40 protein-coding genes, 1 tRNA gene and 1 riboswitch are annotated in these 47,204 nt (G+C 60.6%); of the genes, 15 read left to right on the top strand and 26 right to left on the bottom strand.

Annotated elements, in window-relative coordinates:
* Positions 1-841: 841 nt before the first annotated feature.
* Positions 842-1,606, top strand: a complete 765-nt coding sequence (locus tag PG888_RS15730) for an EAL domain-containing protein (protein WP_270693793.1) — start codon at positions 842-844, stop codon at positions 1,604-1,606.
* A gap of 115 nt (positions 1,607-1,721) precedes the next feature.
* On the opposite strand, the gene PG888_RS15735 is transcribed toward PG888_RS15730, so the two are convergent.
* Positions 1,722-3,251, bottom strand: coding sequence for an ADP-ribosyltransferase (locus tag PG888_RS15735; RefSeq protein WP_270693792.1), 1,530 nt, complete (start codon positions 3,249-3,251; stop codon positions 1,722-1,724).
* A gap of 198 nt (positions 3,252-3,449) precedes the next feature.
* Between PG888_RS15735 and PG888_RS15740 the strand changes: the two genes are divergently transcribed.
* Complete coding sequence (locus PG888_RS15740) at positions 3,450-3,806, top strand: CesT family type III secretion system chaperone (protein WP_270693791.1); 357 nt, start codon at positions 3,450-3,452, stop codon at positions 3,804-3,806.
* Between the two features lie 7 nt (positions 3,807-3,813).
* Here PG888_RS15740 and PG888_RS15745 read toward each other — a convergent pair whose 3' ends face one another.
* Positions 3,814-4,518, bottom strand: coding sequence for a hypothetical protein (locus PG888_RS15745; RefSeq protein ID WP_270693789.1), 705 nt, complete (start codon positions 4,516-4,518; stop codon positions 3,814-3,816).
* 212 nt (positions 4,519-4,730) lie between these two features.
* On the opposite strand from PG888_RS15745, the gene PG888_RS15750 reads away from it, so the two are divergent.
* Positions 4,731-5,225 (top strand): DM13 domain-containing protein, encoded by a 495-nt coding sequence (locus tag PG888_RS15750; protein ID WP_270693787.1) that lies wholly within the window; start codon positions 4,731-4,733, stop codon positions 5,223-5,225.
* Between the two features lie 76 nt (positions 5,226-5,301).
* Here the strand turns inward: PG888_RS15750 and PG888_RS15755 are convergent, their stop codons facing one another.
* Together PG888_RS15755 and PG888_RS15760 are read right to left on the bottom strand one after the other, a co-directional pair.
* Positions 5,302-7,566 (bottom strand): methyl-accepting chemotaxis protein, encoded by a 2,265-nt coding sequence (locus tag PG888_RS15755; RefSeq protein WP_270693786.1) that lies wholly within the window; start codon positions 7,564-7,566, stop codon positions 5,302-5,304.
* 252 nt (positions 7,567-7,818) lie between these two features.
* On the bottom strand, positions 7,819-8,823 hold the full coding sequence (locus PG888_RS15760; protein ID WP_042060838.1) for a substrate-binding domain-containing protein: 1,005 nt from the start codon (positions 8,821-8,823) through the stop codon (positions 7,819-7,821).
* 434 nt (positions 8,824-9,257) lie between these two features.
* Between PG888_RS15760 and PG888_RS15765 the strand changes: the two genes are divergently transcribed.
* The 7 genes from PG888_RS15765 to glpG all read left to right on the top strand — a co-directional run bounded on the left by PG888_RS15765 (position 9,258) and on the right by glpG (position 15,503).
* Positions 9,258-10,379 carry a branched-chain amino acid ABC transporter substrate-binding protein gene (locus PG888_RS15765; RefSeq protein ID WP_270693784.1) on the top strand — a complete coding sequence of 374 codons (1,122 nt, stop codon included), beginning with the start codon at positions 9,258-9,260 and terminating at the stop codon, positions 10,377-10,379.
* A gap of 67 nt (positions 10,380-10,446) precedes the next feature.
* Positions 10,447-11,373 (top strand): high-affinity branched-chain amino acid ABC transporter permease LivH, encoded by a 927-nt coding sequence (livH, locus tag PG888_RS15770; protein ID WP_270693783.1) that lies wholly within the window; start codon positions 10,447-10,449, stop codon positions 11,371-11,373.
* Complete coding sequence (locus PG888_RS15775; RefSeq protein WP_270693781.1) at positions 11,373-12,641, top strand: high-affinity branched-chain amino acid ABC transporter permease LivM; 1,269 nt, start codon at positions 11,373-11,375, stop codon at positions 12,639-12,641. Before livH ends, PG888_RS15775 begins: the two co-directional genes overlap by 1 nt.
* A 100-nt stretch (positions 12,642-12,741) precedes the next feature.
* The gene (gene livG / locus PG888_RS15780) at positions 12,742-13,515 is read left to right on the top strand and encodes a high-affinity branched-chain amino acid ABC transporter ATP-binding protein LivG (RefSeq protein WP_270693780.1); all 774 of its coding nucleotides are present in this window, start codon (positions 12,742-12,744) and stop codon (positions 13,513-13,515) included.
* Positions 13,516-13,525: 10 nt separating this feature from the next.
* Positions 13,526-14,227, top strand: coding sequence for an ABC transporter ATP-binding protein (locus tag PG888_RS15785; RefSeq protein ID WP_270693779.1), 702 nt, complete (start codon positions 13,526-13,528; stop codon positions 14,225-14,227).
* A 122-nt stretch (positions 14,228-14,349) separates the two neighbouring features.
* Entirely contained in the window at positions 14,350-14,673 is a 324-nt protein-coding gene (glpE, locus tag PG888_RS15790) for a thiosulfate sulfurtransferase GlpE (protein WP_270693777.1), read from the top strand.
* The gene (gene glpG, locus PG888_RS15795) at positions 14,670-15,503 is read left to right on the top strand and encodes a rhomboid family intramembrane serine protease GlpG (RefSeq protein ID WP_156854774.1); all 834 of its coding nucleotides are present in this window, start codon (positions 14,670-14,672) and stop codon (positions 15,501-15,503) included. Before glpE ends, glpG begins: the two co-directional genes overlap by 4 nt.
* A 65-nt stretch (positions 15,504-15,568) precedes the next feature.
* On the opposite strand, the gene PG888_RS15800 is transcribed toward glpG, so the two are convergent.
* A complete protein-coding gene (locus PG888_RS15800) occupies positions 15,569-18,004 on the bottom strand; it encodes a VolA/Pla-1 family phospholipase (protein ID WP_270693775.1) in 2,436 nt (811 codons plus the stop codon).
* Positions 18,005-18,301: 297 nt separating this feature from the next.
* Here PG888_RS15800 and ubiK point away from each other — a divergent pair, with 297 nt between their 5' ends.
* Positions 18,302-18,559, top strand: a complete 258-nt coding sequence (gene ubiK / locus PG888_RS15805) for a ubiquinone biosynthesis accessory factor UbiK (protein WP_005339429.1) — start codon at positions 18,302-18,304, stop codon at positions 18,557-18,559.
* A gap of 54 nt (positions 18,560-18,613) precedes the next feature.
* On the opposite strand, the gene PG888_RS15810 is transcribed toward ubiK, so the two are convergent.
* The 6 genes from PG888_RS15810 to trxA form a co-directional block, all read right to left on the bottom strand.
* Positions 18,614-19,648: a GGDEF domain-containing protein gene (locus PG888_RS15810; RefSeq protein ID WP_270693774.1), complete on the bottom strand. Its 1,035-nt coding sequence runs from the start codon at positions 19,646-19,648 to the stop codon at positions 18,614-18,616.
* Between the two features lie 209 nt (positions 19,649-19,857).
* A complete protein-coding gene (gene fre, locus PG888_RS15815; RefSeq protein ID WP_058053186.1) occupies positions 19,858-20,556 on the bottom strand; it encodes an NAD(P)H-flavin reductase in 699 nt (232 codons plus the stop codon).
* 155 nt (positions 20,557-20,711) lie between these two features.
* Positions 20,712-22,181, bottom strand: a complete 1,470-nt coding sequence (gene ubiD / locus PG888_RS15820; RefSeq protein ID WP_270693773.1) for a 4-hydroxy-3-polyprenylbenzoate decarboxylase — start codon at positions 22,179-22,181, stop codon at positions 20,712-20,714.
* 33 nt (positions 22,182-22,214) lie between these two features.
* The gene (locus PG888_RS15825; RefSeq protein WP_270693772.1) at positions 22,215-23,207 is read right to left on the bottom strand and encodes a hypothetical protein; all 993 of its coding nucleotides are present in this window, start codon (positions 23,205-23,207) and stop codon (positions 22,215-22,217) included.
* Positions 23,208-23,315: 108 nt separating this feature from the next.
* On the bottom strand, positions 23,316-24,581 hold the full coding sequence (rho, locus tag PG888_RS15830) for a transcription termination factor Rho (protein WP_042656764.1): 1,266 nt from the start codon (positions 24,579-24,581) through the stop codon (positions 23,316-23,318).
* A gap of 203 nt (positions 24,582-24,784) precedes the next feature.
* Positions 24,785-25,111: a thioredoxin TrxA gene (gene trxA / locus PG888_RS15835; protein ID WP_005339416.1), complete on the bottom strand. Its 327-nt coding sequence runs from the start codon at positions 25,109-25,111 to the stop codon at positions 24,785-24,787.
* Positions 25,112-25,224: 113 nt separating this feature from the next.
* Between trxA and rhlB the strand changes: the two genes are divergently transcribed.
* Genes rhlB through PG888_RS15850 form a run of 3 tightly spaced genes read left to right on the top strand, consistent with a single transcriptional unit; the run spans position 25,225 to position 28,302 of the window.
* Positions 25,225-26,514, top strand: coding sequence for an ATP-dependent RNA helicase RhlB (rhlB, locus tag PG888_RS15840; protein WP_042656763.1), 1,290 nt, complete (start codon positions 25,225-25,227; stop codon positions 26,512-26,514).
* A 12-nt stretch (positions 26,515-26,526) separates the two neighbouring features.
* Positions 26,527-28,017: a guanosine-5'-triphosphate,3'-diphosphate diphosphatase gene (gppA, locus tag PG888_RS15845; protein WP_270693771.1), complete on the top strand. Its 1,491-nt coding sequence runs from the start codon at positions 26,527-26,529 to the stop codon at positions 28,015-28,017.
* A gap of 30 nt (positions 28,018-28,047) precedes the next feature.
* Positions 28,048-28,302 carry a Rho-binding antiterminator gene (locus PG888_RS15850; protein ID WP_234605825.1) on the top strand — a complete coding sequence of 85 codons (255 nt, stop codon included), beginning with the start codon at positions 28,048-28,050 and terminating at the stop codon, positions 28,300-28,302.
* Between the two features lie 71 nt (positions 28,303-28,373).
* On the opposite strand, the gene PG888_RS15855 is transcribed toward PG888_RS15850, so the two are convergent.
* The 3 genes from PG888_RS15855 to prlC all read right to left on the bottom strand — a co-directional run bounded on the left by PG888_RS15855 (position 28,374) and on the right by prlC (position 33,986).
* Positions 28,374-29,135, bottom strand: coding sequence for a class I SAM-dependent methyltransferase (locus PG888_RS15855; RefSeq protein WP_267967859.1), 762 nt, complete (start codon positions 29,133-29,135; stop codon positions 28,374-28,376).
* Positions 29,136-29,189: 54 nt separating this feature from the next.
* Positions 29,190-31,739 (bottom strand): putative bifunctional diguanylate cyclase/phosphodiesterase, encoded by a 2,550-nt coding sequence (locus PG888_RS15860; RefSeq protein WP_270693770.1) that lies wholly within the window; start codon positions 31,737-31,739, stop codon positions 29,190-29,192.
* Positions 31,740-31,943: 204 nt separating this feature from the next.
* The gene (prlC, locus tag PG888_RS15865; RefSeq protein ID WP_270693769.1) at positions 31,944-33,986 is read right to left on the bottom strand and encodes an oligopeptidase A; all 2,043 of its coding nucleotides are present in this window, start codon (positions 33,984-33,986) and stop codon (positions 31,944-31,946) included.
* Between the two features lie 449 nt (positions 33,987-34,435).
* Positions 34,436-34,520, top strand: a riboswitch (cyclic di-GMP riboswitch).
* A 47-nt stretch (positions 34,521-34,567) separates the two neighbouring features.
* Here prlC and PG888_RS15870 point away from each other — a divergent pair.
* Positions 34,568-36,763, top strand: coding sequence for an immunoglobulin-like domain-containing protein (locus tag PG888_RS15870; protein ID WP_270693768.1), 2,196 nt, complete (start codon positions 34,568-34,570; stop codon positions 36,761-36,763).
* A gap of 371 nt (positions 36,764-37,134) precedes the next feature.
* Here PG888_RS15870 and hemB read toward each other — a convergent pair whose 3' ends face one another.
* The 12 genes from hemB to PG888_RS15930 form a co-directional block, all read right to left on the bottom strand.
* Positions 37,135-38,151: a porphobilinogen synthase gene (gene hemB / locus PG888_RS15875; protein WP_270693767.1), complete on the bottom strand. Its 1,017-nt coding sequence runs from the start codon at positions 38,149-38,151 to the stop codon at positions 37,135-37,137.
* Between the two features lie 3 nt (positions 38,152-38,154).
* Complete coding sequence (locus PG888_RS15880; RefSeq protein ID WP_005342402.1) at positions 38,155-38,940, bottom strand: TatD family hydrolase; 786 nt, start codon at positions 38,938-38,940, stop codon at positions 38,155-38,157.
* Between the two features lie 188 nt (positions 38,941-39,128).
* Positions 39,129-39,884 carry a twin-arginine translocase subunit TatC gene (gene tatC / locus PG888_RS15885; RefSeq protein ID WP_163129685.1) on the bottom strand — a complete coding sequence of 252 codons (756 nt, stop codon included), beginning with the start codon at positions 39,882-39,884 and terminating at the stop codon, positions 39,129-39,131.
* On the bottom strand, positions 39,881-40,345 hold the full coding sequence (gene tatB / locus PG888_RS15890; protein ID WP_005342398.1) for a Sec-independent protein translocase protein TatB: 465 nt from the start codon (positions 40,343-40,345) through the stop codon (positions 39,881-39,883). Before tatB ends, tatC begins: the two co-directional genes overlap by 4 nt.
* Before the next feature lie 3 nt (positions 40,346-40,348).
* Positions 40,349-40,600 carry a Sec-independent protein translocase subunit TatA gene (tatA, locus tag PG888_RS15895; protein ID WP_234605812.1) on the bottom strand — a complete coding sequence of 84 codons (252 nt, stop codon included), beginning with the start codon at positions 40,598-40,600 and terminating at the stop codon, positions 40,349-40,351.
* Positions 40,601-40,642: 42 nt separating this feature from the next.
* On the bottom strand, positions 40,643-42,283 hold the full coding sequence (gene ubiB, locus PG888_RS15900) for a ubiquinone biosynthesis regulatory protein kinase UbiB (protein WP_270693763.1): 1,641 nt from the start codon (positions 42,281-42,283) through the stop codon (positions 40,643-40,645).
* Positions 42,283-42,891 (bottom strand): ubiquinone biosynthesis accessory factor UbiJ, encoded by a 609-nt coding sequence (locus PG888_RS15905; protein WP_270693795.1) that lies wholly within the window; start codon positions 42,889-42,891, stop codon positions 42,283-42,285. The genes ubiB and PG888_RS15905 overlap by 1 nt, the downstream gene beginning before the upstream one ends.
* A gap of 20 nt (positions 42,892-42,911) precedes the next feature.
* Positions 42,912-43,664: a bifunctional demethylmenaquinone methyltransferase/2-methoxy-6-polyprenyl-1,4-benzoquinol methylase UbiE gene (gene ubiE / locus PG888_RS15910; protein ID WP_042656756.1), complete on the bottom strand. Its 753-nt coding sequence runs from the start codon at positions 43,662-43,664 to the stop codon at positions 42,912-42,914.
* Between the two features lie 65 nt (positions 43,665-43,729).
* Positions 43,730-44,107, bottom strand: coding sequence for a fluoride efflux transporter CrcB (gene crcB / locus PG888_RS15915; RefSeq protein WP_042656755.1), 378 nt, complete (start codon positions 44,105-44,107; stop codon positions 43,730-43,732).
* Positions 44,108-44,201: 94 nt separating this feature from the next.
* Positions 44,202-45,467 (bottom strand): cytosine deaminase, encoded by a 1,266-nt coding sequence (locus PG888_RS15920; RefSeq protein WP_270693762.1) that lies wholly within the window; start codon positions 45,465-45,467, stop codon positions 44,202-44,204.
* Positions 45,461-46,705, bottom strand: coding sequence for a cytosine permease (gene codB / locus PG888_RS15925; protein ID WP_270693761.1), 1,245 nt, complete (start codon positions 46,703-46,705; stop codon positions 45,461-45,463). Before codB ends, PG888_RS15920 begins: the two co-directional genes overlap by 7 nt.
* Before the next feature lie 240 nt (positions 46,706-46,945).
* A tRNA-Thr gene (locus tag PG888_RS15930) sits at positions 46,946-47,021 on the bottom strand.
* Positions 47,022-47,204: the final 183 nt, after the last annotated feature.

Below are 47,204 nucleotides of genomic sequence, written 5' to 3' on the forward strand. Positions count from 1 at the left end.
ACTACCTGAAGCAACACCGCTTATATACCCGCACACTTGGAATTATTTGAGTCTCTAAAAATGAGGGGATCTCTGAGATTTATAACCTGTTATCACACATATGATATAAATGAGTCTCATATTACTTCACGGATTTATTAAAAACAATCAGTTACACCCCATGGAGCTAACCATCACATAAACTAGCTTGTATAACTCATAGAATCACGAAACATGTAGGTTCGATTAGCCGTCAGGCGTAATCGGACGTTCGCGTAAATCTATTCTCCCTCTATCACGGTCAGCCGCATTTCCCCCTCCGGCTGGCCACTGCTGACTCACGGTAACAACCGCAATCAAAGCCTCTCGTTCGTCCGATTACGCTGCGCTAATCGAACCTACATAAGGCGGTGAGATATGGCGCATGCCGGTCGGTGCCGAACATCGAAAAGCCCAATATTGACCTTGGGTTGGCATAACTTTCCCTCATCCCCAACCCTTCTCCCACAAGGGGAGAAGGGGGCAACTCGTAGGTTCGATTAGCCGTCAGGCGTAATCGGACGTTCGCGTAAATCGATTCTCGCGCCATAACGGCCAGCCGAATATCCTCCCCCGGCTGGCCGCCCCTGTTGCACGGCAACAACCACAACCAAAACCTCTCGTTCGTCCGATTACGCTGCGCTAATCGAACCTACATGAGGCGGTGAGATATGGTGCATGCCGGTTTTAAACACTGGCGGGAGATGGGCGCAATCTTATCCCCGATCCCGACCCGATCACCGGAATTACCCCTCTCGGGAGAGATGAGCTGTTATCATTTGAGCCAGAGCTCCGCGCCAACATCACCCTTGTGAGGAAAGTTATGGATATACCTTCCGCCCCCGCCCAGACCATCTGCCAACAGTGTCAGGAGCAGGTGGATCTCGACTTCGATTTCACCATGGCCTTCCAGCCCATCATCGATTGCCGCAACCGCACCCTCTTCGGCTATGAGGCGCTGGTGCGGGGACTCAACAACGAATCTGCGCACTCGGTGATAGCCCGGGTCAACGACAGCAATCGCTATCGCTTCGATCAGTTGTGCCGCATCAAGGCCATCGCGCTGGCGGCCCGACTCGGGATGAAGGGGATGCTGAGCATCAATTTTCTGCCCAATGCGGTCTACCGCCCGGAGCGCTGCATCCGCACCACCCTGCAGGCCGCCCGCGAGCACAACTTCCCCATCGAGCAGATCATGTTCGAGCTGACCGAGGTGGAGCAGTTGCTGGATAACCAGCATATTCGCGGCATCGTCGATCACTATCAGGCCCTTGGCTTCAAGACGGCGATGGATGACTTTGGCGCAGGTTACTCGGGCCTCAACCTGCTGGCCGATTTTCTGCCAGATATTATCAAGCTCGATATGCACCTGCTGCGCGGCATCGACCAGGACCCGACCCGGCAAGCCATCGTGCGCCACTGTCTGGCGCTGTTTGCGGAGCTGAAGATCACCCCGCTGGCGGAGGGGATCGAGACCCGCGAAGAGATGATCTGCCTGCGGGAGATGGGTATCAGCCTGATGCAGGGCTACCTGTTCGCCCGCCCCGGCTTCGAAACCCTGCCCGAGGTGGATTTCGCCAGCCTTTGAGCCATCGCAGCCTGCACTGAGCGCCCTCTCCCCTCGCCAGAATAAAAAACGGACACCCGAGGGTGTCCGTTTTCGTGCCATCTGGCCTTGCCCGGAGGGGCGGCTTGCAGGCGGGTTACAGATAGCGGTCATCGACGCCGATATGGGCCAGCGCAGCCAGTTCGAGCGGCGTCAGCTGATCGGCAGAATCAATCTGGGACGCATCACTGTGAGCTGACAGGGGCAGCGCGAGGTGCTCCTTGATCTGGTCGATCAGGGTGCTCACCACAGTGTTCATGCGAGTCAGCCGTGAGGCCAATACGGCCTCCGGGACCGTGTCGGCAAAGGGCGAGACCAGCTCAACCGCTAGATCACAGATGCCCCGCACCCGATCACCAAAAGCCCCTTCCAACTGTTGCAGCACTTGTCGCGCTTCGCTGGCACCGAGACGCGCCACCGCCGCCTTCATGTTGTCACCATCAAAGTGTTGCCGCGCCCCGGCATCGGGCCGATCTTCCGGCTTGCCAGCGGTATGGTCAGCCCACGCCTGATCGCCCTGACTGGCAAACTGCATCAGGCCGCCCAGCACCAGTCGCTGGTTGGGGCGCGCCGAGGCGAGGCTGTCGAGGGCATGACCAAGGGAAGATCCCTTGGCATCGCTGCCGCTGGCCAGCGACAGCGCCAGAGTACGCAGGGTTTGCAGATCGCCACGGGTCTGCAATTTGGCCATGTGGGAGCCGTTGATGGAGCCATCGGCAATGTGCTGATGCAGGGCGTTGAGATCGCTGCTGCTCAGGGTCACTGTCGTCGAGGTTTGATCCCGCAGCAGGTAGCTGGCCTGATAGCTGATGAGATCCAGCGCCAGCTTGTAGCCGGTGGCCGGAGTCTGGCGCGCCATGGCGACCTGCTCGTGGGCAACCCCTTTGCTCTCACCGCTTTGGACCGGAGCCGCATCAGCAGTGGTGGTCGCGCTTTGCGCCGGTTCGCCAGCAACTTCGGCCTTTACGGCGCGCTGCAGGTCGGCTACTTCACCCATCGCGGTGTGCAACTGGCTCATCGCCTCCTGCAACAGTTCGGGGGTGGCGTTAGCGAGCAGCTCGGTCACCTTGCTCCCCACCGTACCCCACTGCTGGAGCGGGATACCGGCGATGGGGCGGGCCAGTAGCCCGGCTGCCAACTCCCGCAGTTGCGGCTGCTGGGAGCCGACGACAACGGCCTGCAACGCGGTGCAGAGAGAGCGCAGGGGGCCGTTGCCGGTCGCCAGAGTGGTGTGATCCTTGCCCAGTTGTTCGGCGGTGATGTTGTGCAACACGTCCGCCTTGGCGAAGCCACCCAGCGAGCTACCAAATGCAGCCTGCTTCATCAGGCGCTGAAGATCCTCGGGGGAAACGGCGGTTTGCGCCTTCGGCGCAGCGGCACGCTTGTCCGTCCCCAGCAGGTTGCCGATCCACTCCTTCAGGGCCACAAACGGGCGAGCCAGCTGGGCCCCCAGTCGCGAGAGCAGCCCCTGCCCTTTCTGCGGTTCGCTGCGGCTGCCCAGCAGGATCGCATCTTGCCCGGTGGCGACCTGACGCGCCTCCAGCTGGCCCATCCGGCCAACCCCTGTGGTGGCATCACTGTGGTGAGCGACGGCCTGCATGCCGCCAGTGTGTGTTTGAATCTGCATGATGATTGTCTTCTTGTGATGTTTCGCCGCCAGTCTAGGAGAGGCCATCAACAGGGACTATCGGGATTGGTCGCGATTTTTGTACTGAGCGCGGCGCGCTATCTCGCTGACCGGAAAGCTAAAAAAAGAGAGCCACCATTAACAGTGCCGCGGGCGGCGACCTGCTCTAATGGCGCCATCACCAATCTGGAGCCATCAATGAACTCTCTTTATCACGCCGCCATCCACCAGCTGTTTCTCTCCCTCTCGCTGCCTGCGCCGCAGCAGGAGGAGAGCGTCACCAGCCTGCAGATCGGCGAGCTGACCTGCCATTTGACCGAACACCCGGCCAACTATCTGCTGATGTTTACCCGCCTCGACGCGGCCACCAGCGCCCAGGCCGCCGCCCAAAACCTCTTCAGTCAGGACCCGTGCAAGCCGATGCTGGGGTTCGATGCCGAGAGCCTGACGCCGGTGCTGTGGAGTCGCCAGCCGTTGCAGCAGCTGGATCGCGCCCAGATCCACCACCAGCTGGAGCAGCTGGTGCACGCCGCCAGCGAGATCAACAAAGGCTGATTTCCCGCTAGATGCGGGTGCTGGTCGCGCGGCGAACCAGCAGCGGGGTTTCGCCGCTGATGCGGGCCACGTCGCGCTTGAGCTGGTCGACCCGCGCCGGATCCTGTTCGCACAGATAGAGGAAGTAGTGGGGCTCGCCATCCCGGTTCTTTTGCACCGCCTCGAAGGTCACGTTCTGCTGGCGCGCCCAGCGCCGCCACTTCTCGACGTTGTTCACCTGCTTGTAGACGCCGATCTTGAGCTTGGCCGGTCGCTCGCGGCGGGCGACCACCGGCTGCGGGATGGCGGTTTCCCACGCTGGAAAGGCCAGATCCATGGAGTAAACCACCTCGGGCTGGTCAATATCGGCAGCGCCAATCTCCACCAACGGCTGCGCACCGCTGGCCACGAGCGGCGTCACTGCAATATGGGAACGGGCAATAAAGACGAACGAGGCGACCAGCGCCAGACAGACACAGAACAGGGCGCCGACCAGCATATTGCGAGCGCGTGGCACGGATGGCAGCGCAACCGGCACCACCACGATCGGCGCTGCAGGCATCACGCTCGCGGCCAATCGGGATGGCGGGATGGACGGCTCGACTGGCACAGCAGGTTGCACGGTTGGCGCCGGTGTCTCTGCCGCCGACGGCGCATGCTCGTCCTCGTCAGGCTGCGGTTGCGGGATCTGGCGCTCGGGGAGGGACAGCAGGGATTTGTTGGTCGGTTTCACGCTCTCGGTTCCAAATTCGGCAGCTGGCGCAGGGGGCCAGCTCGGGGCGGCGGCATTATCGGCGAGCCCCCTTGTACCGGAGCTTAAGGAGCGGTCGATTTTCGCGCGGCTGGAGCTGCGCAAACATCCTGCGCCATTACGCCGGACGACAAGCGGGCCCACCGTTGCCACTGCTATGATGCTGACTCCTGTTCATCAACGACCGAGATATCATGAAACGCAAAACCATGGCCCTACTGGTGGGCACCCATCTGCTGGTCGCGGCGGCAGGCTTTGCCGCCGGTGTCTATACCCTGCCAATCCTGATCGCGCCCTCTGCCCCCGGTAGTGAGCTGGTGGCGGCCAGCCAGCAGCAAGCCAGATTCCACGGCACCTTTCGCCGGGATCTGCAAGACAGCGATCGGCTGCACTGGGGGGAAGGCAAGGTGAGCATAGGGCCGGATACCGTCAGCTTGATGGGCAAGCTGGCCCCCGGGCCGGACTACCAGCTCTACCTCTCCCCCGAGTTTGTCGAGACTGAAGCCGATTTTGCCCGCCTCAAGGATCAGATGGTGCAGGTCGGGCCGGTAAAGACCTTCGACAACTTTATCGTACCGCTGCCTGCCACGGTCGATCCGGCCCGCTACAACAGCGTGATCGTCTGGTGTGAAACCTTCGGCCAGTTCATCACCGCCGCCCGTTATCAGGATCAGCACCCGGTGCAGTAACCTCGCGCCCCTGACCAGCACCATCAAAAAGGGCTGACATCGCTGTCAGCCCTTTGGCTATCCGACCCGCGCGTGACTAGCGTGCGGGCTTGGTCATCTCCTGCAACAGCTGATCGATGTAGCCCACCACCTGCCCGGAGTTCTGTTCGATCTCGCGGTAGAGGGCCTCTGCCGCCTCATGCTTGTGCTGGTTTTTCAACTCGATGACCTGCTGGATCACCTGATGCAGTCTGGCGTGGGGAGTGGCGATCGCCTTGAAGGCTGGGTGCGAACTGCAACAGGATGCCCCCTCGCTGAAATACCAGCGGCCGAGGCGGCACTCCTTGTCACTGACCGCTTCACTGCGCGACAGCCCCTCCTGCCCATCCAGATAGGCGCGCACCCGGGTCTTCCAGCCCATATGAGCGGCGCGGGCGCGGGTCAGCACCATCCTTACGTTGGAGCCATCCTGGAACTGCCCGGCCAGATCCCCCAGTTTGTCCACCAGGGTCGCCACATGGGTGGCAATCTGGGCGGTATCCCGCGCCACCAGCGTGGTGGCCTGGGAGATCTCGTGGACGCTGACGATATTGCGGGTGATCTCGTCGCTCACCGAGGATTGCTCCTCGGAGGCGGCGGCGATCTGGGTGTTCATATCGCGAATACTGTTGACCGCCCCCTTGATCCGGCTGAGGGCGTCCCCCGCCTGATTGGCCCGCTCCACCGATTCCCCCGCCCGCGAGACGCTGTGCTCGATCATGGTCACCGTGGTGCCCACCGCCCGTTGCAACTGCTCGATGGTGCCGCGGATCTCGGCCGTGGAGTGCTGGGTGCGGCCCGCCAGCGAGCGCACCTCGTCGGCAACCACCGCAAAACCGCGCCCCTGCTCACCGGCCCGGGCCGCCTCGATGGCGGCGTTGAGGGCCAGCAGGTTGGTCTGCTCGGCGATGGACTGGATCACCGCCAGCACCGAACCAATCTGCTCGCTGGCTCTGGCGACCTCTTTCACCGTGTCGCCCGCGCTGGCGATCTCCGCGGCCAGCTGCTCGATCATGCTGACGCTCTGCTGCACCACCTCATCGCCGGTGACAGCCTGATTGTCTGCCTCGCTGGCCGCTTCGGCCGCTTGCACCGTGTTGTGGGCGACTTCATGCACCGTGCTGGTCATCTCGGTCATGGCGGTAGCGAGCTGGGTGGTCTGCTCCTGCTGGCGCGTCATGCTGCCAAGATTGCCCGCCGCACTGCGCGACAGCCGCTCGCTCTCGCCAGCCAGATCGCCCAGGGTGGCGGTGAGCTGGCTGATGGTATCGCGGATCTTGCCGACGAAGGCATTGAACGCCGTGCCGAGGCGGCGGATCTCCTCCGGCCCGGCCACCGGCAGCTTGCTGCCGAGATCACCGGAACCATTGGCCAGCGCCTCCAGCGCCTTGACGCTCTCCAGCAGTGGGCGGTTAAGGCGGCCCAGCAGCCACACCAGCGCCACCGCAATCAGGGCGGTGCCGAGCAGTGCGATCATCACCATCTGCCAGCTCTGGCGCGCCAGCGCGGCGACGACCTCACTGTGATCCCGCGCCAGCTCGATCACCCCGACCGCCTTGCCGGAGAAGTCGCGCAGCGGCGCCGCCATCACCAGAAAATCGCTCCCCTGCTGCTTGATGGTGGCGAAGCGGCTTTCGCCCGCCAGCACCCCCTGATACCAGTCCGCCGACTCGCCGAGCATGGCGGTGCCGGTCAGCAGCACGGGTTTGCCCTGTTCAAACAGATAGATGGCCAGCCGACTGTTCTTGCCCAGCAGATCGGCAAACAGCGAGGCATCGAGGGCGCGGCCAAACTCCACCGAGCCGACCGGCTGACCGTTGAAGGTGACCGGCACCACGCCACGGATCCCGGTGCCACCCTGACCGGTCTCCAGCCCGCCAACCGGTTGATGGTTGCGGTTCACCTCGACCACCGCCAGCCGGGTAGTGGAGAGATCGTCGCCATGGCTTGCGGGCTTGTGTACCCGATAAAGGGAGGTAGCCGGGGGAACGTGGAAGTGAAACTGCTGGATCCCCTGCGCCTTGAGGGCAGGCCAGAGCGGGTCGAACAGGCTGGCGAGGGCCTGCCAATCCTGGTCGGCCACCGCCCTGGCCGCATCCGGCCGCTGGGCGATCAGGGTCGCCGCCAGCACGGTTTCATGGCTGGCATTGCGGATCACCGATTCGATATTTTGCAGCTCTGTTTGCAGAGCGCCCTGTTCGGCCGTCACCGCCCGCTGGCGGTTTTCAAACAGGTTGAAGGTAAGCAGGACCACGGCGAGCAATACGATGCCGCTGATTGCCAGCAGCGTGATCTGGTGACCCAGCTTGCGAGGGGGGAACATAAGACACCATCCTTGATAGTCATATCCAACTTACAGGATGGAACGGATAAGGTGGGAGTCCATCAGAACTCGTTTGTTTGTTGATATTGATCAAACGATTGGCAGACAAAATGCGAGGTGGATCAAACGGATGGAATATTCGCCAACGAGGTTGAAATCGGGTCTACGGGTTACTGATTCAAGGTAAACCGCCCATAAACAAAAACCCCCTCGTGACAGAGGGGGTTTTTCGTTTTGGCAACGGGTGCGGGATTAACGCAGCGGTTTGACCGAGCGACGGATGATCAGCTCGGGCTGAACCGTCATCGATTCCACTTCCAGCTCCTTGTTGCGGATCCGGCTGACCAGATGCTTCACCGCCAGCTGGCCCAGTTCGGCCTTCGGATGACGGATGGTGGTCAGCGGCGGGCTGGAGAAGCGCGCCATCTCCACATCGTCGTAGCCGATGACGGAGATATCGTCCGGCACCTTGACTCCGGCTTCCCAGGCAGCGCAAATCGCGCCGATCGCCATGGGGTCGTCGAAGGCAAAGACCGCGGTCGGACGAGGCTGCAGGGCCAGGATGCGCTGCATGGCATCGAAGCCGCTCTGGCTCTCGTAGTCCCCTTCAAAGATCTGGTCATCTTTGAGGGTCAGACCCTGCTCGCCCAGCGCATCACGTACCCCGTCCAGTCGCTGCTGGGTGGTCGGCTTGGAGAGCTGACCAGTGATGCAGACGATATCGCGGTGCCCCAGCTCCAGCAGATGGCGTACGGCCATGCGGGCGCCAATGCGGGCGTTGTCGTTGATGACGTTGGCGAAATCGCACTCCGTGCCCCAATCCAGTACCACCTGCGGTACGTTCTTGTGGATGCGCAGCATGTCGCGCAACGGGGTGTCGATATCGGTACCCAATACCAGCAGGCCATCCACCCGTTTTTCCATCAGCATTCTTAAGTAATGCTGTTGGCGAGGCGGCTGGTTTTCGGTGTTGCAGAGGATCAGGCTGTAGCCCTGTTCGAAGCAGTACGCTTCAACCCCTTGCACCACTTCTGCGAAGAAGGGGTTTACGCTGGTGGTGACCAGCATGCCAATGGTCTTGGTCGAATTTATTTTAAGACTGCGCGCTACCGAGTTGGGCGCGTAGTTGAGTTCTGCCACCGCCTCAATCACTTTCTGGGTCGCGTCTTCGCTGACCCGCCGAGTGTGGTTGAGCACATGTGAGACGGTGGAGATGGATACGCCTGCGCGCGAGGCGACATCCTTGATAGTGGCCATCTCTGTCTCCTGACTGTCAAAGGCGGAACATTAGCAGATTTCCCGAATAAAGGCTTGGTTTTAACGAGCTCTGCCACGGAATTGTCAATGCTGGCTAATCTAGGCGCTCATTTCTGTTTGCGCAAACAGGTTGTGGTCAAAATGGGAGCGCTGTCAGAGTAAAATATCGCCAGATTAATCCTCTGGCGTTTGTCAGAATCGCCTGTCGTTACCAAGATGTTAAGTCAACAAATCGATATTAAGCTCTAATCAAGAAAAAATAACAGGTCATTTGTTTCAAAATAAGCCCATTAAACCCCCTCTGGTTAGTATCTTTAACAGCTTGTTATTGCCCCGTGAGGAATGATAGAACCATACCTATAGCCGGATGCACGGGATGTAGATCCGGAATGACACACGGAAATGAAACAATCCACTGATTAAGGGACGAATCAATGCATAAGTTGAGCAAAATAACAGTAAGCGCAGCGGTTTCTTTGGCTCTGTTTGGATCGATCTCCATCGCCCACGCGGCAGACACCATCAAGATCGGTATCGCAGGCCCGGTCACTGGCCCGGTCGCCCAGTACGGGGACATGCAGTTCACCGGCGGCAAGATGGCGGTCGAGCAGATCAACAAGGCAGGCGGCATCAACGGCAAGCAGATCGAAGCGGTCGTTTATGACGATGCCTGCGATCCCAAACAGGCGGTGGCAGTTGCCAACAAGGTGGTGAATGACGGCGTCAAGTTCGTGGTCGGTCACCTCTGCTCCGACAATACCCTGCCCGCCTCCGATATCTATGAAGACGAGGGGATCCTGATGATTACCCCCGCCTCCACCAACCCCAAGATCACCGAGCGCGGTTACCAGCTGACCCTGCGCACCATCGGTCTGGATAGCGATCAGGGCCCGACTGCCGCCAAGTACATCATCGAGCAGGTCAAACCCCAGCGCGTGGCCGTTATCCACGACAAGAAACAGTACGGTGAAGGGATCGCCTCCAGCGTGAAAGCGGCGCTCGACAAGGCTGGCGTGAAAGTGGTGGCCTTTGAGGGGATCACCGCCGGTGACAAGGACTTCTCCGCGCTGATCGCCAAGCTGCAGAAAGAGAACGTCGATTTCGTCTACTACGGCGGCTATCACCCGGAGCTGGGTCTGATCCTGCGTCAGGCTGGCGAGAAGGGGCTGAAAGCCAAGTTCATGGGCCCGGAAGGGGTGGGTAACAAGGATATCTCCGCCATCGGCGGCCCGGCGTCCGAAGGCCTGCTGGTAACCCTGCCGAACAAATACGATCTGGTGCCGGCCAACGCCCCGCTGGTTGCGGCGTTCAAGGCCAAGGGTCAGGACTCCTCCGGCCCGTTCGTCTGGACCACCTATGCCGCGGTGCAAACCCTGGCAGCCGGTATCGCCAAAGCGGGTGAAGATGACCCGGCCGCTGTGGCCGCCGCCATCAAGGCTGCGCCGGTCGATACCGTGATGGGCCCCCTGAGCTGGGCACCGAACGGTGACCTGAAAGGCTTCGAATTCGGTGTGTTCCAGTGGCACGCTGACGGTACTTCCAGCCAAGTCAAATAATCTGCCGATTGGGGGGTGAGTACGCTCACCCCCTCCTCTCTTTGCGGGCAAGTACAGGGAACGCAGTATGTCCGAACACCTCCTTTATCTGGTTCAGCAGTTGCTGAACGGATTAACCATAGGCAGCACCTATGCGTTGATCGCCATCGGCTACACCATGGTCTATGGCATCATCGGCATGATCAACTTCGCCCACGGCGAGGTTTACATGATCGGCTCCTATGTCGCTTTCATGGTGATGGCGGGGCTCATGATGATGGGCATCGACAGCACCGTTTTGCTGCTGGGCGGCGCCTTTCTGGTCAGCATCGTCATCACCGGCACCTATGGCTGGACCATAGAGCGGGTCGCCTACCGGCCGCTGCGCGGTGGCAACCGGCTGATCCCCCTCATCTCCGCCATCGGCATGTCGATCTTCCTGCAGAACATGATGCGGATGGCCCAGGGCTCGCGCGATATCGCCATGCCCACCCTGATCTCCGGTGGCTGGACCCTGGGGGGTGAGGATGGTTTTCAGGCCAGCCTCTCCTATATGCAGCTGATCATCTTCGTGGTGACCTTTGTCACCATGCTGGCGCTGACCCAGTTCATCAACCGCTCCCGCATGGGCCGCGCCTGCCGCGCCTGTTCGGAAGATATCAAGATGGCCAACCTGCTGGGGATCGACACCCACGTGGTCATCTCCATCACCTTCGTGCTGGGGGCTGCGCTGGCCGCCGTCGCCGGGGTGCTGCTCGGCATGTATTACGGCGTCATCAACCCCTACCTCGGCTTTATGGCCGGTCTGAAGGCCTTCACCGCCGCCGTGCTGGGCGGTATCGGCAGCATTCCGGGCGCCGTACTGGGCGGCCTGCTGCTCGGCGTGGTTGAAGCGCTCACCGCCGGTTATCTCAGCACCGAGTACAAGGATGTGATGGCGTTTGCCCTGCTGATTGGCGTCTTGCTCTTTATGCCCACTGGCATTCTGGGTCGTCCGGAAGTGGAGAAAGTGTGATGAGAAATCAATTTATCCACGCCTGTATCGCCAGCCTGGTGCTGCTGGTGCTCTCCTTCTGGCTGCTCGGCTTCAAGCTGGAGACCGAAGGCTCCCGCCTACTGGTAGTGAGCCGCCTCGATGTGTCGCTGGCCTGGCTACTGGGCGGCGCCACCCTGGTGTTCTGGTTCCAGATGCTGCGCGGCCAGATAAGCCGGCTGTTTCAGGCCTCCATCAGCGGCTTCTCGGTCGGCTTCACCAAGCTGGTGCTACCGAGCCCGGAAGAGGCGCCCAAGCTCTATAACCTCACCGCCGTGCTGGTGCTGCTGTTCGCGGTGAGCTGGCCCTTTATGGCCTCTCGCGGCGCCATCGATCTCGCCACCCTCACCCTGATTTACATCATGCTGGGGCTGGGGCTGAACGTGGTGGTCGGCCTCGCCGGTCTGCTCGATCTCGGCTATGTCGGCTTCTACGCGGTCGGCGCCTACAGCTATGCCCTGCTCAACACCTACTTCGGGCTGAGCTTCTGGGAGTGTCTGCCCATCGCCGGGCTGATGGCCGCCACCTTCGGCTTCCTGCTCGGCTTCCCGGTGCTGCGGCTGCGGGGGGACTATCTGGCCATCGTCACCCTGGGCTTTGGCGAGATCATCCGCATCCTGCTCAACAACATGACCACCCTGACCGGCGGCCCGAACGGGATCTCCGGCATCCCCAAACCGACGCTCGCGGGTCTGGAATTCAACCGCACCGTCAAGGATGGCGGCTTTGATACCTTCCACAACTTCTTCGGCATTACCTACAACGCCAACCACAAGGTGATCTTCCTCTACCTGATGGCGCTGGTGCTGGTGGTGGCGACCCTGTTCGTCATCAACCGCCTGCTACGGATGCCGCTGGGTCGCGCCTGGGAAGCGCTGCGGGAAGACGAGATCGCCTGCAAATCGCTGGGGCTCAACCCCACCATCATCAAGCTGACCGCCTTCACCATCGGCGCTACCTTTGCCGGTTTCGCAGGCAGCTTCTTTGCCTCGCGGCAGGGCTTTATCAGCCCGGAATCCTTCGTCTTTATCGAGTCGGCCATAGTGCTTGCCATCGTCGTGCTGGGTGGCATGGGCTCCCAGATCGGGGTGGTGCTGGCCGCCATCGTGATGACGGTGCTGCCGGAGCTGGCCCGCGAGTTCAACGAGTACCGCATGCTGATGTTCGGCCTCTTGATGGTGTTCATGATGATCTGGCGGCCACAAGGATTGCTGCCGATGACCCGTCCGCATCTGGAGTTGAAGAAATGAGCACTCATCAGAAGTTCATAGACGTCTCTGATCTGTCGATGCGCAATGTGGCTGGATTGCTGGCAGTGACTTGCTCCACCTTGAATAGGGAGCTGAAAAAATGAGTGCCACTCAGAAGTTATTGGAAGTCTCTGATCTATCGATGCGCTTCGGCGGCCTGCTGGCAGTCAACGGGGTCAAGCTGGATATCGACAAGGGCGAGGTGATCTCCATCATCGGCCCCAACGGCGCGGGCAAGACCACCATCTTCAACTGCCTGACCGGCTTCTACTGCCCGAGCGGCGGCACCATCCGTTACAAGGGTGAGGAGATCCAGGGGCTGCCCGGTCACCTCATCGCCCGCAAGGGCATCGTGCGAACCTTCCAGCACGTCCGGCTGTTCAAGGAGATGACGGCGGTGGAGAACCTGCTGGTGGCCCAGCACAGGCACCTCAACACCGGCTTTCTGGCCGGACTGTTCAAGACCCCCTCGTTCCGCCGTGCCGAGGAGGAGGGGCTGGAGCAGGCCGCCTTCTGGCTGGATAAGGTGGGGCTCAAGGATCTCTCCAACCGCACCGCCGGCAACCTGGCCTACGGTCAGCAGCGCCGGCTCGAGATCGCCCGCTGCATGGCGACCCGCCCCGAGCTGCTGATGCTGGACGAACCGGCTGCCGGCCTCAACCCGAAGGAGACCGACGAGCTGGATGAGCTCATCATGAGCCTGCGGGACGAATTCGGGGTCTCGGTGCTGCTGATCGAACACGATATGAAGCTGGTAATGGGTATCTCCAACCGCATCTTCGTGGTCAGTCAGGGCACGCCGCTGGCCCACGGCAAGCCGGACGAAATCCGTAACAATCCGGCAGTGATCAAGGCCTATCTGGGCGAGTCGTAAGGAACACAGGATGTTAGAACTTCGCAACATATCGACCCACTACGGCAAAATTCAGGCACTGCACGACGTCAGCGTCGAGGTGAAAGAGGGGGAAATCGTCACCCTGATCGGTGCCAACGGCGCCGGCAAGACCACCCTGCTGATGACCCTCTGCGGCGAACCCAAGCCCAGCAGCGGCTCCATCTGGTTCGAGGGGGAGCAGATCAGCGATCTTTCCACCGCCCGCATCATGCGCAAGGATATCGCCGTGGTACCGGAGGGGCGCCGCATCTTTGCCCGTCTGACGGTGGAGGAGAACCTGCTGATGGGTGCCTTCTTTGTCGACAAGGCCGAGCAGCATGACCTGCTGGATCAGGTGTTTACCCTGTTCCCGCGCCTGCATGAGCGACTGGAGCAGCGCGCCGGCACCATGTCCGGCGGCGAGCAGCAGATGCTGGCCATCGGCCGCGCCCTGATGAGCAAGCCGCGCCTGCTGCTGCTGGATGAGCCCTCGCTGGGGCTGGCCCCCATCGTCATCCAGCAGATCTTCGACACCATAGAGCAGCTGCGCCAGAAGGGAATGACCATCTTTCTGGTGGAGCAGAACGCCAATCAGGCGCTCAAGCTGGCCGACCGCGGCTATGTGCTGGAGAACGGCCGCGTGGTGCTGCAGGATACGGGAGCGGCACTGCTCGCCAACCCGGCGGTGCGACAGGCTTATCTCGGCGGTTAACCCACTGAGCAGCATGCCATATCGACAAGGGAGCCACAGGCTCCCTTATCTTTTGTGGGGTTAGTTTGCGCCCAAGCTTGCGGTACACTGACCGGCAATCAACCTATTCTCAGGACATCCAGATGGACCAGTTTGCCCATATCAATGCCCATGATGCCCACCAGAAACTGAGTGCAGGCGAAGCCCGCCTGGTGGACATTCGCGACCCGCAATCCTTCGCGACAGCTCATGCGGTCGGCGCCTTCCACCTCACCAACGGCACGCTGGTGCGCTTTATGAATGAAGTGGATTTCGATACCCCGGTCATCGTGATGTGCTACCACGGCAATAGCAGTCAGGGCGCCGCCCAGTACCTGCTGCAACAGGGGTACGACGAGGTCTACAGTCTGGATGGCGGCTTCGAGGCGTGGCGCCGGGAGTTTCCCATCGAGGCAGGCGAAGCATGATCCAGCTGCTGGTGCTCGACAACGCCCGCATGGCGCAGGCGCTGGTGGACTATCTGGCGACGCTGGGCATCTCCTGCGAGCTGACCCAGTCCGAGCTGGGGGTCACCATCTGGCTGGCAGACGAGCAGCGCCTCGCCCAGGCCCAGCTGGAGGTGAAACGCTTCCTCGCCGAGCCGAACCACCCTCGCTATATGGAAGCCTCCTGGCAGTCCGGCCGGGCCGATGCCCGCATCGACTACAGCAAGGGGATGACAGATCCCGTCACCGATTTCCTTCATCAGGCGGGGCCACTGACGCTGGTGGTGATCATCGCCTGTCTCGCCGTCTACGGCATCGATGCCATCGGCCTGCCCATCTACGACGAGCTGGCGTTCCACCCGACCCTGGCCCAGTTCACCGACTGGCAGGCATGGCGCTACTTTACCCCGGCCTTCATCCACTTCTCGGTGCTCCATCTGGTGTTCAACTTGCTCTGGTGGTGGTATCTCGGCGGCCAGATCGAGCAGCGTCTTGGCAGCGGCAAGCTGCTGATCCTGCTGCTGGTGGGCGCCGCCCTGCCCAACATCGCCGAGTTCTTCGCCAGCGGCCCGCTGTTTGGCGGCCTCTCCGGCGTGGTCTATGCCCTGCTCGGCTACTGCTGGCTGCGCAGCAAGCTGCAACCGGCCTGTGGCCTGACTCTGCCACCGGCGCTGATGGGCTTTATGCTGTTCTGGATGGTACTCGGCTTCTTCGACATGCTCGGCACCAGCACCGCCAATATCGCCCACCTGACCGGTCTACTGGTCGGTCTGCTGCAAGGCTGGCTGGATCGCAACCACCAGCCGGGCTGATTTTTCAGTTGCCGCAGAAACAATAACGCCGCCCCGAAGGGCGGCGTTTTTTACACGACAGGCAGTTACTGCTTGATCAGGGTGTCATCGGTTACCTTGACCGCCGCACCGCCACTCATAAAGAAGCTGGCGAACTGGGTCTGGATCTCGGTAGTGACCGCGCCAGCCTGATCGAAGTTCTCGTCAGGGGCCAGCAGCGAGCTATGGCCCCCTTTCAAGAAGCGTGCAGCATGGTGACCCGCCGGGAGCACACCGGAACCCTTCAGCTCTTGCAAACCCAGCACCCGGAACAGTGGTTCGGTGCCACCCAGCGGCGCGGAGGCGATACTGTTGGGGATCACCTGATCCGGCAAGCTGAGCGCACCATCGCCAACAATTTCGGTGGCGAACAGCGGGAAGCTCTTGGCGACGCCACTGCCCAGATTGATCGGGTCGGCAGAGTCCAGCACTGACTGGGCGGCAAAGGTATAGCTCTGCAAGGTGCTCGCAGCCCCCGCCTGAGTGGCCGCATCCAGACTGGGCAGGAACTCGTTGACGAAGCAAGTGGCGGCAGCCGTTTTGCAGTTCGGTGCATAGGTGGTAAAGCTCGCTTTCAGCTCCGGACTGCCCGAGGTGAGCACGCTCATCTTGATGGTCGGCCCGAAGCTCGGCGAGTTGAGCAGCAACGGCGCTATGCCGCCACCCGGCATCGCCAGACCGCCGGTATCGAACTTGAACAGGGCATCAGCCAGGGCACTGCCGGTGGTCTGGTTGGCGACCGCCAGCAGATTGGCTCCGGCAATTGCCCCCAGCGAGTGGCCGAGGAAATGTACCTTCAGACCGGCGCCGCCCAGTTGGCCACCCAGCCCCTTGGCATTGGCCAGACCGACGGCCAGTCGCAGTCCCAGCAGATCGGCCACGCTCTGTTTCAGGTTGTCCCGCGCCACCGTCAGATAGCCCAGATTCAGGTAGGGAGTCGGATTCTCGGAGGTGGTGACGGTATCCGTGCTGCCACTCAGGGCATAGCCACGCTCACCGTGCAGCGGATGATCTATCACTACCACAGCGAAGCTCTTGCTGGCTGTGGCGCCAGCGCCGATCTGGCCCAGTGCCAGCGCATAGGCGTTCTCCTTGATGGAGGTGACCCCGTGCTGATAGATGATCACATCGGTGACATTGGCCAGCGGCCCGGCGGCAAAGATCCGCAACGGTACCGATTGCACTTCGGTCAGGGCCGGCAGCGGGTTGAAACGGCCGATATTGCGCTCGGCATCCAGCGGTTTGCCACCGGAGGTGAGGGTCACCCCGATCAGCTTGCTCGCCTCGGTCAGCAATTCACTCTGACGGCTCGGGTCGGCGATCAGCTCACCCAGCAGTGCCGGGTCCACCCCCGCCCCGACCAGTCCACCGATCACCTCGGTATCGCCCGCTTTCAGCGCGTTGGCGATGGCATAGAGGCTGGGCATGGCACCATGCCAGGATTGGGTCTTGGCCTTGTCCCAGGAGCCAGCCAGCGCGGGTGTAGAGAGGAAGTAAGGGAGCTTGACGGTGCCGGTGTAAACCTTGGTCAACTGGGCAACACCGTTAAGCGGCATGCCAGTACCAAAGGCGGCACTCAATGCATCTTTCTGATCCTGCGGCAGGAATGGCTCAGCAGCCAGCTGGGTCAGAAAATCCACGCCGCCATTAAGGCTGCTGATGGTATAGGTTGCCGGCAAGCTGGTATTGCCCCTGGCATCCTGTTTCCACAGCGAAGCGGCGTCCAGACTCGGGCTCTTCAACACGGAAGCGGCGGCACTCTTCACCGCCAGCAGCACATCGGCACCGGACTGGGTGGCAAACCAGTCGGAGAAGATCACCCGATCGCTGGTGATCCCGGTGGCCGCCTTGAACAGACCTTCCTGCAGCGAGATCAGGCCGTTGATGGTCTGCTCCTGCGTGGTTGCGCCAGCAGCCGATTTGAAGTTGCTGTAATCCCCCCCCGCTTTGAGGGGGGTGCCGCGACTGTCCTTGAGGGAATCGGTCGCCACAATCATGTAGTAAGAAGAGGGATTAAGCGGCTTGAGCGGAACCAGATTGAGTTTGCCGCCGCCATCGCTCACCACAAAGTCGGTTCCATAGGTCAGAGGCTTGTTGTTCTTCACCCCGACAGGTCGCTGAGTCACCGGATCCAGCACCAGCTCCAGCAGATAGAGGGGCGCAACGGCAGAGGCGTACTCGCTGGCCGCAGGTGCTGGCACAGAGACACCGGTCACGGTCGCCGGTACCAGCTGGACAGGTTGCGTTGTAGACCAGCCATCCAGGGTGGAGAGGGTAGACACCGGGTTCGACAGATCCGCAGTCTCGGTCGAAAACTTCAGGGTGCCATCGCTGGCACGGGGGGCCAGCACGCTCGGGCGAATCCCAGTGGCGCCACTCAGGGCGTAGTCGAGGGAGCTGGTGGTATCTCCCTTGTTGTCATCCCCACCACATCCGGCCAGCAGGGCGCTGAGCACGGCGGCATAAATTAGCTTCTTCTTCATTTTTTGTTCTCTTTATAGGTTGTTGTCCATCACAAACCAACGAAGCATTCACCGCTTCGACCGCACAAAGTTAACATAAAACCAACAATCGACGAGACTCATGTTGGTCATCTTTCGCTCAGGTTTGTGGCGAAAATCAAGGTTTTACGTCAACAAGGGGGCGCAAGGGTAACAACAGCGGAGGATTAACCAGACCCGACCAGCCAGCAGCCATCGTCACGACTAAAAAGCCGCCGCGATCTCGGCAAAGTGAGGGAATTGTCGGTAGAATGTCCGCCAACGCTTAAGGAGGACATCATGATCGACCCGAAGAAACTGGAAGAGATCGCCAAGCAGGTGCACAACTCCCTGCCGCCCGGCATTCGCAGCATGGGTGAAGAGGCCGAGAAGAAGATGCGTCAGGTACTGCAAGCCCAGCTGGGCAAGCTGGATCTGGTCAGCCGCGAAGAGTTCGATGTGCAGACCAAGGTGCTGCTGCGTACCCGGGAAAAACTGGCCGCCCTCGAAAGCAAGCTGGCTCAGCTCGAGCAACAGCTCGGCGCCAAAGGCGAATAACAGAAACCCCAGCTCGGCTGGGGTTTTTGCTCTGGACTGACTCTGTCAACGCGATCACATCTGAAGCAGGTACCAGGCTCGCTTGCCGCGCGCCTTGGCCTCGTACATGGCCCTGTCGGCCACCTCCAGCGCCTGCCGGAAGGTCAGTGCCTCCCCCTCCCATAACGCGATGCCGATGCTCAGTCCCACCCGTTGCGAGCAGCCGGGTTTGGGTACATAGCCGTGCATCCGGCTGATCAGCGCATCGGCCAGTTGCGCCAGCCTATGGTGCGAAACATCCCTGTGCAGATGCACCACAAACTCGTCGCCGCCGTAACGGCCGCATAGCGCCGAGCCGGGCATGATGAGGCGCAACCAGTCCGCCATCTGCTGCAACACCTGATCACCGCAGGCATGGCCCAGCTGGTCATTGATCCCCTTGAAATCATCCAGGTCGATAAAGAGCAGCGCCCCCGCCCCTTGCGGTTTCTGCTGGGCGAACGCCTTGCCAAATCCCTGTCGGTTAAGCAGCCCGGTGAGGGCGTCGCTGTTGGCGCGATCGGCCAGCCGCTGTTCATAGGCCTTGCGCTGGGTGATATCGATATGGGCGCCCATGATCCGCAGCGGCTTGCCATCACCATCCCGATCGACGACACGGCCCCGATCCCACAGCCAGGTGATCTCGCCAGCCGGGCTAACGGTGCGGTATTCGGCCTCGTAGAAGGGGGTTTTGCCCTCAAGGTGGGCGAAATAGCTGTCTATGGCATGGGCGCGATCATCGGGATGGAGCTTGGCGCTCCACTGCTCGAAATGGGGAGCCATGTCTCCGACCTGAAAGTTCTGCAGATTGAAGACCCGCAGCTCGCCGGTGGGGATGGTGCCCTGCCAGAGGCAGATGCCGGTGCCATCGAGGGCGGCGTTGAGCTTCTCCTGCAGCAGGCCGTTTTCATGTTTCAGCGCGGCGATTTCGGCCTGCAAACGGGCCAGGTCACCACCATGAGAGCACGGGAACAGGGTCGCGCCCCGCTCCGCAGCGCCGCCCACCGCCTTGTCATCCGTTGCCGATATCCTGCCCTGTTCGCCCAACCCGACCTCTCCTTGCGCTATCACTACGGATATCCTTACCCTGCCTGCTGACAATCTTCACAAAGATGCCACTAGCCACGGCTGATTAGTAGCCATTCATATCCAGAATGACGAAAAATCACGAGATAATGCGGCTATACATGCACCATTTGACGCCATTTTTATGGCCGCAGGCGAAAAAAACAAAAGCCCCCGGCAAAACCGGGGGCTCCATCATCCAAACGGGGATCCCGTCAGATAAATTCGTAGGCGTCACCGAAGATGCGCTCCGGCTCGGCACCGAGGATCTTGAACTCCTCCCGCGCGGCACCCGCCATCTCGAAGCGACCGGCGACATAGATGTCGTAGTCGTGGAGGCTGACGAAGTCATCCATGATCGCCTTGTGTACCAGTCCGCTCTTGCCGGTCCAGTCAGCGTCCGGCTCCTGCACCACCGGGATAAAGGTGAGCGGCGCGTAGTCACGCTCCCACTGCTGCATCTGCTCCAGCTCGTAGAGCCAGTGAGCCTGACGCACACCCCAGTAGAAGAACACCGGGCGCTTGCTGCCCGTGTCGATCAGATACTCCAGAATGGAGCGGGCGTAAGAGAAGCCGGTGCCGCCCGCCATCAGGATCAGCGGACGAGGGGATTCATCGCGCAGGAACGCCTTGCCAGCCGGCAATTCGACCTCGATCTCGCCCTGCTCGCGCATGCGGGCCAGCACCTGACCGGCGTAGGCATTTTCCGGGGTGGCACCAATCTGCAGCTCCAGCACGCCCGGGCGAGTCGGCGAGTTGGCGATGGAGAAGGGGCGCTTGTCCGAATCGCTCATCACCACCAGCAGATACTGGCCCGGCTTGAAGCTGATCGCTTGCTGCGGCGCCAGGGCCACATGCCAGATGGTGTCGACATATTCGCGCAGTTCCTCTACGCGGCATTTGATACGTTGCATTCTTGTCCTTGTGGCGGGCTCGCTCGGCCCGCTTCGCTCATTGTTTCACTATGGAGTGACGACCAGCAGCCCTGGCCCCGTCAGTCGAGAATACTCAAATAACTGCGGATCGCATCACTTTTTGCAGCAAATGCAACAAAGCAGCCATGTTTGCCTCAGTCGAGGATCTTCAGATCATCCCAGATGGCATCGACCTTCTGTTTCACCGCCTCGTCCTGCACGATGGGCTGACCCCACTCCCGATTGGTCTCGCCCGGCCACTTGTTGGTGGCATCCAGCCCCATCTTGGAGCCGAGACCGGAGACCGGCGAGGCGAAGTCCAGATAGTCGATCGGGGTGTGCTCGATCAGGGTGGTGTCCCGTGCCGGGTCCATCCGGGTGGTGATGGCCCAGATCACATCCTTCCAGTCGCGGGCGTTGACGTCATCGTCACACACCACCACGAACTTGGTGTACATGAACTGGCGCAGGAAGGACCAGACCCCCAGCATCACCCGCTTGGCATGGCCCGGGTAACGTTTCTTGATGGTGACCACCGCCATCCGGTAGGAGCACCCCTCCGGCGGCAGATAGAAGTCCACAATCTCGGGGAACTGCTTCTGCAGCAGCGGCACAAACACCTCGTTCAGCGCCAGCCCCAGCACTGCCGGTTCATCGGGCGGACGGCCGGTGTAGGTGCTGTGATAGATGGCATCGCGCCGCTTGGTGATGTGGGTGATGGTGAAGACCGGGAACTCGTCCACCTCGTTGTAGTAACCGGTGTGATCGCCATAGGGCCCTTCCGGCGCCAGCTCACCCGGCTCCAGATAGCCTTCCAGCACGATCTCGGCGCTGGCGGGCACCTCCAGATCGCAACTGATGGCCTTGATCACCTCGGTACGGCTGCCGCGCAGCAGACCGGCAAAGGCATATTCGGAGAGGGTATCCGGCACCGGCGTCACCGCGCCGAGAATGGTCGCCGGATCGGCACCGAGCGCCACCACCACCGGGAACCGCTCACCGGGATGGGCCTCCTGCCACTCGCGAAAATCGATGGCACCGCCGCGGTGATCGAGCCAGCGCATGATCAGCTTGTTTTTGGCGATCTTCTGCTGACGGTAGATACCGAGGTTCTGCCGCTTCTTGTAAGGGCCGCGGGTGATGGTGAGACCCCAGGTGACCAGCGGCGCCACATCGCCGGGCCAGCAGTGCTGGATCGGGATCTGGTCGAGATCGACCGCATCCCCCTCCTGCACCACCTGCTGGCAGGGGGCGGAAGAGAGGCGCTTGGTCGGCATGTTGAGCACCTGCTTGAAGATCGGCAGCTTCTCCATCAGCTCCTTGAATCCCTTGGGCGGCTCGGGCTCCTTCAGATAGGAGAGCCAGACCCCGACCTGACGCAGGGCACCCACATCGGGCTGGCCCATGCCCATGGCAACCCGATCCGGCGTGCCGAACAGGTTGGTCAGCACCGGCATGGTGTAGCCTTTGGGATTTTCGAACAGCAGAGCCGGACCACCCGCACGCAGGGTGCGATCGCTGATCTCGGTCATCTCCAGATAGGGATCTATCTCGCGGGTGATGCGCTTGAGTTGTCCGTTTTGTTCCAGCTGCGCGATGAAATCACGCAAATCCTTGTATTTCATGCAAGTTCCCAACCGGGTTCAGGAGGTCAGGCATTATAACCCTGGCCGTCCATCGGGTGTACCCGAATCGGGCAGCAGGCTCGGAGCAATGGGGGGCGTGTCACGCTGGCCGAGGCGTCTGGCCAGCGCGGAGAGCAGCTGGGGCTCGTCCACCTCCATCAACAGACCGGCCACCAGTGCGCCGTATTGGCGGTTGGAGAGTTCGGCCAGCAGGTATTTCTGGGCCTGCGGCGGCAAGGGCGAGAGCGCACTGAGCTGGCGCAGGGCCGATGCTTTCAATCCGGGATTGTCACTGGCGGCGATCAGCAGGTCGCTGGCAACATTGCCCTGATGGAAACGGTTGATGGTGAGCAACGCCGTGAGTGCATCCTGATCCACCGGCCGGTGCCACAAGCGGACATACAGCGCAGGCTCACCGGTACCTTGCAACAGATACAGCAGCAGGCGGTTGTCGGGCAGATAGATATTCTGCGCCGCCAGTTGGCGCGCTTCACGTATCCAGACCGACTGCGGCAGGGTGTCGAGGGCCCGCAGCAGGGCTTGCTGCTGCTGGGCAAGCGCGGGATTGCCACGGTAATAGATGCTCTTGAAGCGGAAATTGCCGAGCTCCAGCTGGCGGCGATAGCTGGCTTGCAGCGCCTGCACCTGCCACTCCCCCAGCAACTGCCGGGCGCGCGCGGCAAAATCGTAGACCGGCTGCTGCACCAGAAAACCGTCTACCTGCTGCTCCACCAGCCACTTCGGGGCCTTGCCAGCCTGAGCCTCGACCCACTGTTGCAACGCGGGGGAGGCCGGTTCGGCCGCCGGAATATCGCGCAGTAGTTGCAGCAGCAGGAACTCCCGCTGCTCGCGGCTGAGGGTCGCCAGCAGAGAGTCGATGGCGGCAAATTGCCCCTGTTGCAGACGGCTCGCCAGATAACGCTGGTGCGTCTGCAGCGTCTCGGCGGTCACCGCAACCGGTGCAGCCTGCGCATAGGCCGGAATTGCGCTCAGCAACCCCAGCAACAACCAGAAAACAGGCTTCATGACGTCTCCATCCTTGTGACATCGGGATCTCATACTACTAGGGCGACCGGAAAACAGATAAACAAAAACCGCGACCAGGGCCGCGGTTTCGTCATTTTGTGACCGGACTTACTTCTGCTGACGCCGCATGGAGTCAAAGAATTCGTCGTTGGTTTTGGTCGCTGCCAGCTTGTCGATCAGGAACTCGATGCTGTCAATCTCACCCATCGGGTGAATGATCTTGCGCAGAATCCACATCTTCTGCAGCTCGTCAGGCGCGGTCAGCAGCTCTTCCTTACGGGTGCCGGAGCGGGTGATGTCGATAGCCGGATAGACGCGCTTCTCGGCAATCTTGCGCGAGAGGTGAAGTTCCATGTTGCCGGTACCCTTGAACTCTTCGTAGATCACCTCGTCCATCTTGGAACCGGTATCAACCAGCGCGGTGGCGATGATGGTCAGGCTGCCACCCTCCTCCACGTTACGCGCGGCGCCGAAGAAGCGCTTGGGACGGTGCAGTGCGTTGGCATCCACACCACCGGTCAGTACCTTGCCGGATGACGGGATGACGGTGTTGTAGGCACGGGCCAGACGGGTGATGGAGTCCAGCAGGATCACCACGTCTTTCTTGTGCTCGACCAGACGCTTGGCCTTCTCGATCACCATTTCGGCGACCTGGACGTGACGGGAGGCAGGCTCGTCGAAGGTGGAAGCGATCACTTCACCCTTCACCATGCGCTGCATCTCGGTCACTTCTTCCGGACGCTCGTCGATCAGCAGAACGATCAGTTCACAGTCCGGGTGGTTGTAGGCGATGCTCTGGGCGATGTTCTGCAGCAGCATGGTCTTACCGGCCTTGGGTGGCGCCACGATCAGGCCACGCTGGCCTTTACCGATGGGGGAAGCCAGGTCCAGTACACGAGCGGTGATATCTTCGGTAGAGCCGTTACCCCGTTCCATACGCAGACGTTCGTTGGCATGCAGGGGGGTAAGGTTTTCAAACAGGATCTTGTTGCGGGAGTTTTCCGGACGGTCGTAGTTGACCTCGTTGACCTTGAGCAGCGCGAAGTAACGTTCGCCCTCTTTCGGTGGCCGGATCTTGCCGGAGATGGTATCGCCGGTACGCAGGTTGAAGCGGCGGATCTGGCTCGGGGAGACGTAGATATCGTCCGGGCCTGCCAGATAGGAGCCGTCTGCACTACGCAGGAAGCCGAAACCATCGGTCAGGATTTCCAGCACACCGTCGCCAAAGATATCTTCGCCACCCTTGGCGTGTGCCTTGAGGATTGCAAAAATAATATCTTTCTTGTGCGCCCGAGCCAGATTTTCCAACCCCATGGATTCGCCAAGCTTGACCAGCTCGGACACAGGAGTGTTCTTTAATTCAGTCAGATTCATAGTGGTGAAAGTCTGTAAGCAAGGATTGAATGAGGAGACAGTCTGCTGGATTGATGCTGATCGGATTTGATTGCCAGGCTGTAGTTAGCAAAGAGTCAGGCAAAAAGGTTAGCAAACGAGCGATAAATTAGCACCAATCGGGGTGAGCGTCTAGGTGATAAAACACAAGGAGCGCATTATTGCAATGCGCTCCTCTTTGATTATTACAGGTTGCCGTCCAGGAACTCTTTCAGCTGAGTCTTGGACAGTGCACCGACCTTGGTCGCTGCCACTTCGCCATTCTTGAACAGCAAGAGGGTCGGGATACCACGAATGCCGTACTTGGGCGGAGTATCAGAGTTATGGTCGATGTTCAGTTTGGCTACGGTCACGCGACCTTCGTACTCTTGGGCAACTTCTTCCAGGATCGGGGCAATCATCTTGCACGGACCACACCACTCGGCCCAGAAGTCGACCAGAACGGCGCCATCGGCTTTGATTACATCTGCCTCGAAGCTGGCATCGCTCAGCTGAACAATCTTGTCACTCATCTCCAACTCCAGTCAGTAATTAAGGCTTTATTGACATATCAACAAAGGCAATAGTTGCCCTATTTGAAATGATCCTGTTTATTATTGCAAGCCTAACCTGATAACCTACCGCCATGAGCAAAACACACTTAACGACCGACAAATTCGCCCAAATGGGCCTCGAACCCGAAGTTCTGGCTGGTCTGGAATCAAAGGGATTTCACTATTGCACGCCCATCCAGGCACTGTCTCTGCCACTGCTGGTAGAAGGTCATGACCTCGCCGGTCAGGCCCAGACCGGAACCGGCAAGACCATTGCCTTCCTGGCCGCGACATTCAACTATCTACTGACTCACCCGCTGACCAAGCCCCGTCTGGTTAACCAACCCAGAGCCATCATCATGGCGCCCACCCGGGAACTGGCAGTACAGATCTATAACGATGCCGACAGCATCGCCGCTTCTACCGGCCTGAAACTCGGCCTCGCCTACGGTGGCGAAGGTTACGACAAGCAGTTGGCCGTGCTGGAGCAGGGCGTCGACATCCTGATCGGCACCACGGGTCGCATCATCGACTACTTCAAGTCCAAGGTGATCGATCTGAGCAACATTCAGGTCGTGGTACTGGACGAAGCGGATCGCATGTTCGATCTCGGCTTCATCAAGGACATCCGCTTCCTGTTCCGCCGCATGCCTGCCCCGACCGAGCGTCTGAGCATGCTGTTCTCCGCCACCCTCTCCCTGCGGGTGCAGGAGCTGGCCTACGAACACATGAACCACCCGGAACATGTGCAGGTCGAGCCGGAGCAGATGACCGGTGTGCGGATCAAGGAGGAGCTGTTCTACCCCTCCAACGAAGACAAGATGTTGCTGCTGCTCTCCCTGATGGAAGAGGAGTGGCCGGAAAAAGCCATCGTCTTCGCCAACACCAAGCATGTCTGTGAAGACGTCCATGCCTGGCTGGAGAACGACGGCCACCGCGTCGGTCTGCTGACCGGTGATGTGCCGCAGAAGAAGCGGATGAAGATCCTCGAGGATTTCACCAAGGGTGCGCTCGATATTCTGGTCGCCACCGACGTGGCCGCCCGTGGTCTGCACATCCCTGACGTGACCCACGTCTTCAACTATGACCTGCCCGACGATGCCGAAGACTATGTACACCGTATCGGTCGTACCGGTCGTGCCGGCAAGAGCGGTCACTCCATCAGCCTGGCCTGTGAAGACTATGCCTTCAATCTGCCGGCCATCGAGGAGTACATCCACCACGCCATTCCGGTCAGCAAATATGATCGCGAAGCGCTGCTGGATGACGTGACCCCGCCGAAACGGGTGTTCCGCAACCGTCAGCCGGTGAACCGCAACATGCGGGATCGTCAGGGCGGTGGCAACAGCAACAACCGTCGTCGTCCGCCACGCAAGAGCTAAGGACAGGCCCAGTTGCACAACTCGCCTCTCTATGCCGCCATCGACCTCGGCTCCAACAGCTTTCATATGCTGGTGGTGCGCGAGGTCGCCGGTGCCCTGCGCACCGTCGCCAAGGTCAAGCGCAAGGTGCGCCTCGCCGCCGGGCTCGATCAGGAATTTCGTCTCAACCGCGCCGCCATGGAGCGGGGCTGGGACTGTCTGCGTCTGTTCTCCGAGCAGTTGCAGGACATTCCGGCCGACAATATCCGGGTCGTGGGTACCGCCACCCTGCGTCTGGCCACCAACGTCGATGAGTTCCTCAGCGAAGCGGAACGGGTGCTCAACCACAGCATCGAGATCATCTCGGGCGAGGAAGAGGCCAAGACCATCTATGAAGGGGTCTCCTGGACCTCTGCCGGGGAAGGCAACCGGCTGGTGATCGACATCGGCGGTGCCAGTACCGAACTGGTGATCGGCGAACATAGCGAAGCGAAACTGCTCAACAGCCTGCACATGGGCTGCGTCACCTGGCTCAACAATCACTTTGGTGATGGCGAGCTCTCCGAGGCGCGCTTCGAGCAGGCGATTGCCGCCGCCAAGGCAGTGCTGGAGAAGGTGGCGGAAGATTACCGCGCCCTCGGCTGGCGCACCTGCGTCGGCGCCTCCGGCACGGTACAGGCGCTGCAAGAGATCATGCTGGCGCAAGGAAAGAGCGAACGGGTCACCCTGCCGAAGTTGCAGGAGCTGATGGGTCAGGCCATCGCCTGCGGCAAGCTGGACCGACTGCAGCTGGAAGGGCTGGCGGCCGAACGGCTGACCGTGTTCCCCTCCGGCCTCGCCATCCTGATCGCCATCTTCGAAACCCTGAATATCGAGAGCATGACTCTCGCGGGTGGGGCCCTGCGTGAAGGGCTGATCTACGGTCTGCTGGGCAACAATCACGACTGTGATGCCCGGGATCGCACCGCCGACAGCCTGATCAGCCGCTATCAACTGGATAAAGAGCACGCCGAGCGGGTACGCGATACCGCCGTCGAGGCGTTCAACCAGTTGCAACCGACCTGGCGACTCTCGAAACGCTACGGTCGCCCAATCTTGCGTTATGCCGCGCTGCTGCACGAGATCGGCCTCTGTATCGAGTACAAGAAGGCGCCGCAACACGCCGCCTATATCATCGACAACATCGACATGCCGGGCTTTACCCCTGCGCAAAAGAAGCTGTTGTCGGCCCTGCTGTTCAACCAGCGGGACGAATTCAAGCTGGAACCGCTGGAGAAACAGGGTGCCGTCACCGGTCGTCAGGCGATCCGGCTGGCCCGTATCCTGCGCATCGCGCTGATCCTCTGCATGCGCCGCACCCAGGGCACTGTGCCCAGCTTCACCCTGCAGGCAGAAGAGGAGTCACTGACCCTGACCCTGCCCAATGGCTGGATGGATGAACACTACCTGCGCGCCAGCGAGCTGCGGCTCGAGGTGGAACGCCAGCAGAAGATGGGCTGGCCAACCCACGTACAGGAAGCCTGACTCAGCAACCTGGCTGTTTTGGAGCCGATCATGCCGGATTATCACCCCATCAGCTGCGATCTCTACGACTGGCTCGAAATTGCCGCCAGCTGGCAACTGCCGGTGATCCTCACCAGTCGCGAGGGTCGCCAGTGGGATGACAAGATCCGCACCATCGAAGCCAGCGAGGGGGTCGAGTATCTGTTGCTGCACAGTGGCGAGCGGCTCAGTCTGGCGGAGTTGGCGACCCTGCGCCTGAACTGGCAAGGGGAAGAGAAGCTGATCCGCTTCGCGCCTACCCGCTGAATCCGCTACGAAAAAGGAGGGCCAACATGACGTTGGCCCTCCTTTTTTGCATCCGCAGCTCACTCCGGCTGTTAACCCGCGGCCAGCGCCGCCATCACGTAGACATCGAAGCGGTTGCTCTTGGTCTCGATGGCCATACTGGGTTTGTGCTCGTTGAGCCAGCCCGCATAGTCCGGCCGCTTCACCACCACCCGCTTCTCAGCCATCTTGAGCGCAGCAGGCAGCAGGACATCCGCATCGAGATCCGGCCCCACCAGCGACTGGAACACCCGCATCTCTTTTTTCACCAGCGCCGACTTCTGCTTGTGAGGGAACATGGGGTCGAGGTAGATCACCTCGGGCCGCTCCGGCAGCGCCAGCAGGTTGTCCACCGCCGGGCCCTGCAGCAGTTGCATCCGCTCGCTGACCCAGGGGCCAATCTCGGGATCCTGCGCCGCACGCGTCAGCCCGTCTTGCAACAGAGCTGCCACCACGGGGCTGCGTTCGATCAGGGTCACCTTGCAACCGAGGGAGGCCAGCACAAAGGCATCGCGCCCCAGCCCGGCAGTGGCATCCACCACGGTCGGAGTGGCACCGGCCTTGAGCCCCACCGCCTTGGCGATGGACTGGCCGCGACCGCCGCCAAACTTGCGGCGATGCGCCACTGCCCCTTCCACGAAGTCCACATAGACGGCACCCAGCTTGGGCTCATCCAGCTTGCGCAGTTCCAGCCTCTCTTCAGTCAGTACCAGCGCAAACGGGGCCGGAAACTCCACGTCGGCAAGGCGTAAACGCAGAGCGTCGAGCTCGCCATCACGGGCGGGGACTTCACTGAAAACCTGAATATGGGGCATAGGGGGCAAACTCATGGCACGTACAGAAGCGGCCATGATAACAGAAGCGGTGGATCAGCTCACGACAGTGAGGTTCATCCCCTGACGGTTGAGGGCGAGGTAATCGGTGAGGTCATCATAGGCCAGCGGGCGGCTGAGCAGATAACCCTGGGTGAAGGCACACCCTTTCTGGCAGAGGAAGTTGAGCTGCTCGCGGGTCTCCACCCCTTCAATCACCACCTGCATGCCGAGGTTGTGCACTATGTTGATGATGCCGTCGAGCAGCAGCCGATCCTGCTCGTTGAAAGGGATGTGGCGCACGAAAGAACGGTCGATCTTGACCAGATCCACCGGGAAGGTACGCAGATAGTTGAGCGCCGAGTAGCCGGTACCGAAATCATCGATGGCCAGCTTGCAGCCCGCCTCGCGCAGGGCATCGATCCGCACCCTGTGCTGATCGCTGCTCTCCATCAGCAGAGACTCGGTGATTTCGATGACGATGTCGGCAGGATCGAGCCCGAAGTGCTGGATCACCTTGAGCCACTCGCTCGCCTCTGGGTCAATGGTCTGGAACTCCATGGTGGAGCGGTTGATCGACATCTGCAGATCCGGGAAGCCGGACTGCTGCAACCGCGCCAGATCCCGGCACGACTGCCACAATACCAGCGCACCCAGCCCCTGAATCAACCCCGCCTCTTCCGCCAGCGGAATAAACTCGGCAGGGGAGACCTGTCCCCATTGGGGGTGATACCAGCGCACCAGCGCCTCCAGCTTGGCGACCCGTCCGCTGCGGTTGTCCCAGATGGGCTGGTAGGCCATGGTCAGCTGCTCCAGCTTGATCGCTTCGGCCAAATCCTGTTGCATCTGATGGCGCTGGCGCACCTCTTCCCGCATGGATGAGCAGTAGGCACCGAGCAATCGTCCCTGCCGCTTGGCCGCAAACAGCGCCTGTTCGGCATTGCGCAGCAGCTCGTCGCTCTCGCTGCCATCGACCGGACAGAGAGTCATGCCGATGGTCGCGGTCACATAGAGATGCTGGTTGGCCAGCATAAAGGGGCGGGCGAAGCTGCCGATCACCTGCTTGGCAAACACCTCGGCCTGACGGCGGGTGACGATGCCGGGCACCAGGAACGCGAACTCATCGCCACCGATGCGGGCCACCAGATCTTCGGTGCGCACCCGGCTCACCAGTCGATCCGAGACCTCCCGCAGCAGAGCATCGCCAGCATGGTGATCCATGCTGTTGTTGACCGCCTTGAAGTTGTTGAGGTCGAGCACCATGAGCGCGAAGCGCTCGCCCCGCTCGCAGAAGCGGGTGAGGCAGCGGCCAAACAGCCAGCGGTTGGGCAGGCTGGTAAGGTTGTCGTAGTTGGCCTGGGTCGCGATCTTCTGCTCGGCCACCTTGGTCTGGGAAAGATCGCTGAAAATGGCGATATATTGCTGGATTTTGCCGGCTTCGCGCAGGGTGCTGATCATCAGCTGCTGCGGATAGAGCTTGCCGTTCTTGCGCTTGTTCCACACCTCACCACGCCACACCCCCACCCGCTCCAGCGCGTGGTACATGTCGGCATAGAAGGTCTGATCGTGCAGCCCCGACTTGAGCATGCTGGGACGCTGGCCCCGCACCTCGTCACTGCTGTAGCCGGTGATCTGCTCGAAGGCCGGGTTGACCGAGATGATGCGGCTGTCGGCATCGCACACCAGAATAGCTTCGGAGAGGTTGTCGTAGACCCGGTGAGAGAGCTTGAGTTGCTCCGCATGACGCTTGAGAGGATCGATATTCTCCAGCAGCACCATCAGGTAGTCCGGCTGCTGCTGCTCATCGCGGATCAGGGTGACGGTTACCCGCCCCCACAGGATCTCGCCCCCCTTGCAGAAGTAGCGCTTCTCCTGGGTGAAGCTGCTGCGCTCGCCACGGTGGATCTGCTCGTAACATTCGAGACTGCGCTGCCAATCTTCGGGGTGATTGATGTCGGAGATGGAGCGATACAGCAGCTCGTCGAGGGAATAACCCAGCATCTTTTCGATGGCCGGATTGGCCCAGAGAATCCGGCCAGCGAGATCGAGCTTGCCGATCCCCACCGGCGCCTGAAACAGCATGCTCTGCAGCAGCTGGGGAGCATCGGGCACAGGTTGTGGCAATTGTCGCTGCAACATCAGCGCCAGTTCGCGCCCGGCCAGCGGCCCCAGCAACCGGAGCAGCCCCATCACCTTGCCCATATTGGCCTGCGGCTGGTGATAGAGCAGGCAGCAGACGCCGATGGTCTCGCCATCCGCATCCTTGAGGGCAATCCCGGCGTAGGCCTGGGCTTGCCACGCCTCGGCGAGCGGCATTGCGGGGAACAGTTGCAACAGACGATCGCTGAACCAGGCCTCTCCCTCCTGCCAGGTAATGGCATCAGGGGTGTCAGTCAGGGGCAGCGTCAGGGTATCGGGGTCAAGGGAGGAGGGGTAGGCAGCCTGCACCGTCAGATGGGAAGCATTTGATTCCCTGCTGGCGATCAGGACGACATCAGCCATCACAGCAGCGGCGATTTCACTCACAAAAGTATCGAAATATCCCTGGCCGCTCGAATGAGCCAGACTGGAGATGATTTGATAGACGGAATCGAGTGCTCGCCTCATGGCAAGTGGCTTTCTCTCCTTGAAGGTTAGAACACGACTCTACTGAAGAGCCGTGGGCAGTGCAAATATGCAATCAGCAAGATATTAAAAAGCCTTGAAAAAAGGGACCAAAAGGTCCCTTTTTGTCGTAAAAATCACGGTTTGATCCCACTATGCCGCAAAAAGTATCTACTTGAAGCTCAGTGCGGTAAGGGGCCCTCAGCCTCAGGCGGCAATCCCGCTGTGTCTGAGCAGGGCATCCACCTTGGGCTCGCGACCACGGAAAGCACGGAACAGCTCCATCGGCTCCTTCGAGCCCCCCTTCTCCAGAATATTCTTCAGGAAGGATTGGCCGGTCGCCGGGTTGAAGATCCCCTCCTCCTCGAAGCGGGAGAAGGCATCGGCAGAGAGCACTTCGGCCCACTTGTAGCTGTAGTAGCCCGCCGCATAGCCGCCCGCGAAGATGTGGGAGAAGCTGTGCTGGAAGCGGTTGAACGCCGGTGGCGTCATCACGGCCACCTGACTGCGCACCTCGTCCAGCAGCGCCGGGAGTTGCGCCGGATTGGCCGGGTCAAACTCCTGATGGAGACGGAAGTCGAACAGGGCGAACTCCAGCTGGCGCAGCATCTGCATCGCCGCCTGGAAGTTGCGAGCCGTCAGCATCTTCTCCAGCAGATCGGCAGGCAGCGGCTCGCCGGTCTCGTAATGGCCGGAGATAAAGGCCAGCGCCTCGGACTCCCAGCACCAGTTCTCGAGGAACTGGCTCGGCAGCTCCACCGCATCCCAGGCCACGCCGTTGATACCGGCGACACCGGCCACGTCGATGCGGGTCAGCATGTGGTGAATGCCGTGGCCGAACTCGTGGAACAGGGTGACCACTTCGTTGTGGGTGAACAGTGCAGGCTTGCCATCCACCGGGCCGTTGAAGTTGCAGGTCAGGTAGGCCACCGGCTTTTGCAGCGAGCCATCCTGACGGTAGCGACGACCCAGGCAGACGTCCATCCAGGCACCGCCCTGCTTGTGCTCGCGGGCGTAGAGGTCGAGGTAGAAGCTGCCACGCAGCTCGTCCTCGGCGTCGAAGATGTCGTAGAAACGCACGTCCGGGTGCCAGGTGTCGATGCCGAGGCGCTCGCGCACCTTCATGCCGAACACCCGCTTGACCACCTCGAACAGCCCCTTCACCACCTTGCTGGCGGGGAAGTAGGGGCGCAGCTGCTCGTCGGAGATGGAGAACTTGTGCTGCTTGAGCTTCTCGGCGTAGTAGGCGAGATCCCAGGCAGCCAGCTCGCCCTGACCGTGTTGCTCGGCGGCGAAGGCGCGGATCTCTTCCAACTCGGCCTTGCCCTGCGGCAGGGACTTGGCCGCCAGATCGGTGAGGAAGCTCACCACCTGTTCGGTCTTGTCCGCCATCTTGGTGGCCAGGGAGAGCTCGGCATAGTTGGCAAAGCCCAGCAGCTGGGCCAGTTCGCGGCGCAGGGTGAGCAGCTCGCTCATGATGGCGGAGTTGTCCCACTTGCCCGCATTGGGGCCCTGATCGGAGGCGCGGGTGGTGAAGGCCTGATACATCTCGGCACGCAGTTCGCGGTTGTCCGAGTACATCATCACCGGCAGGTAAGAGGGGATATCCAGGGTGAACAGCCACCCCTCTTTACCCTTGAGCTCGGCCATCTGACGGGCAGCGGCACGCACGCTGTCGGGCAGACCGGCCAGTTCGGCTTCATCGGCCACCAGCTTGTGCCAGCCCTGGGTTGCATCCAGCACGTTGTTGCTGAAGCGGGAGGCCAGCTCGGAGAGGCGGGCCTGAATTTCGCCATAACGCTGCTGCGCCTCGGCAGGCAGACCGATACCGGAGAGGCGGAAGTCACGCAGGGTATTCTGGATCTCCTTGCGCTGGGCGCCGCTCAGCAGCGGGAAATCATCGCTCTGGGAGAGGGCCAGATAGGCCTGATAGAGCCCTTCATGCTGACCGACATAGGTCTGGAATTCGGAGAGCAGCGGCAGGCAGGCGTCATGGGCCTCGCGCAGTGCTTCGCTGTTGAGTACGGAATTGAGGTGGCTGACCGGTGACCAGATCCGTGACAGGCGGTCATTTACCTCTTCCAGCGGGGCAATCAGGCTATCCCAGGTATGGGGTTCACGCTGGGCCAGCACATCGCTGATCTTCTGCTTGCAATCAGCAATCGCCTGAATCACGGCAGGCTGTACCTGCTCCGGCTTGATCTGGCTGAAAGGGGGCAGCGAATCCATTGTCAGCAAAGGGTTATTCATCCCGGTTACCTCTTGTTTGGTCTTGAACAGACCGCTTTAGCAGCTCTGTATGGCTTTCTAACATGTGGGCAACCCATGCAATAATCAAGCTGGAATCACACTCCCGCCCCCTTTTTGCCATTCGTCTCACAACCGGCGCTCCGCCTGCCCCCTGCGCGTCAACTCATGACACAAGCCGCCGGGCCTGTGACCCATATTTGCCGCGCGACAAATCGGGAGTTCGCTCGCGCCGATTGTGATAGCCAAAGTCCTCACCAAGCCTGTGGCCATCAGCGTTGGCACCTTGTCGCGCATCGCGTTATTTAAGCAAACATCGTATGGAACACATTGAATTATTAAATTTTTCCAAAATGTGACATACAGAAGAGCACATTGATTAATTTATCTTCCCCCTCCTACCATATGCGGCTAATTTGGGGCTGCTTGATTCTCTGTACCAGACAGAGGTCGGGTGAAAAAGGCAAGGTGGTTCGAAAGGCCACCACGCAAAGCCACCGGTCTAAGGGATTTTCCTATGACAGCGGGGCTGCCCCCGAAGCCCATCCCCTGATGGGCCTCCTTTTGCAATGTACGGAGCAATGATGAACAAGTTCAAACTCTCCCTGCTGGGCTGCCTGATCGGCGCCACCAGCCCCATGCTGCACGCAGCAACCGCTGGCCAGAGCATGGTCAACCCGCAATCCGGCGTAGTGGTCGGCTACTGGCACAACTGGTGCGGCGGCGCCGGTTATCAGGGCGGTACCGCCCCCTGCGTCAAACTCGATCAGGTCAACCCGCAATACAACGTGGTCGACGTCTCCTTCATGAAGGTCTATGGCAGCAATCCGATCCCGACCTTTAAGCTGGATACCGCCACCGGCATGAGCGAAAGCCAGTTCATCGAGCAAATCGCCGAGCTGAACCGCCAGGGCCGTGCCGTGCTGCTGGCGCTGGGTGGTGCCGATGCGCACATCGAACTGCGTACCGGTCAGGAGCAGGCCTTCGCCGACGAGATCATCCGTCTGGTGGAGACCTATGGCTTCGATGGTCTGGATATCGATCTGGAGCAGGCTGCCGTTACCGCCGCCAACAACCAGACCGTGATCCCGGCCGCCCTGCGTCTGGTCAAGGATCACTACCGCGCCCAGGGGAAAAACTTCCTCATCACCATGGCGCCGGAGTTCCCCTACCTGACCGCCAACGGCCTCTACACCCCCTATCTGCGGGCGCTGGAAGGCTACTACGACTGGATCAACCCGCAGTTCTACAACCAGGGTGGCGATGGCATCTGGATCGACGGTATCGGCTGGATTGCCCAGAACAACGATGCGCTGAAAGAAGAGTTCATCTACTACATCGCAGACTCGCTGATCAACGGCACCCGCGGCTACTACAAGATCCCCCACGACAAGCTGGTGTTCGGCATCCCGACCAACATCGATGCCGCCGCCACCGGTTACGTCAAGAATCCGCAGGATCTGTTCGATGCCTTCAACCAGCTGAAGAATCAGGGTCAGCCCCTGCGCGGCGTGATGACCTGGTCCATCAACTGGGACATGGGTCGCAATGCCGCCGGTCAGTCCTACAACGAATCCTTCATCAAGAGCTACGGCCCCTTCATTCACGAGCAGGAGATCACCCCGCCGATCGACAACGGCAAGCCGGTGTTCAGCGGCGTAAGCGATACCCGCATCAAACAGGGTACCGCCTTTGATCCGCTGGCCGGGGTCACCGCCAACGACAAGGAAGATGGCGACCTGACTGGCCAGATCCAGGTTGAAGGCTCGGTAGACAGCCAGCGCATCGGTCTCTACCCCCTCACCTACAAGGTGAGCGATCGCGACAACAACGTCACCGAGCAGGTACGCAGCGTCGAGGTCTACAGCATGAAGCCGGTATTCAGCGGCGTCACCGACACCACGCTGGAGCTGGGCACCGCTTTCGATCCTATGACCGGTGTCAGCGCCCATGACGAAGAAGATGGCGATCTGACCGCCCAGATCAAGGTCAGCGGCAGCGTCGACAGCAACAAGGTTGGTCGCTACACCCTCACCTATCAGGTGAGCGACAGCGCAGGCCAGCTGGTGACCCAGCAGCGCAACGTGACCGTCAAGGAACAGGGCGCCATCTGTGAAAACAGCTGGGATGCCAAGAAGGTCTACGTGGGCGGCGACATCGTCAGCCACAACGGCAAGAACTGGCTGGCAGGCTGGTGGACCCAGAATGAAGAGCCGGGCACCACCGGTGACTGGGGCGTCTGGAAAGTTCAGGGCGACAGCGATTGCGATGGTGGCAACAAACCGCCAGTGATCAACAGCAGCGACTTCACCGTCAGCGCCATGGGCTCCGAATACACCATCGTCAACGGTCAGGTCAGCATCCGTTTCAACGTGACGACCGCCAACCCGGTACAGATCACCGCGACCCTGGAGCAGAACGGCCGCAGCCACGGCACCACCAGCAGCAAGGTGAACGGCACCAGCACGCTGGTACTGCAGGGCAACAACGTCACCGATGGCAGCTACGACGTGGTGATCACCGGTCTGGCTGACGGCCAGAAGCCGGTGGTACAGCGCTTCCCGGTCACCCTGGCCGAAGAGAGCGGCAACGGCGGCAATGATGGCGACTACCCGGCCTACGCCCCCAATACCACCTACCAAGCGGGTGATCGAGTCAGCAACGCCGGTGGCAACTTCGAGTGCAAACCCTGGCCCTACAGCGGCTGGTGTGGTGGTTCTACCAGCCACTATGCACCGGGTACCGGCTCTGCCTGGAGCGATGCCTGGACCAAGCTGTAATCAGCAGGTCATAAGCAAGAGGGAGCCGTTGGCTCCCTCAGCCACTACGCATCAACCGCGACCGGCTCTGCCTGGAGCGACGCCTGGACCAAGCTGTAATCAGCAGGTCATAACCAAGAGGAGGCCGCTGGCTCCCTCAGCCACTACGCATCAACCGCGACCGGCTCTGCCTGGAGCGATGCCTGGACCAAGCTGTAATCAGCAGGTCATAAGCAAGAGGGGGCCGTTGGCTCCCTCAGCCACTCGCATCAACCGCGATTGGCTCTGCCTGGAGCGATGCCTGGACCAAGCTGTAATCAGCTATCAATAACGAAAGAGGGGAGCCATCGGCTCCCCTCTTTTCTATCCGTTACACGCTCGGACACATCCGCTTAACGGGCATCTTCCTTCAGCCACTGTGCCACGCGCTTGGCGAAGTAGGTGAGGATGCCGTCGGCCCCGGCCCGCTTGAAGCAGAGCAGGGACTCCATGATGCACTCCTTCTCTTTCAGCCAGCCGTTCTGGATCGCCGCCATGTGCATGGCGTACTCGCCACTCACCTGATAGGCAAAGGTCGGCACGCCGAACTGATCCTTCACCTGACGGATCACGTCCAGATAGGGCATGCCCGGCTTGACCATCACGCTGTCGGCCCCTTCCTGAATATCCAGCGCCACCTCGTGCAAGGCTTCGTTGCTGTTGGCCGGATCCATCTGATAGGTGGCCTTGTTGCTCTTGCCGAGGTTGCCGGCAGAGCCGACCGCATCGCGGAACGGGCCGTAGTAGCAGGAGGCGTACTTGGCGGAGTAGGCCATGATCTGGGTGTTGATGAAGCCGCTCTCTTCCAGCGCCGCGCGGATGGCGCCGATGCGGCCATCCATCATGTCAGACGGCGCCACGATATCGACCCCGGCCTCGGCGTGGGAGAGCGCCTGCTTGATCAGGATCTCGGTGGTGATGTCGTTCAGCACATAGCCTTCGTCATCGATGATGCCGTCCTGACCGTGGGTGGTGAACGGATCGAGCGCCACGTCGGTGATCACCCCCAACTCCGGGAAACGGGCCTTGAGGGCACGCACGGTACGTTGGGCCAGCCCGTTCGGGTTGTAGGCCTCTTCCGCCATCAGGCTCTTGCTCTCCAGCGGCGTCACCGGGAACAGGGCAATGGCGGGCACGCCCAGCTCTACCAGTTCGGCAGCCTCTTCCAGCAGCAGATCGATGGAGAGACGCTCCACCCCCGGCATGGAGGGAACGGCTTCCCGACGGTTTTCCCCCTCCAGCACGAACACCGGATAGATGAGATCGTTGACGGTCAGTACGTTCTCGCGCACCAGACGACGGCTGAAATCATGTTTGCGCAAGCGGCGCAGGCGGCGGCCCGGAAAGGCGCCCGGAAGAGTTGTAGCCATGAATCACTCCTGGAGAGGAAGTTGGAAGAACGCGGCGGAGGTGGCCCGGGTATGGGCCAGCAAGGCCTCGGGCGCTTCACCACGACAGGCCGCCACCACCTGGGCGATGTGCGGCAAAAAAGCGGGTTCGTTGCGTTTCGGGCGGGGTTTCAGATCCCGCGGCACCAAATAAGGGGCGTCGGTCTCGATCATCAGCCGACCGGCCGGAATGCGCGCTACCTGTTCGCGCAGCAGCTGGCCGCGGCGTTCGTCGCAGAGCCAGCCGGTCACCCCGATATGCAGACCCAGCGCCAGACACTCGTCCAGCTCCTCATCGGAGCCGGTGAAGCAGTGCAACACGGCCCCCGGCAGCTTCGGCAGCCAGGGACGGAGGATCTCGATGAAACGGGCATGGGCGTCACGGCAATGGAGGAACACCGGCATCCCGAGCTCGGCGGCCAGTGCCAGCTGGGCGTCGAACACTGCATCCTGCACCGGACGGGGGGAGAAGTCGCGGTTGTAGTCGAGGCCGCACTCGCCGATGGCCACCACCTGCGGCAGCGCCGCCAGCTCGCGCAAGGCGGGCAGGGTTGTCTCATCGACACTCTTGGCATCGTGAGGATGCACCCCGGCGGTGGAGAAGCAGTAGCCCGGCCAGCGGGCGGCCAACCCGGCGCTCTCGCGGCTGCCAGCCAGATCGGTACCGGTCAGGATCAGGGCCTCGACCCCGGCGGCACGGGCACGGGCCACCAGCTCAGGCTGTTCACCGGCGAACTGGCTGCTGGTCAGGTTTAAACCGATATCGATCATGGGATAAGACGTTCCGAACAAAAGGAAGACATATCAGGTATTTGAAAACCATCTACTCGATGGGCCAACACCATACGCCTCGAACGGGAGCATGAAAAGAGGAAGGGAGCCTCAGCTCCCCTCGTTCTGCTATTCCTGCGGACTTCGTCATCCTCTCGCCGTCCGGCAAACAGGTGACGAGCAGAGCCTCAGCTCTCCCCATCCGGTTGTTCCTGTTGCTCTTCATCCTCTTTCTTCACATAGAAGCGGGCGAAGAACAGACCTATCTCCCACAGCGCCCACATCGGGATGGCGAGCAGGGTCTGGGAGAAGACATCGGGCGGCGTCAGCAGCATGCCGACCACAAACACCCCGACGATGACGTAGGGACGCTTCTCCTTCAGGTTCTTGGGGGTGGTCACACCGGTCCAGCACAGCAATATAGTGGCTACCGGAATTTCGAACGCTACCCCGAACGCGAAGAACAGGGTCAGTACGAAGTCCAGATAGCTGGCGATGTCGGTCGCCACCGTCACCCCGGCGGGGGCGGTACTGGTGAAGAAACCGAACACCAGCGGGAACACCACGTAGTAGGCGAACGCCATGCCCGCATAGAACAGCACGGCACTGGAGGCGACCAGCGGCATGATCAGCCGCCGTTCATGCTGGTACAGACCGGGGGCGATAAAGGCCCAGGCCTGATAGAGCAGATAGGGGATCGCCACGAAGAAGGAGACCACCAGGGTCAGCTTGATCGGCGTCAGGAAGGGGGTCGCCACATCCGTCGCGATCATGCTGGTCCCTTCCGGCAGCTGGCTGAGCAGCGGCTGGGCCACGAAGTCGTAGATGTTGTTGGAGAAGTAGATCAGCCCCAGAAACACCACCAGAATGGCGGAAATGGAGCGCAGCAAACGGGTTCTCAGCTCAACCAGATGGCTGATCAGAGGTTGTTCGGCCTGACTCATGGCTTCACCTCCCCTTTTACTGCGGAGTCGCTGACCGGCACCGGCTCGCTCTCCCGCTGGCTGTTGACCGGCGGCACGTCGTGGCTCAGCTGCACTGCAGGCTCCACCGGCGTGGCAGGCTCAGCCTGGGCAACCGGCTCGGGGCGCGGCGGACGGATCTCGTTCTCCACCTGATAGGGGCGATTGACCGACTGGGCCGCCGCCTTGAGCTGTTCGATGGACTCCTGCAGCTCGGGGCTCAGATTGCTCATCTGCAGCTGTTCAGCCTTCTTGAGGTCGTTGTGCAGCTCTTGCAACTTGAGCTCCTGCTCCAGCTCGGACTTGACCGAGTTCGCGGTCGAACGAATGAGGCGGATCCAGTGGGTAGCCGTGCGGATGGCAACCGGCAGCCGCTCGGGCCCCAGTACCACCAGTGCGACCACACCGATAACGACCAGCTCCCAAAAACCGATATCGAACATGGCTTAGGCCTGGTCTTTGTCTTTCTGCTTGGCGGACTCACTGCTCTGAGCGGCCGCTTCGTTCAGCTGTTTCGGGGGAAACTCGGCATCTTTCTGCTCGGCCTTGGCATCGGCCGGCTCGTCGGAGAGTGCTTTCTTGAACCCTTTGACCGCCGCGCCCAGATCACCACCAATACCGCGCAGTTTCTTGGTACCGAACAGCAGCACCACGATGACTGCAATGATCAACAATTGCCAAATACTGATACCACCCATGACTTTCTCTCCAGAACAGGCGCCTGACGGCGCGGTTGTTGATTAATGGGAACGGGCTCGCAACCAGCCGACCAGCCAGCAGAGGGCTGCACCGGCGAGACTGGCTTGTCCCCACTCAATGTGTTGTTTTTGGGTCAGCAAGAATACACCCGCCAATAGCAGGCTGGCTCCAACCCCTAAGAGGTAGCGGGCCTGCCCCTGCCGACGGCTGTGACGGCGGAACTCGGCAAACATCTGGTCGAAATGACGCTGCTGATGACGGGTCTGACGCAGGGTCTCATAGACCAGCTCCGGCAGCTCCGGCAGTTTCTCAGCCCAGAATGGCGCCTTCTCCTTGATGGCGTTCCACACCGCTTTCGGCCCGACCTGCTCGTGCATCCAGTTTTCCAGATAGGGCTTGGCGGTCTGCCACAAATCGAGTTGCGGGTAGAGATGACGCCCCAACCCTTCCACATAGAGCAGGGTCTTTTGCAGCAGCACCAGCTGCGGCTGCACCGTCATATGGAAGCGGCGGGCAGTGTTGAACAGGTTGAGCAGCACGTGACCGAACGAAATCTCGGAAAGCGGCTTCTCGAAGATGGGCTCCAGCACGGTGCGGATGGCGAACTCGAACTCGTCCACCTTGGTGTCTGCCGGCACCCAGCCCGACTCCACGTGCAGCTCTGCCACCCGGCGATAGTCGCGGTTGAAGAAGGCGAGGAAGTTCTCCGCCAGATAGCGCTTGTCTTCCCGATTGAGGGTGCCGACGATGCCGCAGTCGATGCCGATCCAGAGCGGGTTTTCTGGGTGCTCATAGGAGACGAAGATGTTGCCCGGGTGCATGTCGGCGTGGAAGAAGCTGTCGCGGAACACCTGGGTGAAGAAAACCTCCACCCCGCGCTCGGCCAGCAACTTCATGTTGGTGCCGTTGGCTTCAAGCGCCGGTATATCGGAGACCGGAATGCCGTAGATGCGCTCCATCACCAGCACCTGCTCACGGCAGAGATCGGTGATGATTTCAGGCACATAGAGCGCCTCGGAGCCGGTGAAATTGCGGCGCAGCTGGATGGCGTTGGCCGCTTCACGCATCAGATTGAGCTCGTCGAGGATGGTCTTGCGATACTCCTCCACCACCTCGATGGGGCGCAGTCGCGCGCTCTGGGGCACAAAACGGGCCACCAGACGGGCCAGCGCCTGCATCAGCCGCAGGTCGGCCTCGATGACCGGCTCGATGTCAGGACGGATCACCTTGATGACGATCTCGCGGCCATTCTCCTTCAGGCGGGCGGTATGCACCTGCGCGATGGAGGCGGAGGCCAGCGGCGTCTCGTCGAAGTCGTCAAACAGGGTTTCGATGGGGCAACCCAGGCTCAGCTCGATCTGCTGACGCGCCGCCTGACCACAGAAGGGGGGCACTCTGTCCTGCAGCAGGGCCAGCTCCTCGGCGATATCCGGCGGCAGCAGGTCGCGGCGGGTCGAGAGCATCTGGCCGAACTTGATGAAGATGGGACCAAGGGCCTCGAAGGCGAGGCGGATGCGGGCACCGCGGCTGAGATCCGGTTGCTGGTTCTTGAGCCAGAACAGGGAGCGACGGGCCAGACGACCCGGCCAGGGTTGATAGCGGGCGGGCACCAGTTCGTCGATGCCCCGCTCCAGCAGGATGGTGATGATGCGATAGAGGCGTTTGAACTCCTTCGGGGTCATCAGGTCACCTGCTGCTCGAAGCGGGCTAGCCGCAGTTCGACGGCCTTGAGCTGCTGGGCCAGCACCTCGACGTCATCGTTGAAACTTGCCACTTCCAGCGGGCCGGGGGCGAGGCGGGCCTCTTCGGTCAGATATTCCGCCAGCTGGCTGCGGGTGCGGCACAGTTCGCGACCAACCAGACGACGAGCCTGACGAGCACCGCTGAACAGGGTGTGGGCCAGCACGTCGCCGGTATAGCGCGACAACTCCTCTTCCCAGTCGATATCCAGCTCGCCCAGCAGCACGCAGAATGCCTGTACCAGCTGGGGATCGCCGCTCAGATCCAGCTTCTCCTCGCGGATATAGCGGGTCAGGGCGGACGGGTCTTTCAGCAGACCGAGGGCGGTCAGCGACAGGCTGAGCACCGCATCGGCCTCCCCTTCATGCTGGGCCAGCACATCCAGCCGACGCTCGGAGAAGACAAACCAGAGCGGCTTGAGTTCACGCAGCTCCAGCTTGAGCACCTTGCCCACTAGTTTGCGCAGCCTCTCCGGGCTCTGTTTGTCCAGCGCCAGCAACTGGTTGAGGCTGGTTTCGATCACCGCGGTGACCATGGCATCCAGTTGTATCGGGATTGGCATAGGCAACCTTAAAACTTGTAACCGCGGTGCAGGGCGACCACACCCTGAGTCAGATTGAAGTACTCCACCTGTTCGAAACCGACATTTTCCATCATGCCAGCCAGGGTCTGCTGATCCGGGTGCATGCGGATGGACTCTGCCAGATATTTGTAGCTTTCACCGTCGTTAGCGACGATTTCGCCCATTTTCGGCAGCAGTTTGAAGGAGTAGAGGTCATAGAGCTTGGCGATCACTTCACTGACCGGCTTGGAGAACTCCAGCACCAGCAGACGGCCACCCGGCTTGAGCACGCGGAACATGGAGGCGAGCGCCTTGTCCTTGTCGGTGACGTTGCGCAGGCCGAAGCCGATGGTAATCACATCGAAGTGGTTATCCGGGAAGGGGAGCGCCTCGGCGTTGGCCTGCACGTAGGAGACGTTGTTGGCGACCCCCAGATTGCGCAGCTTGTCACGGCCCACTTTCAGCATGGAGTCGTTGATATCCGCCAGCACTACCTGACCGGTCTCGCCGACGATGCGGGAGAACTTGGCGGTCAGATCACCGGTACCACCGGCCAGATCCAGCACCTTCTGGCCCTTGCGCACACCGGAGCAGTCGATAGTGAAGCGCTTCCACAGGCGGTGGATGCCGAACGACATCAGATCGTTCATCAGATCGTACTTGGCTGCCACCGAATGGAAGACACCGGCCACCAGAGTTTCCTTCTCGGTCGCGGCCACGGTTTTAAAGCCAAAATGCGTTGTCGTTGCTTGTTCTGACATCCCTTAAACACCCATAGAGCAAAGAATGGCCGCCAGTTTACCAGAGCCACTGGCGTCCGGACACCTTAAACCCGGCTCGCAACCAACTGCATGCCCAGCACTACCATGGCCAGACAGAGGAAGAGATTGAGCGCGATATTGAGCAGTGCTTTCAGATAGGCGCCATGTTGGGCCAGCACCACCGTATCGAGGGCAAAGGAAGAAAATGTGGTCAGGGCACCGAGGATCCCCACCATCAGCAGTGGCTTCATAGGATGTTCGACGATATGGCCGTGACTGATGAGGGCGTAGGCCACCCCCATGATGAAGGAGCCCACCACGTTGACCACCAGAGTGCCATAGGGGAAGTGGCGGCCCAGCAGGAGCGCCATCAGTTCGGCAATGCCGAAACGCAGGCAGGCGCCGATGGCTCCGCCGGCAGCAACAAATAACCAGGTTTGCATGGAGTCACTCCCTCAGGATAAGGCCGCCATTATGCGCAATGGCAGCCCTTGTGCCCAGAGGCGGAACTAATCGCCACACTCCCTGATTGAAAACTCAGCGGCGAAAATCGATCGGCTCGGATTGACCCAGCACGATCTCGGTCTGGGCCGGTCGGGTCTGGGCGATCACCTTGCCATGGCGGATCGAATAACGCACCGGCACCTGACGACGCACCGCATCGAAGCCGTTGTCGGCGGGCAGGATCAGCAGGTTGGCCGATTTGCCCACCTCGATGCCATAGCGATCCTGCACATTCAGGGTGCGGGCGCTGTGGCTGCTGATCAGCTTCAGACCGTCGTTAATCTGCTCGTAACCCATGATCTGGCAGACATGAAGCCCCATGTGCAGCACCTGCAACATGTTGGCAGTGCCCATGGGATACCAGGGATCGAACACATCGTCGTGGCCGAAGCAGACGTTGATGTTCGCCTCCAGCATCTCCTTCACCCGGGTGATGCCACGGCGCTTGGGATAAGTATCGAAGCGACCCTGCAGGTGAATGTTCACCAGCGGATTGGCCACGAAGTTGATATCAGCCATCTTCAGCAGCCGGAACAGACGGGAAGCATAAGCGCCGTTGTAGGAGTGCATGGCGGTGGTGTGACTGGCAGTGACTCTATGACCGATACCGCGCTCGTAGGCCAGAGTTGCCAGCGTCTCGATGAAACGGGACTGCTCGTCATCGATCTCGTCGCAATGCACATCGACCAGAACCTGATACTTCTCCGCAAGATCGAAGATGTAGTGCAGACTTTCGACCCCATATTCCCGAGTAAACTCGAAGTGGGGGATCGCACCGATCACATCGGCCCCCAGCTTGAGGGCCTCTTCCAGCAAGGCCTTGCCGTTGGGGTAGGAGAGGATCCCCTCCTGCGGGAAGGCGACAATTTGCAGCTCCACCCACTCCTTCATCTCTTCCCGCACCTCCAGCATCGCCTTCAGGGCAATCAGATTGGGGTCGGAGACATCAACGTGAGTACGCACAAACTGGATGCCGTTGGCGATCTGCCACTTCAGTGTCTGGATGGCGCGCTGTTTCACATCCTCATGGGTCAGCAGCGCCTTGCGCTCGGCCCAGCGCTCGATCCCCTCGAACAGGGTGCCGGAGAGATTCCAGCTCGGCTCGCCCGCCGTCTGGGTGGTATCGAGGTGAATGTGAGGTTCGATAAAGGGCGCGATGACAAGACCGCCCTCCCCGTCCAGTACCCGACCAGCTACGGCATGTTCGTCATGGGGTTCGATGGCGGTGATTACCCCATCCTGACAGCGGATCTGCCACAACCCTTCCCGATCGGCAAAACGAATATGTTGAATCAGCATTTGCTAGCTTCCTGTACCAGAACCGGCCGCTGGGTGAGGCGAACCAGAATGAAATAGGTGAAGGCGGCGCCCAATACCGCGTTGAGTGGCACTATGCCCGGCAGCCATTTTCCGACAGCCACCCCGACTGCCGTGGCGACCAGCGCCTGCCAGCGCACCGTCTCGAACTGCTGATCGGCAAACTGACGATAACGCTCACGATTGAGCAGGAAATCCATGATGATAATGCCACCGATCGGCGGGATTGCCGTACTCAAAAAGGCCAGCCAACCGACAAAGTTGTTGTAGAGCCAGAGGGCGCAAGCCGTGCCAATCAATCCATTGATCACGCTGAGCGGCTTGCTCTTGAGACCCGTTATGTTGGCAAAACCAAGACCGGATGCGTAGAGGGCGTTGTCGTTGGTGGTCCAGATATTGAGGCCCAGTACCAGAATGGCGGGGATCAGCAGTCCCTGCATCAGCATCACTTCCGAAATATCAGCCTGACCGGTCACGGCCGCACCGGCTGCACCGAAGATGAACATCAGAGTATTGCCCAAAAAAAACGCCACCATGGTAATCATGACGGCGCCCCAGGGTTTGCGACCAAATCGGACAAAGTCGGCGGTCAGGGTTCCTGCACTGATGAAGGAACCGACCACCATGGTCAAGGCCGTGGTGAACTCGATGGGATTGCTTGGTTGCACCTGCTGCAACGCCGCCATGCCACCGGTCGAGGTTACCGCCAGCCAGACCGAGTAACCACCGAGCAGTGCGATAGCCGGTACGGCCACAAAACTCAGTACCATCAGAGCGGAGATCCCGAAGTAGACGGTCACCGTCATCAAAATGCCCGAAATGGCGATCAGCCAGTTCACATCGATACCGGTCGCCTTCTGCACCGGCAGCGCAAACATCGCCACACCAACGCCGAACCAGCCAACCTGAGTGCCACCCAGCAGCAGCGAAGGCAGCCAGGAACCTTTCACCCCAAAGGAGTAACGAGCCAGCAGATGGGTAGAGAGACCGGTTGAAGCACCGATATAACCGAGACAGGCGGTGTAGATCCCCAGCAGCAAGTTGCCGATCAGTACCGCCTTGATGAAGTCATCGAACACCAGCCCGGTGCCTAACGCCCCGCCGGTCCACATGCTGGCAGAGAAGAACGTCAGGCCGAGCATCACCAGCATCAGCGACAGCACACCTTTGCGCCCCTTGGCGGGAACCGCCCCCAAACAGTATTCATTATCCTGCGCCATGCTCTCTCTCCACGTAATAGGCAAAACGCGCCGGATTTTACATGTAAAACGTTTTACGTCAATCAAACCACGATGAATATCGGGAAATTAATAGGTTTTGTGGTCAAACGAACCACAAAAATGAAGAGTGATGGAGAAGTATGAAACCCCGAGAAATGGAGATCAGCAGAGGATATGGTGGCATTTTGCCGAGAGACAAATGCAAAAAAGCCTCCCTTTTCAGGGAGGCTTTTGCTTTCATGGTGCTGATACCCAGAGTCGAACTGGGGACCTCATCCTTACCAAGGATGCGCTCTACCAACTGAGCCATATCAGCACACTAACCGGTAAAGACCGCACTGTGTGCGCTATCTAAATCTTTTGTCCAATACAACCTGACGTTGTATCGCGACCAACCACATTGCTGTGATTGCTTAATTAAAGCCTGGCAGTGTCCTACTCTCGCATGGCGAATGCCACACTACCATCGGCGCTACCGCGTTTCACTTCTGAGTTCGGC

It is taken from the genome of Aeromonas sp. QDB23, from assembly GCF_027707745.1.
GTDB lineage: Bacteria > Pseudomonadota > Gammaproteobacteria > Enterobacterales > Aeromonadaceae > Aeromonas > Aeromonas allosaccharophila.

Excerpts from the sequence above, each read along its gene's own strand:
- PG888_RS15920 (WP_270693762.1), bottom strand. The coding sequence starts at position 45,467 with ATGCTGATTCAACATATTCGTTTTGCCGATCGGGAAGGGTTGTGGCAG.
- PG888_RS15825 (WP_270693772.1), bottom strand. The coding sequence starts at position 23,207 with ATGAAGCCTGTTTTCTGGTTGTTGCTGGGGTTGCTGAGCGCAATTCCG.
- PG888_RS15855 (WP_267967859.1), bottom strand. The coding sequence starts at position 29,135 with ATGCCCCATATTCAGGTTTTCAGTGAAGTCCCCGCCCGTGATGGCGAG.
- rhlB (WP_042656763.1), top strand. The coding sequence starts at position 25,225 with ATGAGCAAAACACACTTAACGACCGACAAATTCGCCCAAATGGGCCTC.
- PG888_RS15765 (WP_270693784.1), top strand. The coding sequence starts at position 9,258 with ATGCATAAGTTGAGCAAAATAACAGTAAGCGCAGCGGTTTCTTTGGCT.
- livH (WP_270693783.1), top strand. The coding sequence starts at position 10,447 with ATGTCCGAACACCTCCTTTATCTGGTTCAGCAGTTGCTGAACGGATTA.
- PG888_RS15775 (WP_270693781.1), top strand. The coding sequence starts at position 11,373 with ATGAGAAATCAATTTATCCACGCCTGTATCGCCAGCCTGGTGCTGCTG.
- PG888_RS15800 (WP_270693775.1), bottom strand. The coding sequence starts at position 18,004 with ATGAAGAAGAAGCTAATTTATGCCGCCGTGCTCAGCGCCCTGCTGGCC.
- tatC (WP_163129685.1), bottom strand. The coding sequence starts at position 39,884 with ATGAGTCAGGCCGAACAACCTCTGATCAGCCATCTGGTTGAGCTGAGA.
- trxA (WP_005339416.1), bottom strand. The coding sequence starts at position 25,111 with ATGAGTGACAAGATTGTTCAGCTGAGCGATGCCAGCTTCGAGGCAGAT.
- PG888_RS15880 (WP_005342402.1), bottom strand. The coding sequence starts at position 38,940 with ATGATCGATATCGGTTTAAACCTGACCAGCAGCCAGTTCGCCGGTGAA.
- PG888_RS15850 (WP_234605825.1), top strand. The coding sequence starts at position 28,048 with ATGCCGGATTATCACCCCATCAGCTGCGATCTCTACGACTGGCTCGAA.
- codB (WP_270693761.1), bottom strand. The coding sequence starts at position 46,705 with ATGGCGCAGGATAATGAATACTGTTTGGGGGCGGTTCCCGCCAAGGGG.
- PG888_RS15755 (WP_270693786.1), bottom strand. The coding sequence starts at position 7,566 with ATGTTCCCCCCTCGCAAGCTGGGTCACCAGATCACGCTGCTGGCAATC.
- ubiK (WP_005339429.1), top strand. The coding sequence starts at position 18,302 with ATGATCGACCCGAAGAAACTGGAAGAGATCGCCAAGCAGGTGCACAAC.
- livG (WP_270693780.1), top strand. The coding sequence starts at position 12,742 with ATGAGTGCCACTCAGAAGTTATTGGAAGTCTCTGATCTATCGATGCGC.
- PG888_RS15870 (WP_270693768.1), top strand. The coding sequence starts at position 34,568 with ATGAACAAGTTCAAACTCTCCCTGCTGGGCTGCCTGATCGGCGCCACC.
- tatA (WP_234605812.1), bottom strand. The coding sequence starts at position 40,600 with ATGGGTGGTATCAGTATTTGGCAATTGTTGATCATTGCAGTCATCGTG.
- ubiB (WP_270693763.1), bottom strand. The coding sequence starts at position 42,283 with ATGACCCCGAAGGAGTTCAAACGCCTCTATCGCATCATCACCATCCTG.
- PG888_RS15730 (WP_270693793.1), top strand. The coding sequence starts at position 842 with ATGGATATACCTTCCGCCCCCGCCCAGACCATCTGCCAACAGTGTCAG.
- hemB (WP_270693767.1), bottom strand. The coding sequence starts at position 38,151 with ATGGCTACAACTCTTCCGGGCGCCTTTCCGGGCCGCCGCCTGCGCCGC.
- ubiE (WP_042656756.1), bottom strand. The coding sequence starts at position 43,664 with ATGTCAGAACAAGCAACGACAACGCATTTTGGCTTTAAAACCGTGGCC.
- PG888_RS15860 (WP_270693770.1), bottom strand. The coding sequence starts at position 31,739 with ATGAGGCGAGCACTCGATTCCGTCTATCAAATCATCTCCAGTCTGGCT.
- prlC (WP_270693769.1), bottom strand. The coding sequence starts at position 33,986 with ATGAATAACCCTTTGCTGACAATGGATTCGCTGCCCCCTTTCAGCCAG.
- PG888_RS15735 (WP_270693792.1), bottom strand. The coding sequence starts at position 3,251 with ATGCAGATTCAAACACACACTGGCGGCATGCAGGCCGTCGCTCACCAC.
- PG888_RS15750 (WP_270693787.1), top strand. The coding sequence starts at position 4,731 with ATGAAACGCAAAACCATGGCCCTACTGGTGGGCACCCATCTGCTGGTC.
- glpE (WP_270693777.1), top strand. The coding sequence starts at position 14,350 with ATGGACCAGTTTGCCCATATCAATGCCCATGATGCCCACCAGAAACTG.
- PG888_RS15785 (WP_270693779.1), top strand. The coding sequence starts at position 13,526 with ATGTTAGAACTTCGCAACATATCGACCCACTACGGCAAAATTCAGGCA.
- PG888_RS15760 (WP_042060838.1), bottom strand. The coding sequence starts at position 8,823 with ATGGCCACTATCAAGGATGTCGCCTCGCGCGCAGGCGTATCCATCTCC.
- ubiD (WP_270693773.1), bottom strand. The coding sequence starts at position 22,181 with ATGAAATACAAGGATTTGCGTGATTTCATCGCGCAGCTGGAACAAAAC.
- glpG (WP_156854774.1), top strand. The coding sequence starts at position 14,670 with ATGATCCAGCTGCTGGTGCTCGACAACGCCCGCATGGCGCAGGCGCTG.
- tatB (WP_005342398.1), bottom strand. The coding sequence starts at position 40,345 with ATGTTCGATATCGGTTTTTGGGAGCTGGTCGTTATCGGTGTGGTCGCA.
- PG888_RS15740 (WP_270693791.1), top strand. The coding sequence starts at position 3,450 with ATGAACTCTCTTTATCACGCCGCCATCCACCAGCTGTTTCTCTCCCTC.
- crcB (WP_042656755.1), bottom strand. The coding sequence starts at position 44,107 with ATGCAAACCTGGTTATTTGTTGCTGCCGGCGGAGCCATCGGCGCCTGC.
- rho (WP_042656764.1), bottom strand. The coding sequence starts at position 24,581 with ATGAATCTGACTGAATTAAAGAACACTCCTGTGTCCGAGCTGGTCAAG.
- fre (WP_058053186.1), bottom strand. The coding sequence starts at position 20,556 with ATGCAACGTATCAAATGCCGCGTAGAGGAACTGCGCGAATATGTCGAC.